The organism is Streptomyces sp. NPDC002520, assembly GCF_053595235.1.
Window position 1 is genome coordinate 174,671 of record NZ_JBSFXG010000011.1, and the last position, 57,214, is coordinate 231,884.

50 protein-coding genes and 1 pseudogene (2 of these 51 cut by a window edge) are annotated in these 57,214 nt (G+C 71.9%); 29 read left to right on the forward strand and 22 right to left on the reverse strand.

Translation table 11 applies throughout. From position 1 onward, the window contains the following. The 4 genes from ACWD5D_RS18235 to ACWD5D_RS18250 form a co-directional block, all read right to left on the reverse strand. On the reverse strand, positions 1-14 hold the beginning of the coding sequence (locus ACWD5D_RS18235) for a roadblock/LC7 domain-containing protein (RefSeq protein ID WP_451373704.1). It extends 490 nt beyond the left edge of the window; only the first 14 of its 504 coding nucleotides appear in the window; its start codon is at positions 12-14; its stop codon lies off the left edge, out of view. A 31-nt stretch (positions 15-45) separates the two neighbouring features. Then, positions 46-864, reverse strand: a complete 819-nt coding sequence (locus ACWD5D_RS18240; protein ID WP_451373705.1) for a transcriptional regulator — start codon at positions 862-864, stop codon at positions 46-48. Next, positions 861-1,250, reverse strand: coding sequence for a hypothetical protein (locus ACWD5D_RS18245; RefSeq protein ID WP_451373706.1), 390 nt, complete (start codon positions 1,248-1,250; stop codon positions 861-863). The genes ACWD5D_RS18240 and ACWD5D_RS18245 overlap by 4 nt, the downstream gene beginning before the upstream one ends. Before the next feature lie 178 nt (positions 1,251-1,428). After that, the gene (locus ACWD5D_RS18250) at positions 1,429-2,802 is read right to left on the reverse strand and encodes a diaminopimelate decarboxylase (RefSeq protein ID WP_451373707.1); all 1,374 of its coding nucleotides are present in this window, start codon (positions 2,800-2,802) and stop codon (positions 1,429-1,431) included. A gap of 167 nt (positions 2,803-2,969) precedes the next feature. On the opposite strand from ACWD5D_RS18250, the gene hutU reads away from it, so the two are divergent. From hutU to hutI, 4 genes are all read left to right on the forward strand, one after another. Next, complete coding sequence (gene hutU / locus ACWD5D_RS18255) at positions 2,970-4,634, forward strand: urocanate hydratase (RefSeq protein ID WP_451373708.1); 1,665 nt, start codon at positions 2,970-2,972, stop codon at positions 4,632-4,634. Between the two features lie 104 nt (positions 4,635-4,738). Further along, the gene (locus ACWD5D_RS18260) at positions 4,739-5,941 is read left to right on the forward strand and encodes an allantoate amidohydrolase (RefSeq protein ID WP_451373765.1); all 1,203 of its coding nucleotides are present in this window, start codon (positions 4,739-4,741) and stop codon (positions 5,939-5,941) included. Further along, positions 5,938-7,275 carry a formimidoylglutamate deiminase gene (locus tag ACWD5D_RS18265; RefSeq protein ID WP_451373709.1) on the forward strand — a complete coding sequence of 446 codons (1,338 nt, stop codon included), beginning with the start codon at positions 5,938-5,940 and terminating at the stop codon, positions 7,273-7,275. Before ACWD5D_RS18260 ends, ACWD5D_RS18265 begins: the two co-directional genes overlap by 4 nt. 26 nt (positions 7,276-7,301) lie before the next feature. Beyond that, a complete protein-coding gene (hutI, locus tag ACWD5D_RS18270) occupies positions 7,302-8,477 on the forward strand; it encodes an imidazolonepropionase (protein WP_451373710.1) in 1,176 nt (391 codons plus the stop codon). 44 nt (positions 8,478-8,521) lie between these two features. Here the strand turns inward: hutI and ACWD5D_RS18275 are convergent, their stop codons facing one another. Further along, positions 8,522-10,093 carry a ricin-type beta-trefoil lectin domain protein gene (locus tag ACWD5D_RS18275; protein WP_451373711.1) on the reverse strand — a complete coding sequence of 524 codons (1,572 nt, stop codon included), beginning with the start codon at positions 10,091-10,093 and terminating at the stop codon, positions 8,522-8,524. Between the two features lie 332 nt (positions 10,094-10,425). Then, positions 10,426-11,331: an RNA polymerase sigma factor SigF gene (locus tag ACWD5D_RS18280; RefSeq protein ID WP_451373712.1), complete on the reverse strand. Its 906-nt coding sequence runs from the start codon at positions 11,329-11,331 to the stop codon at positions 10,426-10,428. A gap of 251 nt (positions 11,332-11,582) precedes the next feature. Here ACWD5D_RS18280 and ACWD5D_RS18285 point away from each other — a divergent pair, with 251 nt between their 5' ends. From ACWD5D_RS18285 to ACWD5D_RS18310, 6 genes are all read left to right on the forward strand, one after another. Continuing rightward, positions 11,583-11,960 carry an STAS domain-containing protein gene (locus ACWD5D_RS18285; RefSeq protein WP_451373713.1) on the forward strand — a complete coding sequence of 126 codons (378 nt, stop codon included), beginning with the start codon at positions 11,583-11,585 and terminating at the stop codon, positions 11,958-11,960. A gap of 457 nt (positions 11,961-12,417) precedes the next feature. After that, complete coding sequence (locus ACWD5D_RS18290) at positions 12,418-12,978, forward strand: ATP-binding protein (RefSeq protein ID WP_451373714.1); 561 nt, start codon at positions 12,418-12,420, stop codon at positions 12,976-12,978. Positions 12,979-13,175: 197 nt separating this feature from the next. Further along, positions 13,176-13,859, forward strand: a complete 684-nt coding sequence (locus tag ACWD5D_RS18295) for an LPXTG cell wall anchor domain-containing protein (RefSeq protein ID WP_451373715.1) — start codon at positions 13,176-13,178, stop codon at positions 13,857-13,859. Between the two features lie 21 nt (positions 13,860-13,880). Beyond that, entirely contained in the window at positions 13,881-14,840 is a 960-nt protein-coding gene (locus ACWD5D_RS18300; protein ID WP_451373716.1) for a hypothetical protein, read from the forward strand. Positions 14,841-14,854: 14 nt separating this feature from the next. Next, positions 14,855-15,952 carry a hypothetical protein gene (locus tag ACWD5D_RS18305; RefSeq protein WP_451373766.1) on the forward strand — a complete coding sequence of 366 codons (1,098 nt, stop codon included), beginning with the start codon at positions 14,855-14,857 and terminating at the stop codon, positions 15,950-15,952. Positions 15,953-15,954: 2 nt separating this feature from the next. Continuing rightward, positions 15,955-17,253, forward strand: coding sequence for a hypothetical protein (locus tag ACWD5D_RS18310; RefSeq protein WP_451373717.1), 1,299 nt, complete (start codon positions 15,955-15,957; stop codon positions 17,251-17,253). An 83-nt stretch (positions 17,254-17,336) separates the two neighbouring features. Here the strand turns inward: ACWD5D_RS18310 and ACWD5D_RS18315 are convergent, their stop codons facing one another. Further along, on the reverse strand, positions 17,337-18,842 hold the full coding sequence (locus ACWD5D_RS18315) for a peptide MFS transporter (RefSeq protein WP_451373718.1): 1,506 nt from the start codon (positions 18,840-18,842) through the stop codon (positions 17,337-17,339). A gap of 489 nt (positions 18,843-19,331) precedes the next feature. On the opposite strand from ACWD5D_RS18315, the gene ACWD5D_RS18320 reads away from it, so the two are divergent. Together ACWD5D_RS18320 and ACWD5D_RS18325 are read left to right on the forward strand one after the other, a co-directional pair. Beyond that, positions 19,332-20,009: a response regulator transcription factor gene (locus ACWD5D_RS18320; protein ID WP_451373719.1), complete on the forward strand. Its 678-nt coding sequence runs from the start codon at positions 19,332-19,334 to the stop codon at positions 20,007-20,009. Positions 20,010-20,185: 176 nt separating this feature from the next. Beyond that, complete coding sequence (locus tag ACWD5D_RS18325; RefSeq protein ID WP_451373720.1) at positions 20,186-21,454, forward strand: ATP-binding protein; 1,269 nt, start codon at positions 20,186-20,188, stop codon at positions 21,452-21,454. Between the two features lie 84 nt (positions 21,455-21,538). On the opposite strand, the gene ACWD5D_RS18330 is transcribed toward ACWD5D_RS18325, so the two are convergent. After that, on the reverse strand, positions 21,539-22,048 hold the full coding sequence (locus ACWD5D_RS18330; protein WP_451373721.1) for a GtrA family protein: 510 nt from the start codon (positions 22,046-22,048) through the stop codon (positions 21,539-21,541). Positions 22,049-22,229: 181 nt separating this feature from the next. Here ACWD5D_RS18330 and ACWD5D_RS18335 point away from each other — a divergent pair, with 181 nt between their 5' ends. Genes ACWD5D_RS18335 through ACWD5D_RS18345 form a run of 3 tightly spaced genes read left to right on the forward strand, consistent with a single transcriptional unit; the run spans position 22,230 to position 25,071 of the window. Then, positions 22,230-23,369, forward strand: coding sequence for a 5-(carboxyamino)imidazole ribonucleotide synthase (locus ACWD5D_RS18335; RefSeq protein ID WP_451373722.1), 1,140 nt, complete (start codon positions 22,230-22,232; stop codon positions 23,367-23,369). Then, the gene (purE, locus tag ACWD5D_RS18340; protein ID WP_451373723.1) at positions 23,366-23,887 is read left to right on the forward strand and encodes a 5-(carboxyamino)imidazole ribonucleotide mutase; all 522 of its coding nucleotides are present in this window, start codon (positions 23,366-23,368) and stop codon (positions 23,885-23,887) included. The genes ACWD5D_RS18335 and purE overlap by 4 nt, the downstream gene beginning before the upstream one ends. A gap of 5 nt (positions 23,888-23,892) precedes the next feature. Then, the gene (locus tag ACWD5D_RS18345; protein WP_451373724.1) at positions 23,893-25,071 is read left to right on the forward strand and encodes a dipeptidase; all 1,179 of its coding nucleotides are present in this window, start codon (positions 23,893-23,895) and stop codon (positions 25,069-25,071) included. Positions 25,072-25,230: 159 nt separating this feature from the next. On the opposite strand, the gene ACWD5D_RS18350 is transcribed toward ACWD5D_RS18345, so the two are convergent. Then, entirely contained in the window at positions 25,231-25,623 is a 393-nt protein-coding gene (locus ACWD5D_RS18350) for a VOC family protein (RefSeq protein WP_451373725.1), read from the reverse strand. 16 nt (positions 25,624-25,639) lie between these two features. After that, positions 25,640-25,999: a VOC family protein gene (locus ACWD5D_RS18355; RefSeq protein WP_451373726.1), complete on the reverse strand. Its 360-nt coding sequence runs from the start codon at positions 25,997-25,999 to the stop codon at positions 25,640-25,642. Between the two features lie 108 nt (positions 26,000-26,107). Here ACWD5D_RS18355 and ACWD5D_RS18360 point away from each other — a divergent pair, with 108 nt between their 5' ends. Then, positions 26,108-26,614: a CGNR zinc finger domain-containing protein gene (locus tag ACWD5D_RS18360; protein WP_451373727.1), complete on the forward strand. Its 507-nt coding sequence runs from the start codon at positions 26,108-26,110 to the stop codon at positions 26,612-26,614. A gap of 109 nt (positions 26,615-26,723) precedes the next feature. Here the strand turns inward: ACWD5D_RS18360 and ACWD5D_RS18365 are convergent, their stop codons facing one another. Next, positions 26,724-28,067: a UDP-glucose dehydrogenase family protein gene (locus ACWD5D_RS18365; protein ID WP_451373728.1), complete on the reverse strand. Its 1,344-nt coding sequence runs from the start codon at positions 28,065-28,067 to the stop codon at positions 26,724-26,726. A 180-nt stretch (positions 28,068-28,247) separates the two neighbouring features. Between ACWD5D_RS18365 and ACWD5D_RS18370 the strand changes: the two genes are divergently transcribed. Together ACWD5D_RS18370 and ACWD5D_RS18375 are read left to right on the forward strand one after the other, a co-directional pair. After that, positions 28,248-29,405 carry an acyl-CoA dehydrogenase gene (locus ACWD5D_RS18370; protein WP_451373729.1) on the forward strand — a complete coding sequence of 386 codons (1,158 nt, stop codon included), beginning with the start codon at positions 28,248-28,250 and terminating at the stop codon, positions 29,403-29,405. A gap of 169 nt (positions 29,406-29,574) precedes the next feature. Beyond that, positions 29,575-29,937: a four-helix bundle copper-binding protein gene (locus ACWD5D_RS18375; protein ID WP_451373730.1), complete on the forward strand. Its 363-nt coding sequence runs from the start codon at positions 29,575-29,577 to the stop codon at positions 29,935-29,937. Between the two features lie 79 nt (positions 29,938-30,016). Here ACWD5D_RS18375 and ACWD5D_RS18380 read toward each other — a convergent pair whose 3' ends face one another. Beyond that, on the reverse strand, positions 30,017-31,327 hold the full coding sequence (locus tag ACWD5D_RS18380; protein ID WP_451373731.1) for an LCP family protein: 1,311 nt from the start codon (positions 31,325-31,327) through the stop codon (positions 30,017-30,019). A gap of 119 nt (positions 31,328-31,446) precedes the next feature. On the opposite strand from ACWD5D_RS18380, the gene ACWD5D_RS18385 reads away from it, so the two are divergent. After that, positions 31,447-31,998, forward strand: a complete 552-nt coding sequence (locus ACWD5D_RS18385; RefSeq protein WP_451373732.1) for an acyl-CoA thioesterase — start codon at positions 31,447-31,449, stop codon at positions 31,996-31,998. A gap of 143 nt (positions 31,999-32,141) precedes the next feature. On the opposite strand, the gene ACWD5D_RS18390 is transcribed toward ACWD5D_RS18385, so the two are convergent. Next, entirely contained in the window at positions 32,142-33,752 is a 1,611-nt protein-coding gene (locus tag ACWD5D_RS18390) for an LCP family protein (protein ID WP_451373733.1), read from the reverse strand. Positions 33,753-33,880: 128 nt separating this feature from the next. On the opposite strand from ACWD5D_RS18390, the gene ACWD5D_RS18395 reads away from it, so the two are divergent. Beyond that, the gene (locus ACWD5D_RS18395) at positions 33,881-34,909 is read left to right on the forward strand and encodes a glycosyltransferase family 2 protein (protein WP_451373734.1); all 1,029 of its coding nucleotides are present in this window, start codon (positions 33,881-33,883) and stop codon (positions 34,907-34,909) included. An 87-nt stretch (positions 34,910-34,996) separates the two neighbouring features. Here the strand turns inward: ACWD5D_RS18395 and ACWD5D_RS18400 are convergent, their stop codons facing one another. The 4 genes from ACWD5D_RS18400 to ACWD5D_RS18415 form a co-directional block, all read right to left on the reverse strand. Beyond that, positions 34,997-36,643: an LCP family protein gene (locus ACWD5D_RS18400; protein ID WP_451373735.1), complete on the reverse strand. Its 1,647-nt coding sequence runs from the start codon at positions 36,641-36,643 to the stop codon at positions 34,997-34,999. Between the two features lie 79 nt (positions 36,644-36,722). Beyond that, a complete protein-coding gene (locus tag ACWD5D_RS18405; RefSeq protein WP_451373736.1) occupies positions 36,723-38,471 on the reverse strand; it encodes an LCP family protein in 1,749 nt (582 codons plus the stop codon). 233 nt (positions 38,472-38,704) lie between these two features. Then, complete coding sequence (locus ACWD5D_RS18410; RefSeq protein WP_451373737.1) at positions 38,705-39,889, reverse strand: LCP family protein; 1,185 nt, start codon at positions 39,887-39,889, stop codon at positions 38,705-38,707. 163 nt (positions 39,890-40,052) lie between these two features. Then, on the reverse strand, positions 40,053-40,811 hold the full coding sequence (locus ACWD5D_RS18415) for a TIGR03089 family protein (protein WP_451373738.1): 759 nt from the start codon (positions 40,809-40,811) through the stop codon (positions 40,053-40,055). Between the two features lie 118 nt (positions 40,812-40,929). Between ACWD5D_RS18415 and ACWD5D_RS18420 the strand changes: the two are divergent. Together ACWD5D_RS18420 and ACWD5D_RS18425 are read left to right on the forward strand one after the other, a co-directional pair. After that, a pseudogene (locus ACWD5D_RS18420) lies at positions 40,930-41,247 on the forward strand (N-acetylmuramoyl-L-alanine amidase); the annotation flags it as partial. A 192-nt stretch (positions 41,248-41,439) separates the two neighbouring features. Further along, entirely contained in the window at positions 41,440-42,522 is a 1,083-nt protein-coding gene (locus ACWD5D_RS18425) for a sugar phosphate nucleotidyltransferase (RefSeq protein ID WP_451373739.1), read from the forward strand. A gap of 199 nt (positions 42,523-42,721) precedes the next feature. Here the strand turns inward: ACWD5D_RS18425 and ACWD5D_RS18430 are convergent, their stop codons facing one another. From ACWD5D_RS18430 to ACWD5D_RS18445, 4 genes are all read right to left on the reverse strand, one after another. Beyond that, positions 42,722-43,774 carry a DNA-3-methyladenine glycosylase family protein gene (locus ACWD5D_RS18430; RefSeq protein WP_451373740.1) on the reverse strand — a complete coding sequence of 351 codons (1,053 nt, stop codon included), beginning with the start codon at positions 43,772-43,774 and terminating at the stop codon, positions 42,722-42,724. 82 nt (positions 43,775-43,856) lie between these two features. Beyond that, a complete protein-coding gene (locus ACWD5D_RS18435) occupies positions 43,857-45,194 on the reverse strand; it encodes a coenzyme F420-0:L-glutamate ligase (RefSeq protein WP_451373741.1) in 1,338 nt (445 codons plus the stop codon). Further along, entirely contained in the window at positions 45,191-46,150 is a 960-nt protein-coding gene (gene cofD / locus ACWD5D_RS18440; protein ID WP_451373742.1) for a 2-phospho-L-lactate transferase, read from the reverse strand. Before cofD ends, ACWD5D_RS18435 begins: the two co-directional genes overlap by 4 nt. Positions 46,151-46,202: 52 nt before the next feature. Further along, a complete protein-coding gene (locus ACWD5D_RS18445; protein WP_451373743.1) occupies positions 46,203-46,706 on the reverse strand; it encodes a cysteine dioxygenase in 504 nt (167 codons plus the stop codon). Between the two features lie 672 nt (positions 46,707-47,378). Between ACWD5D_RS18445 and ACWD5D_RS18450 the strand changes: the two genes are divergently transcribed. The 3 genes from ACWD5D_RS18450 (at position 47,379) to ACWD5D_RS18460 (ending at position 53,109) form a co-directional block, all read left to right on the forward strand. Beyond that, positions 47,379-47,642 carry a WhiB family transcriptional regulator gene (locus tag ACWD5D_RS18450; RefSeq protein WP_003975777.1) on the forward strand — a complete coding sequence of 88 codons (264 nt, stop codon included), beginning with the start codon at positions 47,379-47,381 and terminating at the stop codon, positions 47,640-47,642. Between the two features lie 299 nt (positions 47,643-47,941). Further along, a complete protein-coding gene (locus ACWD5D_RS18455) occupies positions 47,942-51,583 on the forward strand; it encodes a glycosyltransferase (RefSeq protein WP_451373744.1) in 3,642 nt (1,213 codons plus the stop codon). Continuing rightward, the gene (locus ACWD5D_RS18460; protein ID WP_451373745.1) at positions 51,580-53,109 is read left to right on the forward strand and encodes a DUF5719 family protein; all 1,530 of its coding nucleotides are present in this window, start codon (positions 51,580-51,582) and stop codon (positions 53,107-53,109) included. The genes ACWD5D_RS18455 and ACWD5D_RS18460 overlap by 4 nt, the downstream gene beginning before the upstream one ends. A 206-nt stretch (positions 53,110-53,315) precedes the next feature. Here ACWD5D_RS18460 and ACWD5D_RS18465 read toward each other — a convergent pair whose 3' ends face one another. Next, positions 53,316-53,768 (reverse strand): metallopeptidase family protein, encoded by a 453-nt coding sequence (locus ACWD5D_RS18465; RefSeq protein ID WP_451373767.1) that lies wholly within the window; start codon positions 53,766-53,768, stop codon positions 53,316-53,318. A 324-nt stretch (positions 53,769-54,092) separates the two neighbouring features. Here ACWD5D_RS18465 and ACWD5D_RS18470 point away from each other — a divergent pair, with 324 nt between their 5' ends. The 4 genes from ACWD5D_RS18470 to ACWD5D_RS18485 all read left to right on the forward strand — a co-directional run. Then, on the forward strand, positions 54,093-54,515 hold the full coding sequence (locus ACWD5D_RS18470; protein WP_100570981.1) for a DUF3499 domain-containing protein: 423 nt from the start codon (positions 54,093-54,095) through the stop codon (positions 54,513-54,515). Between the two features lie 185 nt (positions 54,516-54,700). Then, positions 54,701-56,065: a phosphomannomutase/phosphoglucomutase gene (locus ACWD5D_RS18475; RefSeq protein ID WP_451373746.1), complete on the forward strand. Its 1,365-nt coding sequence runs from the start codon at positions 54,701-54,703 to the stop codon at positions 56,063-56,065. A gap of 161 nt (positions 56,066-56,226) precedes the next feature. Further along, a complete protein-coding gene (locus ACWD5D_RS18480) occupies positions 56,227-56,397 on the forward strand; it encodes a Trm112 family protein (RefSeq protein WP_007382472.1) in 171 nt (56 codons plus the stop codon). Between the two features lie 245 nt (positions 56,398-56,642). Continuing rightward, positions 56,643-57,214 carry the 5' portion of an SIS domain-containing protein gene (locus tag ACWD5D_RS18485; protein ID WP_451373747.1) on the forward strand. It continues 556 nt past the right edge of the window, so the window shows 572 of its 1,128 coding nt (coding positions 1-572); it begins with the start codon at positions 56,643-56,645; the stop codon falls past the right edge of the window.

Sequence of the window (57,214 nt, forward strand, 5' to 3'; positions counted from 1 at the left end):
TCCTCGGACACCATCAGCTCTCTCCTCTCGGCGGGTTGGTGCCGTTCAAAGCGCCTCCAGCGCATCCCTGAGCCTCTTCAGCAGCGCGATGTCGGGGTCGGTGACCGTGAGTGCGGGAGCCGGCGGGTCCGGCGGCGGCGCGGGCGCCGTGGGCACGGGCCGCACGAGTCCCGCCCCCGCAAGCCGGCGGACGTCCACCAGCGTGTGGAACGCCTGCCGGCCCAGGTCGCGGGCGATCTCCGGGGCCGTGCGGACGCCGTCCACCCGGTCCAGGACCGCCCGGGCGCGTGGGGTGACCGGCGCCGCGGCGGCCGGGGCGGCGCGGCTCAGCGGGGCGCTGTCCGTCGCCGGGTCCGGCCACAGGCGGTGCAGCAGCAGCCGGCGGCGCAGCGTCTCGCGTTCCAGCGCGATGACCGGGACCGAGGGCAGCGGGCCCAGGCGGGGCGCGCTGTCGTAGCGGAAGCGGCCCGGGGCGCTGCTCGGCGAGAGCGCGAAGAACCCGGCGTCGTACAGCGCGTCCAGGTGGCACAGCTCCAGGGCGCCCTCCGGCAGCAGCCTCTCGGCCAGCAGCAGGACGGCCGCGTCGACCGGGCCGTCGGCCTGCCCGGCCGCTTGCTGCCAGGCGGCGCCGGCGAGGGTGCCGTGGGCCGTGAGGAGCACGTCGAGCCCCGGGGCACGGGGGCTCTCGGCGTGCACCACCCGGCCCTCGGCGAGGTGCAGGGTGCCGTGCTCGCGGACGAGGACGCCGGTGGCCTGTTCCTCGGCGAGCCGCCGCAGCATCGGCGACAGCGCGCCCGCCGTGCTGTCCTGCTCCGCGGCCCTGGCCCGCACCGGAAGAGGCGGAGGTGTGGTGACCATCGTCATCCCAGCACCAGCCGGGCGGCCATCTCGCTCAGCCGGATCCGGGCGAGCGCGAGGTTGCCCTCCTCGCGGCCGAGCCACAGGTGCAGGAAGACGCTGCTGTCGAAGGTCGTGGTCACGAACCGCAGCAGGTGGTAGCTGTCGTGGTTGCTGACGATCACGTCCTCGACGGGCGGCCGCCCGTCCTCGCCCGCGTCGGCCGCGAAGGCGCCGTGCTCGGCGGCCAGCCGGGCCAGCTCGGCCGCCTCGGCCGCGGTGGTCTCGTGGTCGCCCCCGGGGGCGTCCCCGACGGTGCCCAGCGCCAGCCCGCTCGTCCAGTCCACCAGCGCGGCCCCCCGGGCACCGGGCAGCCGCATCGCTTCCAGTAGACACTCGTCGATTCCGGGCACGCCCGGTCCCCTCCCCGCTGTACTCCGGCTGAGTGACACGGACTGTACGCAACGTGTGCGCGAGGGGTGAGGGGTTTGGCATTTTCCGGTGGAACATGCCTCCGGCGTACTAGAGTGCCTCAACTGACGGCTGTTTCCCGCCAGTTGAGCCATTCATGCGAGATGGGGCAGAGCTGCGTCAACGGCTCCCGGGCGCGCGCAGGGTGGTGAGGGCGGTCGCGTGCGCTCCTCCGGATTCGGCCACCACCTCCGCCAGGGTCTGCGGCTCCCGCACCGTCGCGAAGGCCACGCCGCCCGCGTCGCCGGGCGCGAAGCCGTAGATCCCGGGCCGGGCGAGGGAGTTGTAGGCGTAGTGGTGCGCGAAGTAGTACGCGCCCGTGTCCAGGGCCGCCGCGTAGTCGCCCTGCTCCAGCAGGGGCAGCGTGCGCCCCTCGGCGAGCAGGTCGCCGGAGAAGCAGGCCGGGCCGGCCACGTCCTGCACCACCCCGGGGCCCGGCTTGGGCCGCCCCTTGGCGTCGTACGCGGCGATCCGCAGCGGCCACGCCTGCGGCACGTACACCGTCCGCGTGGCCACCTGCACGCCCGCGTGCGTCACCGCGATCCGCCGCCCGCCCGCGCTCTTGGCGTACTCCACCCGGGCCACCACCGTGCCGTGCCGGGCCAGCAGTGACCGCCCGAACTCGGTCACCAGCCCGTACCGTCCGTCGAACAGCCCCGGCACCTCACGCGCCAGCAGCCGCGCGTACGCGGCGTACGTCGGCTCCGTCGCCTCCGCCGCGAAGTTCACCGACAGCCCGCCGCCGATGTCGAGCGTGTCGATCTGCCGCCGGCCGAGCCGCGCGTTGATCTCCTCGGCCAGCCCGTACGTCTCCGCCACGCCCCGCACCAGCAGCGGCAGCGGGATCCCCTGCGAACCGGTGTGCGCGTGCAGCCGGGTCAGCCACGGCCGCTCGGCGAACGCTCCGACGACCCACTCCATGGCCCCCTCGTCGCGCAGGGCCACCCCGAACTTCGAGGTCGCCGTGGCGGTGGAGGTGGCCCCGATCGTCCCGCCGCCGATCTGCGGATTCACCCGGAGTCCGAGCGGCGAACGGGTGGGCGAGGCGTCGACCAGGGCGTCGATCCGGGCCAGCTCCTGCGGATTGTCCGCGTTCACGGCGACGCCCAGCGCCAGCGCCTCGCGCAGCTCCGCCTCCGTCTTGGCGGGAGCGTCGAACACCGTCCGCCCGGCCGCGACCCCGGCCGTCCGCGCCAGCGCCAGCTCGCCCGGGCTCGCCACCTCCGCGCCGATGCCCTCCTCGTTCAGCAGCCGCAGCACCGGCACCAGCGGGGTCGCCTTCACCGCGAAGGCGTGCAGCACCGGGGTCCCCGGCGCCACGACCGCGTCGAACGCCGCGCGCAGGGCCGCCGCCGACTCCCGGATGCCGGTGACGTCCAGCAGGCCCACCACCGGCGCGTCCGGGCCCAGCAGGCCCTGCTCGACCGCGCCCCGCACCGCCTCGTCCCGCCGGGCCGCGCGCTCCCGGGCCTCGCGCTCGATGTCCTGCTCCACGGCTCTTTCCCCGTCCTGTCGGCCTTCCCGTCCCTGTCCGCGACTCCAGCCAAACACTCGCGGCGCCCCGGCGTGTCACGCACGACGTATTGACTAGTTCTATTCAGGAAGTCAGGATGTGAATAGAGCCAGTAACAGACAGAGCCGATGACAGAAGGAGGCAGACGATGTCGGGACCCCGCCCCGTACGAGCAGCGCGCGGCACGGAACTGAGCGCCCTGGGATGGCAGCAGGAAGCCGCTCTGCGGATGCTCCAGAACAACCTCGACCCCGAGGTCGCGGAGCACCCCGACAAGCTCGTCGTCTACGGCGGCACCGGCAAGGCCGCCCGTGACTGGCGCTCCTTCGACGCCATGGTCCGCACCCTGCGGACCCTCAAGCAGGACGAGACCATGCTGGTCCAGTCCGGCCGCCCGGTCGGCGTCATGCAGACCCACGAGTGGGCCCCGCGTGTGCTCCTCGCCAACTCCAACCTGGTCGGCGACTGGGCCAACTGGGAGGAGTTCCGCCGCCTGGAGGCCCTCGGCCTGACCATGTACGGGCAGATGACCGCCGGCTCCTGGATCTACATCGGTACCCAGGGCATCCTCCAGGGCACCTACGAGACCTTCGCCGCCGTCGCCGCGAAGAAGTTCAACGGCACCCTCGCCGGCACCATCACCCTCACCGCCGGCCTCGGCGGCATGGGTGGCGCCCAGCCGCTCGCCGTGACCATGAACGACGGCGTCGCCATCTGCGTCGACTGCGACCCGCGCGCCATCGAGCGCCGCATCGAGCACCGCTACCTGGATGTCAGGGCCGACAGCCTCGACCACGCCCTCCAGCTGGCCACCGAGGCCCGCGACCAGCGCAAGCCGCTGTCCATCGGCGTCCTCGGCAACGCCGCCGAGCTGGTCCCGCAGCTGCTTGCGATGAACGCGCCGATCGACATCGTCACCGACCAGACCTCCGCGCACGACCCGCTGGCCTACCTGCCGGTGGGCGTCGCCTTCGAGGACATGGCCGACGCCGCCGCCAAGGACCCGGCCGGCTTCACCACGCGTGCCCGTGAGTCGATGGCGAAGCACGTCGAGGCCATGGTCGGCTTCATGGACGCGGGCGCCGAGGTCTTCGACTACGGCAACTCCATCCGCGGCGAGGCCCAGCTGGCCGGCTACGACCGCGCCTTCGCCTTCCCCGGCTTCGTCCCCGCCTACATCCGCCCCCTCTTCTGCGAGGGCAAGGGCCCCTTCCGCTGGGCCGCCCTGTCCGGCGAGGCCTCGGACATCGCCAAGACCGACAAGGCGATCCTGGAGCTGTTCCCGGAGAACGAGTCGCTGCACCGCTGGATCAAGATGGCCGGCGAGCGCGTCCACTTCCAGGGCCTGCCCGCCCGTATCTGCTGGCTCGGCTACGGCGAGCGCGACAAGGCCGGCGAGCGCTTCAACGACATGGTCGCCTCCGGCGAGCTGGCCGCCCCGCTGGCCATCGGCCGTGACCACCTCGACTGCGGCTCCGTCGCCTCCCCGTACCGCGAGACCGAGGCCATGCTCGACGGCTCCGACGCGATCGCCGACTGGCCGCTGCTGAACGCCATGGTCAACGTGGCCTCCGGCGCGAGCTGGGTGTCCATCCACCACGGCGGCGGCGTGGGCATGGGCCGCTCCATCCACGCCGGCCAGGTGTCGGTGGCCGACGGCACGAAGCTCGCCGGCGAGAAGGTCCGCCGTGTCCTCACCAACGACCCCGGCATGGGTGTCATCCGGCACGTGGACGCGGGCTACGACATCGCCGAGTCCGTCGCGCAGGAGCGCGGGGTCCGGGTGCCGATGCGCGAGGGTGACGACGCGTGAGCCAGCATCAGAACGAGTTCGGTCACTCTCCGGTGGCCGAGCCCTCGGCACCGGGTTCGAGGCCGAACGGCGACACCTCGCGCTCCGGTGACTCCTTCCACGCGATGTGGCGCGACCTGCTCCCCATCGGCCGGCACGCCGACTCCGGCGGCTACCGACGCTTCGCCTGGACCGGCGCCGACGCCGACTGCCGGGTCTGGTTCAAGGAGCAGGCCGAGGCGCGCGGGCTGTCGTACGAGCTCGACCGGAACGGGAACCAGTGGGCCTGGCTCGGCGACCCCGCCGCCGGCGACGCCGTCGTCACCGGATCGCACCTGGACTCGGTGCCGGACGGAGGCGCCTTCGACGGGCCCCTCGGTGTCGTGTCCTCCTTCGCCGCCCTGGACGAGCTGCGCGAGCGGAACGTGCGCTTCACCAAGCCCCTGGCCATCGTCAACTTCGGTGACGAGGAGGGCGCCCGGTTCGGACTGGCCTGTGTCGGGTCGCGGCTCACCTCCGGGCAGCTGACCGTCGAGGCGGCGAGGCTGCTCACCGACGGCGAGGGGATCAGCCTCCCGAAGGCCATGGAGGCCGCCGGGTACGACCCCGAGGCCATCGGACCCGACCCGGAGCGCCTGGACCGCATCGGCGCCTTCGTCGAACTGCACGTCGAGCAGGGACGCGCACTGGACCTGTCCGGCGACCGGGTCGGCGTCGCCAGCGCCATCTGGCCGCACGGCCGGTGGCGGTTCGACTTCCGGGGCGAGGCCAACCACGCGGGCACGACCCGGCTCGTGGACCGGCACGACCCGATGCTGTCGTACGCCGAGACCGTCCTGGCCGCCCGCCGTGAGGCACAGCTGGCCGGTGCCGTCGCCACCTTCGGCAAGATCTCCGTCGAGCCGAACGGCGTCAACGCCATCCCCTCCCTGGTGCGCGGCTGGCTCGACTCCCGTGCCGCCGACCAGGCGACCCTGGACACGGTCGTCGGCGGCGTCGAGAAGGCCGCACGGGAGTACGCGAAGGCCCACGGCATCGACCTCGACGTCGTCCGGGAGTCCTTCACCCCAGTCGTCGAGTTCGACCACGCCCTGCGCGACGAACTCGGCCGCATCCTGGGCAAGGACACCGGCCTGACGGTGCCCGTCCTCGGCACCGGGGCCGGACACGACGCCGGAATCCTCTCCGGCCGCATCCCGACCGCCATGCTGTTCGTGCGCAACCCCACGGGCGTCTCGCACTCCCCGGCCGAGTTCGCGGCCGAGGACGACTGCGTGGCCGGCGTGCACGCGCTCGCCGACGTACTGGAAGGACTGGCCTGCAGGTGACCAAGGGAACCTATTGGTTGGAGCACGCCTGGCTCGGCACGAACGTCGAGCCGGGCGTGGCCCTGGACGTGGAGAACGGGCGGATCAGTGCCGTCCGCACCCAGGTGCCCACCCCGCCGCCCGGCGCCGAGATCCTGCGCGGACTGACGCTGCCCGGCCTCGCGAACGCCCACAGCCACGCCTTCCACCGGGCGCTGCGCGGCACCGTCCAGGTCGGCAGCGGCACCTTCTGGACCTGGCGCGAGGTGATGTACTCCGTCGCCGACCACCTGACCCCGGAGACGTACCTCGCCCTCGCCCGCGCGGTGTACGCCGAGATGGCCCTGGCCGGCATCACCTGTGTCGGCGAGTTCCACTACGTGCACCACGCCCCGGGAGGCACCCGCTACGCCGACCCGAACGCGATGGGCGAGGCGCTGATCGCGGCCGCCGCCGAGGCCGGTATCCGCATCACCCTCCTCGACACCTGTTACCTGTCCTCCGGCTTCGGCGAGGCCCCGAACACCCACCAGCTGCGCTTCTCCGACGGCAGCGCGGAGGCCTGGGCAGAACGCTGTTCAGTTCTCAAGGAACGGGATCACGCGCGGATCGGAGCGGCGATCCACTCCGTACGGGCCGTGCCCGCCGACCAGCTGGCGACCGTGGCCCGCTGGACGGAGGAGCGGCGGGCCCCGCTGCACGTGCACCTGTCGGAGCAGACCGCCGAGAACGACGCCTGCCTCGCCGCGCACGGCCGCACGCCCACCCGGCTGCTCGCCGACCACGGAGTCCTCGGGCCGCGCACCACCGGTGTGCACAACACCCACCTCACGGACGAGGACATCGCCCTGCTCGGCGACTCCGGCACCGGCACCTGCATGTGCCCGACGACCGAGCGGGATCTCGCGGACGGCATCGGCCCGGCCGTCGCCCTCCAGCGGGCGGGCTCCCCGCTCTCCCTCGGCTCCGACAGCCACGCCGTCATCAACCTGCTCGAAGAGGCGCGCGCGATGGAGCTGAACGAGCGCCTGCGCACCCGCACCCGGGGCCACTGGACCGCCGCCGCACTTCTGCGGGCCGCCACCGCCGACGGCCACGCCGCCCTCGGCTGGTCGGAGGCCGGCGCCATCGAACCGGGAGCGCTCGCCGACCTGACGACGGTCGCCCTCGACTCGGTCAGGACGGCCGGGACGCTGCCCCGACTGGGCGCCGAGACGGCCGTATTCGCGGCGAGCGCCCCGGACGTGCGGCACACGATCGTGGGAGGACGCCAGGTCGTACGGGACGGCGTCCACACGCTCGTACCGGACGTGTCGTCCGCTCTCGCGGACGCGATCGAAGCCCTGCGCGGCTGAACCCCATCGGCATCTCTGAGGACACCATGAGCAGCAGCACCGTCATCACCAACATCGCCACGCTGGTCACCAACGATCCCTCCCTCGGTGACAACTCGCCCCTGGGCCTGATCCAGGACGCGGCCGTCGCCATCGAGGGCGACCGCGTCGTGTGGACCGGTGAATCCAGCAAAGCACCCGCCACTGACAACCGGGTCGACGCGGGCGGCCGGGCGGTGCTGCCAGGCTTCGTGGACTCCCACTCGCACCTGGTCTTCGCCGGCGACCGCACGCAGGAGTTCAACGCCCGCATGTCCGGCCGCGCGTACAGCGCGGGCGGCATCCGCACCACGGTCGCGGCCACCCGCGCCGCGACCGACGCGGAGCTGGAGGCCAACCTCACGCACTACCTGGCGGAGGCGCTCCGCCAGGGCACGACCACCTTCGAGACGAAGTCGGGTTACGGCCTCACCGTCGAGGACGAGGCCCGCGCCCTGCGCATCGCGGCCCGGCACACCGAAGAGGTGACGTACCTCGGCGCCCACGTCGTCTCCCCCGACTACGCCGACGACCCGGCGGCCTACGTCGCCCTGGTCACCGGCGAGATGCTGGACGCCTGCGCGCCGCACGCCCGCTGGGTCGACGTGTTCTGCGAGAAGGGCGCCTTCGACGGCGACCAGGCCCGCGCGATCCTCACCGCCGGCAAGGCGAAGGGCCTGCTCCCGCGCATCCACGCCAACCAGCTCTCCTACGGCCCCGGCATCCAGCTGGCCGTGGAGCTGGACGCGGCGAGCGCCGACCACTGCACCCACCTCACGGACGCGGACGTGGACGCGCTCGCGGGCGGCAACACGGTCGCGACCCTCCTGCCCGGCGCCGAGTTCTCCACCCGCGCCGAGTGGCCGAACGCCCGCCGCCTGCTCGACGCCGGCGTCACGGTCGCGCTCTCCACGGACTGCAACCCGGGCTCGTCCTTCACCTCGTCCGTGCCGTTCTGCATCGCCCTGGCCGTCCGGGACATGGGCATGACCCCCGACGAGGCGGTCTGGTCGGCCACCGCGGGCGGTGCCGCGGCCCTGCGCCGCACCGACATCGGCCGTCTCACCCCGGGTGCCCGCGCCGACCTGACCCTGCTGGACGCCCCCAGCCACGTCCACCTGGCCTACCGGCCGGGGGTGCCGCTGGTCAGCGGTGTGTGGCGCCAGGGCGTACGGGTGGTGTGACCTCGGTCCTCACCCGACCTGTTCTCGCGGGGCGGCCCCGGCCCTCACCCGGGCCGCCCCGCGTGCCATTTCGACGCGTTCCCGTCGGCAGGCTCCAGCCCCACGTCGTAGCCGCCGGTGGCGGTCACCGCCGTGCCCCGGTCGATGTGAGGGACGATCAGCCCGTCGTCGTACACGGAGAACCTGAGGTTCTCCCCGTTGCCGCTGTCGACCGAGGAGCAGGTCCAGATGCCGACGCCGCGGTCCGTCGCGCCCCTGCTGTCGAGACAGAAGTCGTCGTCGGCATAGGACTGGATGACCTGGCGCCCGGCGTCGACACGCCACAGCTGCGTTTCGGTGCCGTCGCACGGTGCGACGACCACGTCGTTGCCGTTTTCGAACCGGCCGTCCCTGGCGTCCAGGCACCACCCGGTCGCGTTGTTGACGATCGTGGCGTAGATGCCGTTCGGCGCGTGGGCCGACGGAGCCCGGGGCGGCCTGGAGGTGGGCGCGGGCGCGGGCGGGGGAGCCGCCGGCGTGGTCGGCCGATGTGACGTCCGAGTGGGGGACGGGGACTTCGTCGTGTGCGAGGGACTCGGGGACGCGGACGCAGACCCAGACGGGGACATGGAGACCGTGGCCGTGACCGTCACCGACGGGGGCGTGGGAGTCGCCGCCACCGGCTGACTCCGGGGATCGTCGGAGGGCGACAGCACAAGCACCAGGAGCGGGACGAGGACCACGGCCACGGCCGCCGCGGCCAGCAGATAGCGCCTCCGTGACGGCCAACCGGGGCCTGCCGCAGGGGAATCGGGCGACGGGGGCGCCGAGTCGCCGTCCCGCACGTACGACGTTCCCCGCCACGGCAGCAGACCCTCCGCCAGTGCCTGCCTCGGGGTGTCCCGCAGGGCGGCCAGGTCCTCGATCGCGGCCGCGCAGTACGGACAGTGCGCCCGGTGCGCCTCCAGATCGGCGCTGTAGCGCGGGGCGTCCGGCCGTACCGCCTCCTCGATCAGCCGGCGGAAGTCGGCGCAGCGCGGGTCGTCGGAGGCCGCCAGACGGTGCCTCAGGCAGGCCTGGGACAGCGCCTTGAGGGCCTGAGGGGTGTCGTAGACGACGTCGGAGGGACTGATTCCGAGGAACGCCGCCGTCCGCTCCGGGGGTTCCTGTTCGAGGACGCCGTACCAGAGCAGGCCCTGGATCCGGGAGGAGAGCGACTGGAACGCGGGCAGCAGCGGCGGGGTCGGTCCGTCGGGCGGTCCGCCGGAGTTCAGGACCAGCAGCAGCCCCGGGTCCAGGCCCGCCGCCCGCTCGTCGCGTGCCCAGGCGGCCGCCGAGCGGGCGGCCACGAGCAGCAGATGGTGCCGCAGCGGGACGGTCGGCTCGACGCCGCGCGCCGTGTCACGGGCCGCCGTGGTGAGCGCCTCCGTGGCCAGCCGGCGGGCGGTGGAACCGCTGGTCGTGCACAGTCCGGCGTAGGCGAGGACCGACGCCAGATGCCGGCGGCGCAGCTCCTGCAGTGCCGGGTAGGCCGTCGCGGAGGCAGCGCGGAGCAGTTCGGTCAGCCGCGCGTCCGGGACGTTCTCGATGCCCTCGCCCGAACCCTCGCCCGACTCGGCCCGGTCGCCCTGAACCATGCGTATCCTCCGTCCCCCAACACTCCGACGTACCAGTCGGTTTGGGTGGCCCATGGTGCTTGAGGGGCGCTCTCGGGAAAAGAGGTTACCGAGGGTAATTGAATAACGGTTCGCGCAACGGCCCTGCGCGTCCGGCGCGTTCGAGCCACGGCGCGGCCAAGCACCCCCGCGCGGCGAGGTGTTCCGCACGGCGAAGTGCCTGTACGACGAGGTAGCCCGCGCGGCGAAGCGCCTCTGAACGACGAAGCGGCCCGGCGTGTTCCGCCGGGCCGCGTCGCGTGAGTCGACGGAGGGCCTTCCCGCCCGCCACCCCTCCGGTCGATCGCGCGCCGTCATTCCTCGACGGTCAGTCCCCTGCGCAGCCGCACCAGCGTGCGCGACAGCAGCCGCGAGACATGCATCTGGGAGATGCCGAGCTCGTCGCCGATCTCCGACTGCGTCATGCCCGCGACGAAGCGCAGGGACAGGATCATCCGGTCCCGGGGCGGCAGTTCGGCGATCAGCGGCTTCAGCGACTCGACGTACTCGATGCCTTCGAGCCCGTGGTCCTCGTACCCGATCCGGTCCGCGAGCGCGCCCTCGGAGTCGTCCTCCTCGGGCTGGGCGTCCAGGGAGGAGGCGGTGTAGGCGTTCGAGGCGGCCATGCCCTCGACGACCTCGTCCTTGGAGAGGCCGAGCCGCTCGGCCAGTTCCGGCACGGTGGGGGCGCGGTCCAGTCGCTGGGCCAGCTCGTCCCCGGCCTTGGCAAGGTCCAGCCGCAGCTCCTGAAGCCGGCGCGGTACGCGCACGGACCACGAGGTGTCACGGAAGAAACGCTTGATCTCGCCGATGATGGTCGGCATCGCGAAGGTGGGGAACTCCACGCCTCGGGAGAGTTCGAAGCGGTCGATCGCCTTGATCAGTCCGATCGTGCCGACCTGGACGATGTCCTCCATCGGCTCGCTGCGGGAGCGGAAGCGGGAGGCGGCGAACTTGACCAGCGCGAGGTTCAGCTCGACGAGCGTGTTGCGGACGTACGCGTACTCGTGCGTGCCTTCCTCCAGCGACTCCAGCCGCTCGAAGAGGGTCTTCGACAGGGCCCGCGCGTCGACGGGGCCGACCTCGTCGAAGGGGGGGATCTCCGGGAGTCCCTCGAGGGGGTCGAGGGAGTCGACGGGATCGATGGGATGATCCAGCTGATCCGGTGGGGGTGTCGACGTCGCGACCTGGGTATGCGATTCGTCGAGCCGGGGTGACATGGGTGTCCTCCATCGTTTTCGGCGTATGGCTGCCGAAGCCAATTCGTGCACTGCGGAGTGCGGCGCCTCCAAAGCCGGCGTGTAGCGGAATCTGTCCTTACTAGCCCTACCGGCTCGACGGGCGCGATCGCAAGTGCGTTCTGTGGTGATGTGTCTGGCTTTGTGGGGTTGTTCGGGTGTCGGAGGACGTTCGGAAGGCGTAATGTTCGAGGGCATCGGCAGCAGCCACGACCTCGGGAGAGAGAGACGGCATGGACCACGGGACGGTCGGCAGCGCACAGTCGGGCCGGCTTCTGGTGGAGGTGCGGGAAGAAGGCTCCAGCGCCGTAGTGACACCTGCGGGTGAGCTGGATCACCACACCGCCGATCTCCTGCGCGAGCCGCTCGACGGCCTCCTGGCGAAGGGGTTCTCACGGCTCGTGGTGGACTGTTCACGCCTGGAGTTCTGCGACTCCACGGGCCTGAACGTTCTGCTCGGGGCGCGCCTGAAGGCAGAGGCCGCCGGGGGCGGAGTCCACCTGGCGGGCATGCTGCCCGTAGTCGCGCGTGTGTTCGAGATCACGGGCGCCGGGGCGGTCTTCACCGTCCATGACTCCATCGAGGCGGCGCTGGCCGACGAGGCCGACTGACCCCCGCCCCGGCCGCCCGGGTGCGGCCGCCGTCCCGTACGTCGTCGCGCGAGCCGGGGCGAACAGGGGCGAAAAGGGGGTGTCCCGCCGGATCGGCCGGGCAGGAGACATCCAGAAACCCGTCGGCCGTCCGTGACGCTTCGGCCGCCGGACCGGGCCGGACCAGACCGGACCAGACTGGACTGGAACAGATCGGACCGGATTCCGGCCAGAGGTGAACCGGACCGTCCCGGACCCGACGGCCCGGGAACCGGCGGACGGCCCGGGTGCGAGGTAGGGACGAAAGGCGGAGGACCGGCGGACGACGACGGCGGCACGTGCGGACCCCAGGGGACGCCGGAATCCGGATGGACAGCGGATTCCAGGCGGACCGGAGCGGACGCCGGAGGAACCGGCCGGCCCGGAACGGAGCCGGACATTGAATCGTGAACTGGTGAATCGGTGAGGTGAGGCGCTGATGAGCACCACCCGGCCCTGCTCGCCGGGCGACCGAGGCCCGGAGCCGACGGGCGCTTCCGGGGTGTCCGAGGAGAGCGCGCAGGCGGACGGCGTGTCCATGGGGACAGCGGCGCCGTCCGCGTCGGCCGAGGCCGCGCAGGAGACCCGGGGGCGTCAGGTCCGCCGGCTGCGCCTGGACGGCGAGAGCGGGGTCGTTCCGCTCGCCCGGGACTTCACCCGCCAGGCGCTGTACGCGTGGGGCTGGCTGCCCGCCGCCACCGCCGACCAGCGCGCCGCCGCCGAGGACGTGCTGCTCGTGGTCTCCGAACTGGTCACCAACGCCTGCCTGCACGCCGGGGGCCCCGACGAACTGTTCCTCGCCTGCGACGACAAGGTGATCCGGCTGGAGGTCACCGACCGCGGCACCGGCCAGCCGGCCCCCCGCACCCCGCACCGCGCCGGGCGTCCCGGCGGGCACGGCATGTTCATCGTGCAGCGACTGTGTCTGGACTGGGGCGTCGTCCGCACCCCGGGCCGCGCGGGCAAGACGGTCTGGGCGGAACTGGGCGCCCCTGTGTGACCGGGCGCGGGGCGATCCCGGTCCGCCCGGACCGCCCCGTCACGACCGCCACCCGGGTCACCGTCTCCACTCGGTCTGCCGTGCGCGCCGGATCGACACAACTCCGGCGTGTGACGCGTCTTCCTTCCTCACGGCCCCCGGCGTACCTTGACGGCCAAATCTGATGTCCCGTCAGGAATGAATGGGGTGGACCGTCCGTGTCGTACCCGAAACGAACCGCCGCGCTCGCGTCCGCCGCGGCGCTGGCAGGGGCGGCCGTGCTGCTGGCCGCGCCGGCGGCCCACGCCGACGTCGTCGACGTCAACTACCGGTGCAAGACGCCGATCGGCGAGAAGAGCGCCCTCTCGCCCATCGACATCAAGGGGGTGAAGAGCGGCAGCGGATACCGGATCACGATGTCCTGGCAGAAGGGCGTCTCCTCCAGCCCGGTCGAGCTGGGCAAGGGTGCGATGAGCCCGAGCGCCACCATCGACCTGGGCGGCGCCGACAGCGGCACGCTCGCCGTCTCCGGGCCGCCCAACGCGGCGGCGATACCCGCCAACACCCCCATCAAGATCAGCGACTTGACCGGCACCTACACGCCGAGGAAGACCGGCAAGGTCACCTTCACGGCGGCCACGCTCACCATCAAGGCCCTCGGCACGACGACGACCTGCACACCGACCAACAACCCCAAGCCGTCCCTGAGCCTGGACGTGACGGCGGCCGGCGGTGCGAGCAACGCCTCGTCGTCGTCGACCGGCGGCTCCGGCGCCCAGCTTCCGCAGACCGGCCCGGAGGACTCCGCGGTCGCCCTCGGCACGCTCGGCGGCACCGTGCTGCTCGCGGGTGCGGCGGGCGCCCTGTGGCTGACCCGCCGGAACCAGGCCGTCCGCCGCTGAACCCCCGTCATGGAGCCGCCCATGCAGTCCGCCGCCCGCGCCCTGCCCCGCCCACGGCGCCTGCGCCCGGCCCGCTCTCTGCCGGTGACCCGCTCACTGCCCGTGGCCCTGTGCCTGCTGGCGCTGTGGGGCGCGGCGCCCGCCGCCTGGGGGGCACCCCTGCGCGCGGAACAGGGCGGCTGGTCCCTCGCCCCGTCGGGGACCGGCCGCCCCTCCTTCTACGCCGAGGGCCCGCCCGGTGCGGTGCTGCAGGACACGGTGTCCGTCACCAACCCCGGGCGCACCCTCGTCGGCATCCACTTCACCGGCACCGGCGTCCGGATTGCCTTTGCCGAGCGGGACGTGCGCGTACCCGCACGCACCCGGGCCGAGGTGCCCTTCACAGTGACCGCGCCGGCCGGGACCGGGCCCGGTGACCGCTCCGGCGCGATCGTCGCGCGCGCGGCCGACGGCCGGACCGAGACCGTCCCCCTGCGCCTGCGCATCGGCGGCCCGGCGCTCGCCGCGCTGACCGTCGAGCATGTGGCCGTGCACGGCGACCGCATCACGTACGAGCTGGTCAACCGCGGTACGACCGTCCTCGTGCCCCGGCTCGCGGTGCGCGCGGACGGTGTCCTCGGCCGGGTCCTGGACCGCGCGCCGCGCACCCTGCCCGTCCACCTGCGCCCGAGCGCCCGCATGCGACTCACCGAGCCCTGGCCGGACCGGCCGGCCCTGGACGCGGTCGACGTACGGCTGACGGTCACGGCGGCCGGCGGAGCGCGCGACACGGCGACCGCGTCGGCGCGGTTCGTGCCGTGGGGAGCGCTGGCGGGGGTGGCCGGTGCGGTGCTCGCGGGTGCGGGCGCGCTCATCGTCGTACGGCGACGGGGCCGCCGTACGACGGACGGCGACCCGGAGTCCGGCGTGCCGGTGTCGGATGCCCCCGTGCCTGAAACATCGTCCACCGACGCCGAGTTGACGGGAGGTGCGGTGAAGTGAGCGGCACCGTACGGATGGTGTGGCTGCCCGTGCGGGCCGCGGCGCTCGCGCTGCTCGTCCTGCTGCCGCTCGCCGGGCCGGCGACCGCGGCGACGGCCGCGGCATCAGCGGGCGCGCGGCCGGGTGTGCGACTGTCCGCGCCGCAGGCGGGTACCGGCGGTTCGATCACCGTCGGCGGGAGCGGCTGGCGGCCGCGCACCCTGGTGATGATGCTGATCTGCGGGCGCGCCACCCCGGACCGCGGGGTGATCGGCGGCACCAACTCCTGCGCCAACGCGGACGGCCGGGCCGTGACCACCGACGCCGACGGCGCCTTCGCCACGAAACTGCCGGTCGCCGAGCCGCCGGTGCCCTGCCCCTGCGTGGTGCACGTGGCCACGGTGACCGGTGCGAAGGCAGAGGCGGACGCGGTCTTCCAGGTGGCCGGGCATCCCGTCGCCCCGCTGCCCGCCGAATCCTCCGGTGGCCGCCTGTCGATCCTGTCCGACACGCAACTGACCGGCTCCAGCGGGTTGCTGACCTGGTTCGGCGCGCCGCCGAGCCGCACCCTGGTCTTCACCGCCGGCAACGTCGGCACCGCTGCCATCAAGGACCCGGTCTTCAAGGTCGGCACCGCGCACGGCGTCTTCGCGCCGCAGTGGGACGAGCAGCAGTGGCGCGGCACCCTCGCCCCCGGCAAGAAGGCCCGGATCAAGCTGCCGATCGAGCTGTCGACCGGGGCCCACGGCGACTACACCGTGTCCCTGCGGTACGGCGGCAAGGTCCTCGCCGAGCAGCCGTGGGGCGTAGGACGCCCCTGGGGCGTGACGCTGTTCTGGATCCTGCTGTGCCTGGTCGTCCCGGCCGCGCTGTTCCGCGCCGGCATGGCCGTCGTGGACCGGGTACGGCCGCGGCGGCCCGGCGCCGTCCGTCACCGGCGCCTCGCCCGGCCCGTCCTGCGACTGCCCCTCTCCCGCACCCCCGCGACCCCCGGGCCCGAGCCCGAACCGACTCCGACCCTGCCGTGGTTCACCCCGGACTCCGCTCCGGGCGCCCCGGCCGGCCGGCTCTCCGCACCGCACGACGACAACCCGACGAGTCCTACGACTCCCACCCAGAAGGGACCCCCGTGAGCATGCGAAGGAGAGGTACACCGGCTCGCAGGACGGGCGCCGCCGGCGCCGCACTGGTGCTGTGTTCGGCGGGCGTGCTGCTGGGCGTGGCGGCGACGCCCGCGCAGGCGGCCCAGGTGTCGTTCGCCACCCACTGCGTGCCCCCGGCGGGCATCACCCCCGTCGACGGCACCACGAAGGTGGAGATCACCGCGCCGGCCACGGCGAAGGTCGGCGACACCGTCGGCATCGTGTGGAAGTTCGCGCAGGCGGCGTCCAAGAACCCGGACATCATCGACCTGCCCGCCAACTCGGTGCAGCCGTCCGGGGTGCTCAAGGCCGCCGGGGCGCAGACCGGCGACATCGCCATGCAGGGCCCGCGGCAGAACCCGGCGATCCCCAAGGGCGCCGACATGGTGCTGTCGGACATGAAGGGCACCCTGAAGCTGACGGCGCCCGGTGAGGTGACGCTGACGCCGGACGCGTACACGGTCAACGCGATGTCGACGGACACCAAGTGCACGCCGAAGGAGACCGTGCAGAAGGCGGCGACCATCGAGGTGACCGCGGGCGGCGGCGGCTCGTCCGCGCCGCCCGGCCAGTCGGCGAGCCCGAGCGGCAGCGCGAGCCCCTCGGCCAGTGCGAGTCCCAGTGGAGGGGCGAGCCCGTCGAGCGGCGGCGGCAGCGGCCAGACGGACTTCACCGGCAAGGAGGTCCAGATCCCGTACGCCTGCAAGACACCGATCGGCGACAAGAACGCGACCTCGCCCGTGCAGATCAACGCCAGGAAGAACGGCGGGAGTTACGACCTCACCGTGCAGTTCAAGAAGTCCGTGATGGACAGTCCCGCCGACATCCCCAAGGGCTCCGTGAAGCCCTCGATGGAGGTCGTGCTGGGCGGCGCCGACAAGGGCACTGTGCATGTGGAGGGGCCGGCGAACGCCAAGGACATCAAGTCCGGCGACCCGATCGAGATCCCCGATCTCACCGGCACCTACAAGCCGGGCGCGAGCGGGACGTCGACCCTGTCGCCGGGCGTGCTGACCGTCAAGGCCCTCGGTACGACGACCACCTGCACGCCCACGAAGACGGAGGTCTCGCTCACCCTGGACACCGCCCAGCAGCCGGGCGGCGCCTCGGGCGGCACCTCGACCTCCGGCGGCTCCACCACGGCCGGCGGGAGCAGCAGCGGTGCGGGCGGCCTCGCCGAGACGGGTTCCGGTGACCACGGCGCCCTGAAGGCCCTCGGCCTGGTGGCGGGCACGGCGATCCTGCTGGGCGGCGCGGTGTTCACGTTCATGCCGAAGCGCCGGATGCGCTGACCGGCGGACACGCACGGAGGCAGAAGAAAGAGGGCCACCGCATCGCTGTGATGCGGTGGCCCTCTTCTGCGCGAGGGACGACGTCAGTTCATGTCGCCCATGAGCTTGTTGACCTTCTTGCGGTACATCCACACCGCGACACCGGCGACCACGGCGAGCACGGCCTCCAGGGCGACGAAGCCCATCTTGTCGAGGTTGACGCCGCCGACGGCCGGGTTGGACAGCAGCGCGGTGACCGAGTCGCCCGCGGTGACCGCGAGGAACCAGACGCCCATCATCTGCGAGGCGTACTTCTTCGGCGCCATCTTGGTCGTCACGGACAGACCCACCGGAGACAGCGTCAGCTCGCCGACCGTCTGGACGAAGTAGATCGCGACCAGCCACATCGCCGCGGCCTTGTGACCGCCCTCGGCGATCGACAGCGGGGCGAGGAAGAGGAAGAACGACGCACCGACCAGCACGAGGCCGGAGGCGAACTTCACGATCGTGCTCGGCTCCTTGCCGCGGCGGTTCAGCCACAGCCACAGCCAGGCGAAGACCGGCGCCAGGGCCATGATCATGACCGGGTTGACCGACTGGTACCAGGAGACCGGGAACTCCCAGCCGAGGATGGTGTTCTCGGCCTTGCCGTCGGCGAAGATCGACAGGGTCGAACCGCCCTGGTCGTAGATCATCCAGAAGACGGCCGCGGCCACGAAGAACCAGACGTACGCCGACACCCGCGAACGCTCGGTGGTGTCGAGGTCCTTGTCCTTCAGGATCCGCGTGATGACCACGATCGGCACGATGAGGCCGATGATCGTGAGCGGGATCAACGCCCAGTTCAGGGTGAAGTGGCCGCTGCCGCCGACGACACCGTAGAAGACCGCGGCGACGGCCAGCCAGATCAGGCCCTTGCGCAGCGCGGCCTTCTTCTCCTCGGCGGACAGCGGGGTCGGGACGACGTCGCTCTTCGGGCTCAGGTGGCGGCCGCCGAGCAGGTACTGGGCCAGACCCAGCGCCATGCCGACCGCGGCGAGCGCGAAGCCGAAGTGCCAGTTGACGTTCTCACCGACGGTGCCGATGACCAGCGGGGCGGCGAAGGCGCCCGCGTTGATGCCGATGTAGAAGAGGGTGAAGCCACCGTCACGGCGCGCGTCGTCCGGGCCGTTGTAGAGGTGGCCGACCATCGTGGAGATGTTGGCCTTCAGCAGACCGGAACCGATGGCGACGAGACCCAGACCGACGAAGAAGCTGACGGACGCGGGCAGGGCCAGGCACAGGTGGCCGATCATGATGATCAGGCCCGACACGGCCACCGTCTTGCGGGGGCCGAGGACGCGGTCCGCGAACCAGCCGCCCGGCAGGGCGAGCAGGTAGACGAGCGACACGTACACCGAGTAGATCGCGGTCGCCGTGCCCGCGTTCAGGTGCAGGCCGCCGGGGGCGACCAGGTACAGCGGGAGCAGGGCCCTCATGCCGTAGTAGGAGAAACGCTCCCACATCTCGGTCATGAAAAGAGTGGCCAAGCCCCGGGGGTGGCCGAAGAAGGTCTTCTCGGAACCGGGGGTGCCCGGAGTGACCGAGTCCTTCGTCAGGCTGGACGCCATGGTCGTTCCTTGCTGGTCGGGACGCGCATGTGAGCGCTGCGCGCCCGGTGGGGTGCGGCCGGCACCGGCAGGTCGGTCGTCCACCCCCCACGCCCAGGGGGAGTCCGCCCCGGATCGCGGAGCGGAGGACGGCGACCACCGGGATCCACGCCCTGGACGCGTCACTGCGTCCGAGCCCGGCCAGGGGTCGTTCCTTTCGAGGCTGAAATTCATCAACCCGTACACAAAAGAGACCTTCAGCGTCATGTGCCCGCCAAAGGTCCCCGGTGTACTACAGGCGTACGGGTCACCATACGGCAGCACACTGCCGGATATGGAAGGACTTGAGACGCGGATCACAGGTTTCGAGGGAACCGCGAGACCTGATTCGAAGGTCTCTTCCACGATCTCATCCCAGGGGCAATGGTTCGTACCAGTGATGTACGAAGGTAAGAACGCCGGGAAGCGATCACACCCCGACACCATGGGCGGGCGGACTACCATCACCTCATGACCCGTGTACTGCTCGCCGAGGACGACGCTTCCATCTCGGAGCCGCTGGCCCGCGCCCTGCGCAGGGAAGGGTACGAGGTCGAGGTCCGCGAAGACGGACCCACCGCGCTCGACGCCGGAATGCAGGGCGGTGTCGATCTGGTCGTCCTGGACCTGGGCCTGCCCGGCATGGACGGCCTGGAGGTCGCCCGCCGGCTGCGCGCCGACGGCCACACCGTACCGATCCTCATCCTGACCGCGCGGGCCGACGAGGTGGACACCGTCGTGGGTCTGGACGCGGGCGCCGACGACTACGTGACCAAGCCCTTCCGGCTCGCCGAACTGCTCGCCCGGGTCCGGGCCCTGCTGCGGCGCGGCGCCGCCGAACCGCAGCAGCCGCCGACCACGCACGGGGTGCGGATCGACGTGGAGTCGCATCGGGCCTGGATGGGGGACGAGGAACTCCAGCTCACCGCGAAGGAGTTCGACCTGCTGCGCGTTCTCGTCCGGGACGCGGGCCGGGTCGTCACGCGGGACCAGCTGATGCGTGAGGTGTGGGACACCACGTGGTGGTCGTCGACCAAGACGCTCGACATGCACATCTCCTGGCTGCGCAAGAAGCTGGGCGACGACGCGGCGAACCCCCGGTACATCGCCACGGTGCGTGGAGTCGGCTTCCGGTTCGAGAAGAGCTAGGCGCTGTCGCTGGGGCTCGGCCGGGTTCGCGGTCGCGCCCCAGGGGGCCTGCGGGATGTGCGGGTGCCGCGTCGGCGGGGGGACCCCCGTCGCGGCGGAGCCGCATGTCGACACAGCCCCGCGCCCCTTCGGGTGTTGCGACACTGGTGTCGTAGAGCCACCCCCGGAGGGCCCCCGTGCGTCGTCGTCTCATTCAGTCCACCCTTGCCGTCGTTCTCGTGGTGATCGCCGTCTTCGGTGTGTCGCTGGTGATCGTGGAGACGCGGACGATCACCAACAGTGCCCAGGAGCGGGTGGAGTCCGAGGCGGTGCGGCTGGCCAGCATCGTGGACAGCCGGATCATCGCGACGGAGAACGTCAACGCCCAGGTGCTGCGCAACCCGGTCAGCAAGACCCAGTACGCGGAGATCCTGGTCCCGGGCAGGGCTCCGATCGAGATCGGCACCAAGCCGCAGGGCGATGTGATCCGTTCCACTCAGCGGGGCGAGAAGGGCGAGACGGTCACCGTGGAGGAGCCGCGCTCCTCCGTGACCCGTGAGGTCGGCCGCACCCTGCTGATCATCGGGCTGGTCGCCCTGCTCGCCGTGATAGCGGCCGTGCTGCTCGCCGTACGCCAGGCGAACCGGCTCGCCTCCCCGCTGACCGACCTCGCCGAGACCGCGGAGCGCCTGGGCTCGGGCGATCCGCGCCCGCGGCACAAGCGCTACGGCGTTCCCGAGCTGGACCGGGTGGCCGATGTGCTGGACTCCTCCGCCGAGCGGATCGGCCGCATGCTGACCGCCGAGCGGCGGCTCGCCGCCGACGCCTCCCACCAGCTGCGCACGCCGCTGACCGCGCTGTCCATGCGGCTGGAGGAGATCACCCTCACCGACGACCCGGACACGGTGAAGGAGGAGGCGAACGTCGCCCTCACCCAGGTCGAACGGCTCACGGACGTGGTGGAGCGGCTGCTGACCAACTCGCGTGACCCGCGCACCGGCTCCGCCGTCTCCTTCGACCTGGACGAGGTCATCCAGCAGCAGCTCGCCGAGTGGCGGCCCGCCTACCGCAACGTCGGCCGGGCCATCGTCAGCTCCGGCAAGCGGCATCTGAAGGCGGTCGGCACGCCCGGCGCGGTCGCGCAGGTGCTGGCCGCGCTGATCGAGAACTCGCTCATGCACGGGGGCGGGACCGTCGCCCTGCGTACGCGGGTCACCGGCAACCAGGCCGTGATCGAGGTCACCGACGAGGGGCCCGGTGTCTCCGCCGACCTGGGCGCGCGGATCTTCGAGCGGGCCATCAGCGGCCGCAACTCCACGGGGATCGGGCTCGCCGTGGCCCGCGATCTCGCCGAGGCCGACGGCGGACGCCTGGAGCTGCTCCAGACGCAGCCGCCGGTGTTCGGCCTGTTCCTGTCCCGTACGACCCCGGCCCGCAGGCAGGACGAGGAACGGACGGTCCGCTAGAGGATCTCGTTCGGATCGGGCCGGCCTCCAGGACGCCGGCCGACCCGCCGGAGGGCGTGCGCCGGACAGTCCGCCGGAAGACGCTTACGGGACCCGCTGCCGCGACTCGGAGCGGGGCTCCCGCGACTTCTGCGCGAGGATCGACTCCGCGCCGGCCACGGCCTCGCCGGCGGGCATCGCCCGGAACACCCAGGTGCGGTACGACCAGAACCGGAACAGGGTGGCCACGCCGATGCCGATGAACTTGAAGACGTTGCTCTGCAGCGGCGTGTCCCAGCCGAAGCCGTACGTCGCCAGGTAGAGCACGCCGTTCTCGATCACCAGGCCGATCGCGCTGAAGATCAGGAACAGCGAGAGTTCCCGGGTGCGCCCGCTCTTGTCGCGGTCCCGGTACGTCCAGTAGCGGAAGCCGACGTAGTTGAAGACGATCGCGACGACGGTCGCGATGATGCTGGCGCGCACCACCGGCAGGTCGGAGACGTGCCGGACCAGGTTGAACACACCCAGATTGACGAGCACGCCGGCGCCGCCGACGGCGCCGAACTTGGCCAACTCGCGTACGAGCCGTTGCAGCCCCGAGGAACGATGTTCCATGGCGGTGCAGCTCCCGTCCGTAGGTTTCGCTGGCCAAGCCATGCTATCCAGCCGACCGGGCCGCCGCCCGCCCGCCGTGCCGCATCTGGGAAACAGGTCGGAAAGAGCCGGGAAAGCGACAGGTAAGAAGACCGAGAGGGACGAAACCCGACCGGGTCCGCGTGGCCGATACGCTAGGGGGGTGACGTTCCCGGTAGTCGGCATGGTCGGCGGGGGGCAGCTCGCGCGTATGACGCACGAAGCGGGCATCCCGTTGGGCATCAGATTCAAGCTTCTCAGTGACACCCCTCAGGATTCCGCGGCGCAGGTCGTGAGCGATGTCGTCATCGGCGACTATCGCGATCTCGACACGCTGCGTGAGTTCGCGCGCGGTTGCGATGTGATCACCTTCGATCACGAACACGTACCCACCGAGCACCTCAGGGCTCTGGAGGCGGACGGCATACCCGTCCGCCCCGGTCCCGACGCACTGGTGCACGCCCAGGACAAGGGGGTGATGCGCGCCAAGCTCGACGCGATCGGCATCCCCTGCCCGCGGCACCGGATCGTGACCGATCCCGAGGACGTGGTCCGGTTCGCGGCGGAGGGGGACGGGTTCCCCGTCGTCCTGAAGACCGTCCGCGGCGGCTACGACGGCAAGGGTGTGTGGGTCGTGGAGTCCGCGGAGGAGGCCAACGACCCCTTCCGGGCCGGCGTCCCGGTCCTCGCCGAGGAGAAGGTCGACTACGTCCGCGAGCTGGCCGCCAACGTCGTCCGCTCTCCGCACGGCCAGGCCGTCGCCTACCCGGTGGTCGAGTCGCAGCAGGTGGACGGCGTCTGCGACACCGTCATCGCCCCCGCCCCCGGCCTCGACGAGGAGCTGGCGCTCCAGGCCGAGGAGATGGCGCTGCGCATCGCCAAGGAACTCGGAGTCGTCGGCCACCTCGCCGTCGAGCTGTTCCAGACCCGTGACGGGCGCATCCTCGTCAACGAGCTGGCGATGCGCCCGCACAACTCGGGCCACTGGACCCAGGACGGCGCGATGACCTCGCAGTTCGCCAACCACGTCCGCGCGGTCCTCGACCTCCCGCTCGGCGATCCGCGCCCGCGCGCCAAGTGGACGGTGATGGCCAACGTCCTGGGCGGCGACTACCCGGACATGTACTCCGCGTACTTGCACTGCATGGCCCGTGACCCCAAGCTCAAGATCCACATGTACGGCAAGGACGTGAAGCCCGGCCGCAAGGTCGGACACGTCAACACTTACGGCGACGACCTGGACGACGTGCTGGAACGCGCCCGTCACGCAGCCGGCTACCTGAGAGGCACGATCACCGAATGAGCCCCGTTGTTGGCATCGTCATGGGGTCGGACTCCGACTGGCCCGTCATGGAGGCCGCCGCCAAGGCCCTCGACGAGTTCGAGATCGCGTACGAGGTCGACGTCGTCTCCGCCCACCGCATGCCGCGCGAGATGATCACGTACGGCGAGCAGGCCGCCGAGCGCGGCCTGAAGGTGATCATCGCCGGAGCGGGCGGCGCCGCCCACCTGCCCGGCATGCTCGCCTCCGTGACCCCGCTGCCGGTCATCGGCGTCCCGGTGCCGCTGAAGTACCTGGACGGCATGGACTCCCTGCTGTCGATCGTGCAGATGCCGGCCGGTGTCCCGGTCGCCACCGTCTCCGTCGCCGGTGCCCGCAACGCCGGCCTGCTCGCGGCCCGCATGCTCGCCGCGTACGACGAGGACCTGCTGCAGAAGATGCGCGACTTCCAGCAGGACCTGAACGACCAGGCCACCGAGAAGGGCAAGCGGCTGCGCTCCAAGGTCGAGGGTGCCTCGGGCTTCGGCTTCGGGAAGTGACGTCGATGACCTTCCTCGAGGAAGCCCGGGACCTGCTGCGCGAGTTCCCGGTCGTCGACGGCCACAACGACCTGCCCTGGGCCCTGCGTGAACAGGTCGCCTACGACCTCGACGCCCGCGACATCGCCATCTCGCAGAGCGCCCACCTGCACACCGACCTGCCCCGGCTGCGCGAGGGCGGGGTCGGTGCGCAGTACTGGTCGGTGTACGTGCGCTCGGACCTGCCGGGCGCGGTGCCCGCCACGCTGGAGCAGATCGACTGCGTACGGCAGCTGATCGAGCGGTACCCGGACCGGCTGGCGCCCGCCCTGACCGCCGCCGACATGGAGGCGGCCCGCGGCGAGGGCCGGATCGCCTCCCTCATGGGTGCCGAGGGCGGCCACTCCATCGCCAACTCCCTCGGCACGCTGCGCGGCCTGTACGCGCTCGGTGTGCGCTACATGACCCTCACCCACAACGACAACGTGGACTGGGCGGACTCGGCGACCGACGAGCCCGGCGTGGGCGGTCTGTCGGCCTTCGGCCGTGAGGTCGTCCGGGAGATGAACCGGCTCGGCATGCTCGTCGACCTCTCGCACGTGGCGGCGACGACGATGCGGGACGCGCTGGACGCCTCCGGCGCGCCGGTGATCTTCTCGCACTCCTCGTCCCGGGCCGTGTGCGACCACCCCCGCAACATCCCGGACGACGTCCTGGAGCGCCTCCCCGCCAACGGCGGCATGGCGATGGTGACGTTCGTGCCCAAATTCGTCCTCCAGGCCGCCGTCGACTGGACGGCCGCCGCGGACGACAACATGCGCGCGCACGGCTTCCACCACCTGGACACCACCGCCGAGGCGATGAAGGTGCACCGCGCCTTCGAGGAGAGCAACCCGCGCCCCGTCGCCACCGTGGCGACCGTCGCGGACCACCTCGACCACATGCGCGAGGTGGCCGGCATCGACCACCTGGGCATCGGCGGCGACTACGACGGCACCGCGTTCACGCCGGACGGCCTCAGCGACGTCTCCGGCTACCCGAACCTGATCGCCGAGCTGCTGGAGCGCGGCTGGTCCAGGGCCGACCTGGCCAAGCTGACCTGGCAGAACGCGGTACGGGTACTGGGCGCCGCGGAGGACGTGGCACGGGACCTGCGGGCGACGCGCGCGCCCTCCAACGCCACGATCGAGTCGCTCGACGGCTGACCCCGGCGTGGGCGGGGCGGGCGGTGCGGCCGTCGGCCCCGCCCACGACCGTGCGAGCGCCCGCCCCGGCCACGCCCGGACGCGGGGTGGCCGAGGCGGGCCCGGCAGGCCTGAGGGGCGCAGTGGGCCGCGGGCATCACCGAGCTGGACGGCTGAGCCTCACGGGTGGTCGATCCGGCACAGGCAGAATGGGTGCCCCGCCGGATCGGCGAACACCCTGAAGTCCTCCGTCACCGGATCGGCCTCCCGCCGCAGCAGCCGCGCCCCCAGCTCCAGCACCCTGGCCTCCGCGGCGTCCACCTCCTCCCAGGTGGACCCGGCGTCGAGATCGAGGTGGAACTGCTGCGCGTCGCCGCCCTCGCGCGGCCATGCCGGAGGCCGGAACCCCGCCTCCCGGTTGAAGGCCAGTCGCGGCACCCCGGGCGCCTCGAGGACCACCCAGTCGTCTTCCTGCACATACGGTGTGCCGCCCACGACCGCCGCGTAGAACGAGGCGAGCGCGACCGGGTCCGGACAGTCGATCACCACGGAGCGGAAACGTGCCACCGCCACGTCGGCCCCTCCTCGTTCAGGAGGCGCACAGGCAGAACGGATGTCCCGCCGGGTCCGCGTACACCCGCCAGTTGCGGGAGCCGTCCTCCGTGTCCAGAGGCCGGGCGCCGAGGGCCAGCACCTGCTTCTCCGCGGTGTCCAGGTCCTCGACGGTCAGGTCCAGGTGGAACTGCTGCGAGCGGTCGGGCGTGGGCCACGCCGGGGCCACGAAGCCCGGCGCCGCCTGGAAGGCCAGCGTCTGTCCGCCGGGCACCGTGAGGTCCACCCACCGCCCGTCGCCCTCGACGGTGCCGCCCAGCACCTCGGCGTAGAAACCCGCCAGCGCGCGGGGATCGGGACAGTCCAGGACGACGGCACCCAGCTTGGCGAGAGCCATGACTTCCTCCTCAGCGAGTTACTACAGAAACGAGTGGTTACCCATAAAGGCGCACAACCGGTAACGACGGTTACTGCATCCTCCCGTACTAGAGGTAACGTCGCAAGCATGAGTGAGAGATCGGCCGCTCCCGGGGGCCTGGCCCTCGTCGAGTCCCTGGTGAACACGCTGGACCTCGCGTCCGGCGCCGACACCCTGGACACCGCGGAGGGCCGCGAGCGGCTCGGCGTCACCGAGGACGAGACGGCACAGGCCCGGGAACTGCGCGAGGCACTGCGCGCCACGCTGCTCGCCCACGCCGGGCACCCCCCGCACCGCACGACCACCCCGCTGGGCGAGCTGCTGGCCCGCGCCCCCCTGTACGTCGCCGTCGACGACCGGGACGGCACCGCGCGCCTCGCCCCCGCCGACGCCGCCCCGCTGCTCTCCCGCGTCGCCGCCGCCGTCGCCGAGGCACTGGTCGCCGGCACCTGGACCAGGCTGAAGGCGTGCGAGGCGGAGACCTGCCACTGGGCGTACTACGACCGCAGCCCGGCCGGACGCGGCCGCTGGTGCTCGATGCAGGTGTGCGGGGCGCGCGCGAAGATGCGCCGGTACCGCGCCAAGGAGCGGTAAGGCGGGGGAGGTTCACCGGCCGCGGCTGTGTCCGGTGGTGCAGAATGCGGGAAGACGCCGGTTCGGCCGACTGAGCCTCGGCCGAACCGGCGTCCCCGGCGGTGAAGTGCTACGCGGTCGGGCGGCCCATCGCCCGGTACGTCCACCCGGCCCGCCGCCACAGCTCCGGGTCCAGGGCGTTGCGCCCGTCCAGGATCAGCCGGGCCGCCGCTGCCTCGCCCAGCGCCGCCGGGTCCAGCTCACGGAACTCCTGCCACTCGGTCAGGTGCAGGACCACGTCGGCACCCCGGACCGCCTCCAGCGCCGAGGCGGCGTAGCCGAGCGTTGGGAAGACCTTGCGGGCGTTGTCCATGCCCTTCGGGTCGTACACGGTCACCTGACCGCCCTGGAGGTGTATCTGGCCGGCCACGTTCAGCGCGGGCGAGTCCCGCACGTCGTCCGAGTCGGGCTTGAAGGTGGCGCCGAGCACCGCGACCCGCTTGCCCAGGAACGAGCCGCCCCCGAGCGCCTCACGGGCCATCTCCACCATCTGGCCGCGCCGGCGCATGTTGATCGAGTCGATCTCGCGCAGGAACGTCAGCGCCTGGTCCGCGCCCAGCTCGCCCGCGCGCGCCATGAACGCCCGGATGTCCTTGGGCAGGCAGCCGCCGCCGAAGCCGATCCCGGCCCGCAGGAACTTCTTCCCGATCCGGTCGTCGTACCCGATGGCCTCCGCCAGCTGCGCCACGTCGCCGCCGCCGGCCTCGCACACCTCCGCCATCGCGTTGATGAAGGAGATCTTGGTGGCGAGGAAGGAGTTCGCGGCCGTCTTCACCAGCTCGGCCGTCGGGAAGTCCGTCACCACGAACGGCGTGCCCTCGCCGACCGGCGTGGCGTACACCTCCCGCAGCAGCTTCTCGGCACGCTCGCTGCGCACGCCCACCACGATCCGGTCCGGGTGCAGGGTGTCCTGGACGGCGAAGCCCTCGCGCAGGAACTCCGGGTTCCAGGCCAGCTCGGCGTCCACGCCGGCGGGCGCGTGCTCGGCCAGGTAGGCGGCGAGGCGGTCGGCCGAGCCGACCGGCACCGTCGACTTGCCGACGACCAGCGCCGGGCCGCGCAGATGCGGGGCCAGCGAGGCGATCGCGGAGTCGACGTACGACATGTCGCAGGCGTACTCGCCGTGCTTCTGCGGGGTGTTCACACAGACGAAGTGGACGTCGCCGAAGTCCGCGACCTCGGCCCAGTCGGTGGTGAAGCGCAGTCGGCCCGAGGCCCCCTCGATGCCCGCGACGTGCCGGCGCAGCAGCTGGTCGAGCCCCGGCTCGTACATCGGGGTCTCGCCGCGCTCCAGCATCGCGATCTTCTCGGGCACGACGTCGAGACCGAGCACCTCGAAGCCCAGCTCGGCCATGGCCGCGGCATGCGTGGCGCCCAGATAGCCGGTGCCGATCACGGTGATCTTCAGGCTCATGGATGTGCTCCAGATCGGGTACGTCGTTGATGCGCAGCCGAGCATAGTCGGGCCGCCCGACGGGCAATTTCCCCGCTGTCGCGTAGCTCACGTAGGCGTCCCCGGGGCCGCCCACTAAAATTTGAGTTACTTAACGGTAATTAGCGTCAGTATCACTGCGTCTTTGGAGCGTGAGAGACCGTGGCCGGAACGGCTGACTTCGACCTGTACCGCCTGTCCGAGGAGCACGACATGCTCCGCGACGCCGTCCGCTCGCTGGTCGAGGCGAAGATCGCGCCGCACGCCGCGGCGGTGGACGAGGAGGCCCGCTTCCCGCAGGAGGCCCTGGACGCACTCGTGGCAGGCGACCTGCACGCCGTGCACGTCCCCGAGGAGTACGGCGGCTCCGGCGCCGACGCGCTCGCCACGGTCATCGTGATCGAGGAGGTGGCCCGCGCCTGCGTGTCCTCCTCCCTCATCCCCGCGGTGAACAAGCTCGGCTCCCTCCCGGTGATCCTCTCCGGCTCCGAGGACCTCAAGAAGAAGTACCTCACTCCGCTCGCCAAGGGCGACGCGATGTTCTCGTACTGCCTCTCCGAGCCGGAGGCGGGCTCGGACGCGGCCGGCATGAAGACCCGCGCGGTCCGTGACGGCGACCACTGGATCCTCAACGGCGTCAAGCGCTGGATCACCAACGCGGGCGTCTCCGAGTACTACACGGTGATGGCCGTCACCGACCCGGAGAAGCGCTCCAAGGGCATCTCCGCCTTCGTCGTCGAGAAGTCGGACGAGGGCGTCTCCTTCGGCGCCCCGGAGAAGAAGCTCGGGATCAAGGGCTCCCCGACCCGCGAGGTCTACTTCGACAACGTCCGCATCCCCGCCGACCGCATGATCGGCGCGGAGGGCACCGGCTTCGCCACCGCCATGAAGACCCTGGACCACACCCGCATCACCATCGCGGCCCAGGCCCTCGGTGTCGCCCAGGGCGCCCTCGACTACGCCAAGGGCTACGTCCAGGAGCGCAAGCAGTTCGGCAAGCCGATCGGCGACTTCCAGGGCATCCAGTTCATGCTCGCCGACATGGCCATGAAGATCGCCGCCGCCCGCGCCCTGACCTACCAGGCCGCGGCCGCCTCCGAGCGCGGCGACAAGGACCTCACCTTCCAGGGCGCCGCCGCCAAGTGCTTCGCCTCGGACGTCGCCATGGAGGTCACCACGGACGCCGTCCAGCTCCTCGGCGGCTACGGCTACACGCGCGACTACCCGGTGGAGCGGATGATGCGCGACGCGAAGATCACGCAGATCTATGAAGGCACGAACCAGGTTCAGCGGATCGTGATGGCCCGCAACCTGCCGTAACGGCTCCACGCACGGACGGAAGGCGCCCCACGGGGCGCCTTCCCGCGTTTCCGGGCCCGCCTGCCGCCCCCGCCTCCCGACCGGTCGGTCACATGCGGGGTGGGCCGGTCCGGCGTAGGACGGAAGCACACGGGCCCGCCCCCGGGTCCCCACGCTCCGAGGAGGAGCCATGGCCCAGCCCTCGACGATGCCCCCCATGACCAAGCAGATGCAGGAGTGCGTCGACGCGTGCATGAACTGCCACAGCATCTGCGAGGAGACCATGAGCGCCTGCATGCAGATGGGCGGCCAGGCCCAGATGCAGGTCATGCGCGCGCTCATGGACTGCTCCGGGATGACCCGCATGTGCGCCGACATGATGATGCGCCGCTCGCCCATGTCCCCGGAGATGTGCGCGATGTGCGCCAAGGCCTGCGACATGTGCGCCGAGGCGTGTATGGCGATGCCCGACGATCCGCAGCTGATGCGATGCGCCGAGGCGTGTCGCCGCGCCGCGGAGACGTGCCGGGCGATGGCGTGCGCCCGGATGTGACGACCGGCGCCTGAACGGAGCAAGGGCACCCGCGCGGGTGCCCTTGAACCGAGTGAGTGCCCCTGAGGGATGGGCCGGTTCAATTGCCGGAGACGGTGACCTTCTCGTCGTTCTTCAACTGGTCCACCAGCGTCTTCGTCTTCGTCTTGTCCCAGACGAGGTTGCCGCCCGAGGAGCCGGATATCGGCATGTTCATGGACTTGCCCTCGCCGCTGCTGACGCCCTTCATCGCCCAGAACATGGACGCCAGGTCCCACAGGCTCATGTCCTTGTCGACGATCAGGGAGTCCAGGCCCGCGCCCATCACCGGGTAGAACTTGAACGGGTTCATGATCGTCGACGGGGTCGCCACCTGGTGGGCGAGCGCCGCCAGGAACTTCTGCTGGTTCTTGGTGCGCTGCAGGTCGGACGCGGCGAACGCGTGCCGGGTGCGGACGAAGGCGAGGGCCTGCTGGCCGTTCAGCGTCTGCTTGCCCGCCTTGAAGTCGGCGCCGGACCACTTGTCCTTGAAGCCCTGGTCGAGGGTCATGTCGACGCCGCCCACCGCGTCCACGATGTTGGCGAAGCCCTGGAAGCCGATCTCCACGTAGTGGTCGATGTGCAGACCGGTGTTGTACTCGATCGTGCGCACGAGCAGCGTCGGGCCGTCGAACGCGTACGCCGCGTTCAGCTTGTTCGTACCGAGCGGGCCCCTGATCTTGCCGGACTCCGAGCCCTGGAACTTCGGGATCGTGACGTTCGAGTCACGCGGCAGCGAGATCAGCGTGTCGCCGTTGTCGCCGACGTGCAGGATCATCATCGAGTCGGTGCGCTTTCCCTCCGCGCCGCCGGTGTGCAGCTTCTTCTCGTCAGCCTTGGACATGCCCTCACGGCTGTCCGAGCCGACGATCAGATAGTTCGTGCCCGAACCGGCCTCCGGCCGGTCGATGACCTTGGACAGGTCGACCTCGCGGCGCAGCTTGGAGTCGGCCCAGAAGTAGGTCGCCACCGACGTGACGATGAGCACAGTCACCAGCGTGAGCGTGATCAGCTTGATCCGCCGCCGCCAGTTCGGGCGCGGCCGGTAGCGCTCGGCCTGGGGGTCGTAGTCGTCGTCGTTGGGGACGAAGCCACCGCCACCGCGGCCGCCGCCGTAGACGTGGCCCGTGTTGTAGCCGCTGTCGTACTCGTCGTACCCCTGGCCGTCGGTGTACGACGGCTGCTGCGGCACTCCGCCTTGGTACGGCGGCGCCGACGGGCCCGGGGAGCCGTACCCGCGCTGTCCGGGCGGCGTCGCGCCGCGCTGCACATGGCGCATCGTGCGGGCACCTTCCGGCTGCGAGCCGGCACTGCCGCGTCCGTAGCGCGGGCCGCGGTTGTTGTCGGACCATCCCTCGGGCCAGTCATTCATGCGCCCCAGTGTGCAGGGATCAGCCATGTGGCTTACAAGCCCTGTCGGAAAATAAGAGCGCCGCTGTTGCGAACCCGACACAAAATCCGTGAATGTGGCGTCGGCATAAGGTAGGGGCCATGACAGACCAGGCCCCGGACGCGGATCCGGACATTCCAGGCAAGCCCACGTCCGCATCCCGGACCACCCTCAGCCACATCATGACCCAGAACGACACCAACCTGCTCGGGACGGTGCACGGCGGGGTGATCATGAAGCTCGTCGACGACGCGGCGGGCGCGGTGGCAGGCCGGCACTCCGGCGGCCCCGCCGTCACCGCGTCCATGGACGAGATGGCGTTCTTGGAGCCGATCCGCGTCGGTGACCTGGTCCATGTGAAGGCGCAGGTCAACTGGACCGGCCGGACCTCCATGGAGGTCGGCGTGAAGATACTCGCCGAGCGCTGGAACGAGTCGACTCCGGCCACCCACGTCGGCTCGGCCTACCTGGTCTTCGCGGCCGTGGACGCCGACGGCAAGCCGCGCCCGGTGCCGCCGGTGACACCCGAGACCGGGCGCGACCGGCGCCGGTACCAGGAGGCACAGATACGGCGCACCCACCGGCTGGCCCGGCGGCGCGCGATCCGCGAACTGCGGGAGAAGCGGGTGGCGGAGGGCCTCGTCGAGGAGTAGCGCTCCGCGGGGGTGCCGTGCCGGGGCGGTTCTTCGTCCGCGGGTGCGTGGGACTTGTCACGCGGTTCCCCGCGCCCCTCGCGGTGCGTGGGACTTGTCACGCGGTTCCCCGCGCCCCTCGGGTGCTTCTGCCGGCGGCGCTTCTATTCGGAGCGCTGCTGCGCTCCCCCCGAGCACACGACCTCGTTGCCCCGGACCACGTTCTGTTCGGGTTGGGGTTGCGCCGTTTCCCGCGGTTTCACCCGGCGCACCTTGGCCATGTCCGTGAAGTCGGCGCCGGCGGTCACCTTCAGAAGCGGGCCCTGGTTCTTCACCGGGTGCAGCCGGCTGCCGGGCAGGGCCACGGCGAGGGCGCGGGCGGAGCGGTCCCAGCGGGGGTCGTAGGAGATCATCGTCTGCCTGGCGCCCTGCTGGGCCGCGGTGACCGGCCGGTGGGTGGTGGCGAAGCCGGTCGCCGCGAGTGCGGCGTCGAGGCGCCCCGCCAGCCCGTTCGTGTCGGTGCCGTTCTCCACCTGGACCCGGATCTGCCGGGGGTCGATCCCGACGGCCGTCGCCGCCGGCTCCCGCTTCGGGCGGTCCGCGGTGAGCGGCTTGTCGTCGCGCAGCGACGTGAAGAGCCGGCCGGCCTTGGCAGGGTCCCATTTCAGGGTCGAGCCGATGCCCTTGACCTGGAAGTTCATCTGCCCGATGGGGACGGTGGTGAACTCCGAGGAGGAGGGTGAGAAGTTCCGCATCGCCCGTCCGAGGTCGAGCAGCTCGTCCGTACCGAAGCCCTTGTCGGCCCGCACCGAGCCCAGCACCGCCCGGGTCACGTCCCGGAACCGCAGCGGGTTGAGCAGCACCCCGGAGGAGGTGGCCCGCTCGATCAGCGCGGCCAGGAACCGCTGCTGCCGCTTCATCCGGCCCAGGTCGCTCGCCCCGTCCACATGCCGGGCGCGGACGTACTGCAGCGCCTGTCCGCCGTTCAGGGTGTGGGTGCCGGGCGCGAGGTCGAGGCCGGTGTAGGAGTCCTTCAGCGGGGTCGGCGTGCAGATCTGGACGCCCCCGAGCACGTCCACGGTCTTCATGAAGCTGGTGAAGTCGACCTCCAGATAGTGGTCGATCTTCACATGGGTCATGCTCTCGACCGTGCGCACGGTCAGCTGGGGGCCGCCCTCGGCGTAGGCCGCGTTGAGCCTGACGGGGTGCGGTCCGTGCCGCTGCCCGCTGTTCTGGTCGACGTGCTCGGGCACCTCGGCGTACGAGTCGCGGGGCAGGCTGACCACGGTCGCCCGGTCCCGGTTCTCCGAGATGTGCACGATCATGATCGTGTCGGTGCAGTGGCAGGGTGCGCCGCCCAGCCGGTAGGCGCGCCGTTCCGCCTCGGTGATCTTGTCGCGGCCGTCGGTCCCGACCAGCAGGACGTTCATGCCGCGGCTTCCCTCGGGCCGGTTCTTCATGTCCTTGAAGGCGTCGACCCGGGCGATGCCCGAGCCCAGGCTGGTGACCACCGCGTGGCCGATGCCGGCCGCGGCGAGCACCACCACGGAGAGTGTGGTCAGTGCGCGCATGGCCCAGCGCGGTCGCCTGGGCCGTCCGGGCCGTCCGGGCCGTCCGGGCCGTCCGGGCCGTCCGGGCTGTCCGGGCCGCCTGGATCGCGCCGTCCGCTCGGGCGGCCGCGGTACACGGCGGGCCTGCTGCGGTCGGCGTTGGGGCCTGGGGGCACCTCCCGCGCTCTTGGCCGCGGGGGAGGGGGACCGAGGCGGGCTGGGCAAGAGGACACCTCCGGGCTGCGGCCGTACGTGGGATTTGTGTGCACCGTAGGCCGATAGGATCTCCAGCCCGCGTCTCAGCCCCGGCGGCGCGCACCGGTGTCCCCCGTTCGCGGTAACGTGAGCCCCCTATGAACGCCAAGCCCGACGTGCGACTCCCCGCGGTTTCTGTGATCATGCCCGTCCTCGACGAGGAGCGGCATCTGCGCGGGGCCGTCCAAGCGATCCTCGCGCAGGAGTACGCCGGCGAGATGGAGGTCGTGATCGCCCTGGGTCCGTCCACGGACCGCACGGACGAGATCGCCGCCGAGCTCGTGGCCGAAGACCCCCGCGTGCACACCGTCCCGAATCCGACCGGCCGTACCCCCGCCGCGCTGAACGCGGCGATCAAGGCCTCCCGGCACCCCGTCGTGGTCCGTGTCGACGGCCACGGCATGCTCTCCCCGAACTACATCGCGACTGCCGTACGGCTCCTGGAGGAGACCGGCGCGCAGAACGTCGGCGGCATCATGCACGCCGAGGGCGAGAACGACTGGGAGCACGCGGTCGCCGCCGCCATGACCTCGAAGATCGGTGTCGGCAACGCGGCCTTCCACACCGGTGGCCAGGCCGGCCCCGCCGAGACCGTCTACCTGGGTGTCTTCCGCCGTGCGGCGCTGGAGCAACAGGGCGGCTACAACGAGGAGTTCATCCGCGCCCAGGACTGGGAGCTGAACTTCCGCATCCGCGAGGCGGGCGGGCTGATCTGGTTCTCGCCCGAGCTGAAGGTGTCGTACCGGCCGCGGCCGAGCGTGAAGGCGCTCGGCAAGCAGTACAAGGACTACGGCCGCTGGCGCCATGTGGTCGCCCGCTACCACGAGGGCTCGATCAACCTGCGCTACCTCGCCCCGCCGACGGCGGTCTGCGCGATAGCGGCGGGCTTGGTGGTGGGCGCGCTGGTGACCCCGGTGGGCTTCGTGATCCCGGGAGGCTATCTCGCGGCGGTCGTCCTCGGGTCCGTCCCCGCGGGCAGGGGCCTGCCGCTGAAGGCCCGGCTGCGGATCCCGGTGGCCCTGGCGACCATGCACATGTCGTGGGGTTTCGGCTTCCTGACCAGCCCCAGGTCGCTCGCCAAGCGCGTGATCGCCTCGCGGCGGCCGGCGGTGCTCGAGCCCCGCTGAGCGCCTGAGACCCGATGAGTGAAAGGGGCCCCTCCTTCCGGGAGGGGCCCCTTTCAGCCGCTCATCCGCCGCACGTGCTCGTGCCGCCTACCACTGGTAGGGCCGGTACACGTCCATGCACTGGGTGTCGTCCGAGCCGTTGATGGCGTCGGAGTTGCCGGGCAGCTCACCGGCCTTCGGGGGGGACTTCTTCGGGTAGGTGTCGCCCGTGCGCCAGTCCGCGCCGACGACGACCGTGACACCCGACACGTCGGTCGACCGCTCCACCTGGCTCGCCGGGATCCCCAGCGCCTTGGCGACGGCCTGTGCGTCGCCCTCCAGCTCGGCGCTCGGGTAGCGCACCACCGTCTGGTCGGCGGCCTGTGCCGGCGAGGTGTCGAACGTGGCCCTGCCGTAGCCCTGCTGCACGAGCAGCCGGCCGACCGCGGACGCCCGGCCCTGGGCGGCGGCCTCGGTGGAGGACTGGGTGGCGTTCTGCACCAGCACGCCGAGCTGGGCCGCCTCGACCGAGGGGGTCTTGGCCGGCGGGGACGTCTCCGAGACCTTCTTCGCGCCCGACGGCTTGCCGTTCTTGTCGAACGACACGTCGTCGCGGAGCATCTGCCAGATGCGGTCGGCGCCGGCCTTCTCCGGCACGACGTGCTCGTCGTTCTGCGGGTCCGTCACGTTGGGCATCGTGACCGACGTGATGCGGTTGGTCGGCACCGACTTCAGCTCCATGCCGAGGTCGTAGAGCTTCTTGACCGTGCCGATCTCCTCCGACACCTTGAGCGACTTGGTCGCCGCCTCGGCCAGGCCCATCAGGCGGCCGCTGTCGGTGAAGACGTTCTGCTGCTTGAGCGTGCGGATCATCGAGTTCAGGTACATGTGCTGGGCGCGCGCACGCATCAGGTCGCTGCCCCAGGCGTGCCGGGTGCGCAGCCACTGCAGGGCCTGCACGTTCTTGACCTTGTGGTGACCCTTGGTCAGCTTCAGTCCCGAGCCGCCCCGCTGGGCGGCGGTCGAGCGGTCCCACACGTTCTGGTTCACGCAGACGTCGACGCCGCCGATGGCGTCCGCCATCCGCACCACGCCCGCGAAGTCGATCGTCATCCAGTGGTCGATGTAGACCCCGGTGAGGTTCTCCCAGGTGAGCAGCGTGCAGCCGGCTCCGCCGCGGGCCAGCGAGGTGTTGATGATGTCGTTGGTCTCCGGGTAGACCTTCCCGGTGGCGGGGTCCTTGCACTCGGGGATCTCGACCCGGGTGTCGCGCGGAATGCTCACCATGGCGGCGCTCTTGCGGTCCGCGGAGAGGTGGATGAGCATCTGCACGTCGCCGAGCGGCGGGTTGCCCCGGTTGTCCTTGCTGCCGCCGAGTTTCACGTTCTCGTCGGAGTTACGGCTGTCGGAGCCGATCAGCAGGATGTTCAGCGGCGTCTGGCCGGCCGCGTTCGGCTTGGTGCGGTGGGCCTTGGAGTCGTCGCCCGGGACCCGCTGCCCCTTCTGGATGTTGTCGTTGAGGTGCTGGTAGTAGAGGTAGCCGGCGCCCGCCGTGCCGAGTATCGCCACCGTGAGCACCATGGCCGACCAGCGCAGCACGCGCCGCCTGCGACGCCGCCGGTCGGTCCTGGAGCCGCCACGACGCCTTCCGCCGCGCCGGCCGGACGACCCGTCCGGCGCTTCGGCCTCCTGCGGATCGAGCGACGTCGCGTCCTCGTCCGCAGGTGCCTTCCCCCGTACATCGCTCTGCGACAACTCCGTGCCTCCCCACCCTGCGCCGAACAACGGGTCCGTCCCGCGCCGGGTTAGACGCCCGACGGACCCGTTGGGTTACCTATGAGGCGCACTCGACCTTGTCTGCCGTGGACTGGCCGTCGACCTTCGGCGGCTTCCTCGGCCCGGTGAGGGGGACGCCCGCACCCTTGAAGTCCTTGCCCAGGGTCAGCGTCATCGTCGGCAGTCCCTGTGCGTTGAGCTCGCTCTTGCCCGGTTTCAGCGCCGAGCCGGGCAGCCCCATGAGTGCGGCCAACTCCCGTGCCTGGGAGGCCTGGTCGGGCGCGTACTCGAGGGTCGTCTTCGCCAGCGGTGCCGGCGCGTTGCCCGAGTTCTCCGACTTGAGGACGCCCTTGTCGGTCTGCATCCAGTTCAGCGTCTCCTGCGCGCTGCCCGGCTGGGCGCCGCCGTTGAGGATCCGCACCCGCACCTCGGAGGGCTCCGACCTGGTGCCCTTGAGACGGGCGGCCTGGGCGTCCTTGGCCGCCTTCTCCTTCTTCTTGACCTCGGTGAAGGAGACGTCGTTCCTGATGGCGTCGAAGACCTCGGGCGACTTGTTCGGATCGACGATGACCGTCTTGTGGACGACGCCGTCGGCCGGGTTGTCCAACACGGGCACCGTCACGAACGAGATGTTCTTCGGCGGCACTTTCTTCAGCTCCAGCGCCACGTCCTTGAGCGTGCTCACCTTGCCGATGCCCTTGTCGACGGTGAGCGCCTTGGTGGCCGCGTCCGCCAGGTCCAGGAGCTTGGTCGGGCTGGTCAGGGTGTCGCTGGAGGACATCTTGCGCATCAGGGAGCCCATGAACTTCTGCTGCACCTTGATGCGGTCCAGGTCGCCCTGGTTGCCCCAGCTGTGCCGGGTGCGGACGAAGGCCAGCGCCTGCTCGCCCTCGATCTTGTGCTTGCCCGCGGACAGCTTCAGGTGCGAGTCCGGGTCGTCGACGGCGTGCGCGAGACACACGTCGACGCCGCCGACCGCCGACGTCAGCGTCTTGACCGCGTTGAAGTCGACCATCATGAAGTGGTCGGGCTGTATGCCGGTGACCTCCTTCACCGTGTTCATGGTGCAGCCAGGGTTGCGGTCATCCTGGCCCAGGCTGGTGTTGAAGCGGACCCCGTCCGTGCCCGGGACGACCTTCTTGGTGCCGTCGGGCTGGACGACCTCGCAGTCCGGCACGTTGACGATCAGGTCGCGCGGGATGCTCAGCGCGGTCGCGTTCGTCCGGTCCTTGGAGACGTGGAGCAGGATGTTGGTGTCCGCGTGCCCGACGCTGCCCTTGTCGCCGTAGCCCTCGTTGCCCTTGCCGGTCCGCTTGTCGGTACCGATGATCAGGATGTTGAAGGCGTCGTTCTTGCTGAAGCCGTTCTTGGCCGCGTCACCCACGTCCTGGGTGGTGACGTTGCCCTCAAGGTGCTTGAGGTAGAGGTAGCCGGCACCGCCGACGACGACCAGGACCAGCGCCAGGCCGCCGCCCGTCCACGCCAGCGCCTTCTTCGCCGTCGACTTCTTCTTCACCGGCCGCCGGCCGCGCCGCCCCTGCGGCGGCTCCGGCTCGCCGCGGCGGGCGCGGCGCGGCGCGGGCGCGTCGCCGCCGCGCCCCTGCCGGGGCTCACGGGGCGGCGCTTCGCCGTCGCGTGAGCGCGCGGCACCACCGTTGTCACGGGCCCGCGGTCTGCGCGGGCCGGGGACGGACGACTGCGGTGCGGAAGGACCCAGTCGCAGTTCGTATTCGCCGGTGTCCGGATTGAGCACCCACTGGTCTGCGGGATCGATGTTGTCCGCCCGCCCACGGCCTTGCGCGTCCACGGTTGTCCGAATCCTCCGTCGGGGCCACGCGGCGCCTTCCCCCTTCAAAGGCGCTCGGGTCTCGCTGAAACAGTGCACGACCCCAGGTGGGACATCGCGGTCGGGTGCACCGGATCGCTCACACTATCCGCCCAGTTCAGCGTCGAGCGACGCTGGTGACAAATTCCACGTCCCTACAACCGGGCAATCCACCGCATTCCTCTGGACAGAAGTTCGGCGACTTGGTGTGCGCATTACTCGCAGGTGTGCTCGGCCGCGGTGTTCCCGCGGAACGTCGGCGCGGGGGAGGGGGCGTTCGCGGGGCTTCCTCCCCGCGGAGCCTCCTCGGTGTATTCGCGGGGCATGTCCTTCGCCACAGCCACCGGCTGGTCCGCCCGCAGCCGCGCGAACAGCTTCTGGGCGGCCGGCTCCACGAGTTGATCGCGGTCGGCGTCGTAGACGTACGACTCCCGCGGCACCGTCAGGAACTGCACATGTTCCGTGGGGATGTCACGAAGTCCGCGGACCAACTGGTACAAGCCACGCAGACTTGCCAGTTCCGGATCCGTGGTGAGCGAGGAGGTCGCCGCGTCCAGCACCGGATACAGCTTCACCGGATTCAGCAGGACGTCGTTGCCGCGCACCTTGTTCACCAGCGCGCCGAGGAAGACCTGCTGCCGCTGCATCCGGTCGGTGTCGCTGCCGTCCCCGAGCGACTTGCGGGCGCGCACGTACCCGAGCGCCTGCTCCCCGTCGAGCGTCACCCGGCCCGCGGGAAGCCTCAGCTTGGCCGCCTTGTCGTCGATCGGTTCCCTCAGGCACACCTGCACGCCATCGACGGCGTCCACCATCTCCTTGAACCCGCTGAAGTCGACGACCACGTGATGGTCGACGCGGACGTCCGTCAGCTTCTCGACCGTACGGATCGTGCACGCCGAACCGCCCACCTCGAAGGCCTGGTTGAACATCGCGAACACCGGCTCGCTGCGGCTTCCGTCCGCTCGCAGACAGCCGGGGATGTCCACCATCAGGTCCCGGGGCAGCGAGACGGCGGTGGCACTGTGCCGGTTCGCGGCCAGGTGCAGCAGGATCGCCGTGTCCGAGCGCTCGGTGCCCGGATCCCGCCCGTACCGGTGGTTGCCGTCCCCGGCCCGGGTGTCCGATCCGACCAGCAGGATGTTCTGCGCGCCGCGCACCAGCGCCGTGGGCCGTTCCCGTTCGTAGCGGGCCAGTTCCCGGGCGGCCGCCTCGTCGGCGGTGATGTTCCCGCTGAGCTTGGCGTAGAGAGCCCACCCGCCTCCGCCGGCCGCCACGAGCAGCGCGGCCGCCCCCAGCGCGGCCCGCTCGCTCCACCGCCTCCGTCGCCTTCGCACAAGTCCCGCCCCGGTGGCGGAGGCCCCGAGACCGGGACCGAGGGGCTGTCCGGGGGTGACGGTCACCTGCGGCCCCCCTCACGGCGTACGAGACATCACGTCCTGTTCCTACGACCATGGGGGGCGGGGGAGTCCGGAGGCGCCCTGTACTGCTCCGGGCGGGGGACGGCGGTACCGCCACCGCCCCCTTCTCGCCGGCGCACCTCTTTTTCGGTGGTGCCCCGAGTTCTCAGCGACGCACCGACGTGACCTTCTCGCTCTCCACGCGCCTGGCGAGGCCCTCCTCGTCCAGCAGCCCGAGATTCCGGCACAGCACCACGGACCCGCCGACCGCCAACGGCGCGTACAGCCCGGCGCTGAGCCCGTCCCAGGTGTCGTACGGCAACCCCGACAGCAGCCGGGACCCGGGCCCCGTCAGCCCCAGCGCGCCCTCCTCCGCCGCGGCCCGCTCGACCACCTCGGCCCCGCTGAACTCCGCCCCGGCGACGATCAGCGCCGGCTCCTCCGGGTCCACCGGGGCGAACGGCGCGAACCGGTCACCCTGGCTCGGCACCTCCACCGCATAGTCGACGAACCCCTCCGGAGGACCTCCGGGGAACCGTCCGCCCAGCGGCCGCAGCGCCAGCGCGACCCGCTCCCCGCGGCACGCCCGCGCCGCCTCCAGCGAGTCCGGCCCGCTGACCACGACGTCGGCGGCCGCCGCATCCCCGCCGACGTCCGCCACCGCGCCCACCGACGAGCACGCCAGCAGCCACACCGCCGTCTGCCAGTGCGCGGGCAGCAGCAGCGCCACCCGGTCGCCGGGAGCGGCGGCCAGATCGCCCTGAAGAAGATTGGCGGTCTTGGCCACCCAATTGGCGAAGGTGGCCACGGACAGTTCGACGCGTTCGCCCGTGGCGTCGTCGTAGAAGGTCACCAGGGGACGGCCGGGGTCCGCGGCGAGCGCGGAACGCAGCAGGTCGGCAGGGGTGCGATCGGTGGCATTCACCCGCGCAAGGGTACGCCGGGGCGCGTGCGCGCACCGAGCGACCGGGCCACCGGTTCGGACGAACGGTTCCCGACAGTCCGTCAGTTCCCCTGTGGACTGATATGAACAAGTATGTCCAGGAGTCCACGCCCTGGGGTTCAACAGCAACAGCACGGGCATCGCCGTGCTCGGCGGTTACGGCTCGACCGAGCCGTCCGGCGCCGCCGTCAAGGCCATCGCCCGGCTCGCCGCGTGAAAACTCGGACTCTATGGCGCCGATCCGCGCGGGAAGACATATCTGACGTCAGGAGGTGGCAATCTCTACCCAAAGGGGAAGAACGTACGACTGAACGTGATCTCCCGCCATCGGGACGGATACGCCACCGACTGCCCGGGCAAGCGGCTCTACGCGAAGCTCGGTTCGGCCCGTTCCAGTGCGGCCCGGTACCAGGGGCGCCGAGGCCGGGAGAGCGCGTTCGCCGCCGTCGGGAAGGACGGGTGCGGGCGGGTCGCGGGCGATCGGGGGAATCCGCGCGCCGATCTCGCCGGACACCCGCGCGGCCATCGAGGGCACCGTCGCACGGTCTGCATACACTGGCCGGCCGACACGATCAGTTCGGCCGGTCCCGGCAGGAAGCAGAGACGACAGGTGACAGAAGCGATCCTCCTGGTCGGCGGCAAAGGCACCCGGCTGCGGCCGCTCACGGTGCACACCCCCAAGCCCATGGTCCGGGCGGCCGGAGTGCCGTTCCTCACGCACCAGCTGGCGCGCGCGAAAGCCGCGGGCGTGGAACACATCGTCCTCGCGACGAGCTATCTGGCGGAGGTCTTCGAGCCGTACTTCGGCGACGGCGCCGCCCTCGGCCTGCACATCGAGTACGTCACCGAGGAGGAGCCCCTCGGCACGGGCGGCGCGATCCGCAACGTGGCCTCGCGACTGCACTCCGGCCCCGACGACCCGGTACTGATCTTCAACGGCGACATCCTGACGGGCCTGGACATCAGGGCACTGGTCGACACCCACGAGTCGACGGGCGCGGACGTCTCCCTGCACCTGACGAAGGTCACCGACCCGCGGGCGTACGGCCTCGTCCCCACCGACGGGACGGGCCGCGTCCTGGCCTTCCTGGAGAAGCCACAGACGCCCGAGGAGATCGTCACCGACCAGATCAACGCGGGGGCGTACGTCTTCCGCCGCTCGGTCATCGACGCGATCCCGGCGGGCCGCCCGGTGTCCGTGGAACGCGAGACGTTCCCCGAACTCCTCTCCGCCGGAGCCCACCTCCAGGGCATGGTCGACTCCACCTACTGGCTGGACCTCGGCACCCCCGCGGCCTTCGTACGCGGCTCCGCCGACCTGGTCCTGGGCAGGGCCCCGTCCCCGGCGGTCCCCGGCCGCTGCGGCGACCGCCTGGTCCTGCCCACGGCCAGGGTCGCCCCGGACGCGAAGCTGACGGGCGGCACCGTGGTGGGCGAGGGCGCCTTCGTCGCCGAGGGCGCCCGCGTCTTCGGCTCCACGATCCTCCCCGGCGCCGTCATCGAACCCGGCGCCGTCATCACCGACTCCCTCATCGGCACCCGGGCCCGCGTCGGCGAACGCTCCGTCCTCACCGGCACGGTCATCGGCGACGGCGCGGTCATCGGCGCGGACAACGAACTGCGCGAGGGAGCGCGGGTGTGGTGCGACGCGCGCATTCCGGCGGGGGCGGTGAGGTTCTCCTCCGACCAGTGAGGGGTGTGGTCGAGGGGGAGGCCTGTCCAGGCCCGGGAGCATTGCCGGGTGCGGGTGGGTCCGTGCTGGTCGCGCAGTTCCGCGCGCCCCTGTCCGGGGGCGCGGGAATTGCGCGACCAGCCGAAACGGACCGGAAAACCGGAGCACGGCCCGCGGTCCAGCGGCGGTGTCCAACTGCGGTGTTCCGGCTCAGGGCTCCTTACAACAACCCGATGTCCACCCGAGGCATCTTCGGCGCCCGCCGGGCCGGCGTACGCCCGCTCAGCAGGATCAGCCGCGCCGCCCGATGCCGCTGCCCCGCATACGGCTCCAGCAGGCGCAGCATCTCCGCGTCGTCGGCGTGACGATCCCCCGCCAGCGCCCACCCCACGATCCCGGGCAGATGGAGATCCCCGACGGTCACCGCGTCCGGCGCCCCATGACTGCGCTGCACGACCTCCGCCGACGTCCACGGTCCGATCCCCGGTACGACCTCCAGCCGCGCCTGCGCCTCGGCCGCCGGCATCCCCACCGCCTGCTCCAGCCGCGCGGCGACCCGCACGGCTCGCAGAATCGTCGAGGCCCGCTTGTCGTCGACGCCGGCCCGGTGCCACTCCCAGGACGGGATCAACGCCCAGGTCCGCGCCGCCGGCATGACCCACATCGGACGCTCGCTCGTCCCCGCGGGCCCCGGTGCCGGCTCGCCGAACCTCCGTACCAGCAACCGCCACGCCCGATACGCCTCGTCGGTCGTGACCTTCTGCTCCAGCACCGACGGGATCAGGGACTCCAGCACCAGCCCGGTCCGTGTCAGCCGCAGCCCCGGCCGCCGGTGCCGCGCCAGCGCCACCAGCCGGTGCCGGGGCACGAACGCGCCGGGGTCGTCGGCGGCCCCGAGCATCTTCGGCAGCTGCTCCAGCAGCCACTCGGCGCCGGGCCCCCATGCCTCGGCTCGCACCTCACCGCCATGGCCGTGGACCCGTAGCGTTCCGGGTCCTACAGGTGTCCGGCTGGCCCGCCACACGGAGCCGTCACGCGTCGTCCGGAACGTCGGATCGGCGGGCCCGCGCCGCAGCGGCCCGAGCACCAGCCCGAGATCCAGGGGCCCGTCCGGCACCCATGTGCGGTCCCGGGCAGGGCCCACCGCCTGCCGCGGCACCCCGGGGGCCGCCGCGGGCACAGCGGTCTCCCCACCGCGCACGGGCATGGGGGCACCTCCCACGCCTTTCGGGCTGCGGGGGAGCGTGGGCCGCGGAGCGAATCGTCCTGCCACGAAAGGATTCCCCAAGTTGTCGGAGTGGTCCTACGAGGGTAGGCGGCCGTACGGCACGGCCGCCGCTGTTCGTCCGAGACGCTCATCTGACCTCGATGAACGCCTCCGCATCCCGCTCCGGCCGTGCCCGCGGCTCCTCCGCCGGATGCCCGATCGCCACCGCGCCCATCGGATCCCAGCCGGCCGGCAGGTCCAGCACCTCGCGCACCACGTCCCGGCAGAACATCGTCGAGGACACCCAGGCCGACCCCAGCCGTTCCCCGGCCAGCGCGACCAGGAAGTTCTGCACGCCCGCGCCCGCCGCGACCACGAACATCTCCCGCTCGGCGGTGTCCCGCCGGGCATCGCCGTAGGTGTGGGAGCCGTCCATGACGAGGCACGGCACGGCCAGGTACGGCGCACCCCGCAGCACGTCCCCGCGCCGCACCCGCTTGGCGACGGACTCCTCGCTCCTGCCGTCCCTGCGCAGGTCGGCGATCCAGGCGTCCCGCATCGCGTCGAGCAGCCGTACCCGCGACTTCACCGACTCCAGCAGCACGAACCGCCAAGGGGTGGTGTGGTGCGGTGCCGGCGCGGTCAGGGCCGTGGCCACCGCGCGGCGCACCGCGCCGGGGTCCACGGGCTCGTCGGTGAAGGCCCGTACCGTGCGCCGCCCGCGCATCGCCTCGCGGATCGCCTCGGAGGTGCCGAGCCGGAACATGTCGTCCCGCGGGCTCCGCACCAGCGCGCGAGCCCCCTCGCCCGGGTCGTCCGTCGAGGTCACCGCGTGGGCCAGCCCCCGTAGTACGGCGACCGGCCGCCCCTCCGCCTTGCCCTTGACCAGGTCACCGGCGGCGGCCAGCTCGTCGGCCGTCGCGACGACGGTGGCGCTGAGCGGGTTGCCGTGCGCGTCCGCGCCCCCGCGCAGATCGTCCAGCACGCGCACCCCGGCGGCGCCGATCGCCACGTCCGTGAGCCCCGAGCGCCAGGGCCGCCCGAAGGTGTCGGTGACGACGACCCCGACGTTGACGTCGAGGGTGTCGCGCAGCCCGTCGCGGATCGCGCGCGCGGACGCGTCCGGGTCCTCGGGCAGCAACAGGACGGTGCCGGCGGGGGTGTTGGAGGCGTCGACCCCGGCGGCGGCCATGACCAGGCCCTGCCGGTTCTCGACGATGCGCAGCGCGCCGCGCCGGGCCACCACCCGGACCGTCTCGGCGTCGATCGCCGCCTCACGGTCGATCGCCTCGACGATCCGGCCCTCGGCCTTGGACACGATCTTGGAGGTGACGAGCAGCATGTCCCCGTCGGCCAGAGCCGGTTCGGCCGCGGCGATCAACTTGGCCAGATCGTCGCCCTGTTGCACCTCGGGAATCCCAGGCAGCGCCCAGACCCGGTACGTGGGACGCTCCTCGCCGCCGTGGCCGGGGGGTTCCTCGCTCACGCTCCCCGCACCTCCTCGGCCAGCGCCAGCGCCTCCCGGGCCATCTGCGCGGTCGCGTCCACGTCGGTCATCATCAGCGGTACGGCCCGGCAGCGGATGCCGTCGGCCTCGATCTGCCCGACCGCGCCCGCGTCGACCGTGTCGACCAGCCAGCCGTCCAGCAGCCCCGAGCCGTAGTGCGCGGCCACCGCGGCGGCCGTGGACTCCACGCCGACCGCGGCGAGAACCTTGTCGGCCATCCCGCGCACCGGCGCATCCCCGACGATGGGGGACAGGCCGACCACCGGGACACCCGCCTCCGCGATGGCCTCACGGATGCCGGGCACGGCGAGGATCGTGCCGATGGACACGACCGGGTTGGACGGCGGGAAGAGGATGACGTCCGCCTCGGCGATGGCCTCCAGCACTCCCGGCGCGGGCGTCGACTGCTCGGCGCCGACCGGCACGACCGCCTCGGCAGGCACCGAGGCGCGCAGCCGCACCCAGTACTCCTGGAAGTGGACGGCCTTGCGCTCGCCCTCCGTCTCGACCGCCACGTGGGTCTCGACGCGGTCGTCGGTCATCGGGATCAGCCGGACGCCGGGCTTCCAGCGGTCGCACAGCGCCTCGGTGACCGCGCTCAGCGGATAGCCGGCGGCCAGCATCTGCGTCCGCACGATGTGCGTGGCGAAGTCCCGGTCACCGAGCCCGAACCAGTCCGGGCCGACGCCGTAGGCCGCCAGCTCCTCCTTGAGGTGGAACGTCTCGTCGGCCCGTCCCCAGCCCTGCTCCTCGTTGATGCCGCCGCCCAGCGTGTACATCACCGTGTCGAGGTCCGGGCAGACCTTCAGCCCGAAGAGATGGATGTCGTCGCCGGTGTTGCCGATGACGGTGACGTCCGCGTCCGGCACGGCCCGCTTCAGACCGCGCAGGAACCGGGCACCACCGATGCCGCCTGCCAGAACCACAATGCGCATGGCCCAAGTCTTGCAGGCTGGTACGACAACGCGTCAGGTGGCCGGGGGTGGTTCAGGCGTTCGCCGCGTGCGGCTCGCTCCGGGCCGCGCAGTTCGGGGTGTGCATCGGCATCTCGGTCAGGCCCGGGTAGTACACGTGCAGGCTCACCGCGGGCTCGAACGCGTCGTTGACCACCTCGTGCACGTACCCCGGCGCGAACACCCGCTGGGCCCCTGCCCGCAGCGCGCGCGTGCCCCGCTCGGTGTGCTCGGTGAGCGTCCCCTCCAGGACGGTGAGGACACCGGAGGAGCGGCCGTGGTCGTGCAGTCCGCTGCCCTGTCCGGGCACCCAGGACAGCAGCCACACCTCGTACCCGGGGCCCGTGCGCAGCCGGTGGTACCAGCGGGTGGTGGCGTCGTACCGGACCAGGTGCGCCCACTGGGAGCGGTCGGCGGCGATGGCGCGGGCGAGGCCGACGTACTCGGCGACGGTGGTCGGGTGCTCGCGCGGGGGCTGGAGCAGGTGCTGGACTTCGAGGATGTCGCCGGCGATCTGGAGGTCGTTGTCGCTGTTCATCGGGGTGCGCTGGTTCCTCGGTGAAGAGTGGGGCTGGCTGGGTGTCGCGTGGCGCGTCCGCCCGGGTCACGGGCGTGCGGAGTGTCCTGGAGAAGGGTTCAGGAACGGGGAAACGCGGCCGGACCGAGATGGGTCCGGGGACAGCTGGAGCGCGATGGGCTCAACAGCTGGGACAGCAACAACAGCTACAGCGCGCGCGGGCGGCACCGAGGGACCCGGCGGTGCGGGTCGAGGTGGGTGCCGAGTTCGCGAGCATGCCCTCTAGGACATCGGTTCACACCCGCACTGTCAACCCGACGCCGGGCATGTGCGACATGTTTCACCTCATCCGGTACATCTCCAAGGTGAATGGTTTGTTCATCGGACCCCGAGGAACCATGGCGCACATCCGAGTGGTGAGCCTCGCGGAACGCGATCGAACGCGGGGGCGTCCTTCTTCGTACAGAGCCCTGTACGGGTCCGCTGCCCCTCCGGGCCGCTGCTGCGTGTCAAGGTTTATGGCGATTTGAACACTTTCCGCACGGCCTTGGTTCCGCAGAGTGAATAACGGACCCAATAGCAGATCTCGGCTTGACTCGCCCGGAGCAGCACACTTGTAATTTCACTCGTGTCGTTCAGCCGAAATCGGTAACGGCTACGCACGGGGACGCGAAAGACAGACGAGGGGCGCACATGACCGAGCTGGTGCAGCAACTGCTGGTCGACGACGCGGACGAGGAACTCGGCTGGCAGGAGCGCGCGCTGTGCGCGCAGACCGACCCCGAGTCCTTCTTCCCCGAGAAGGGCGGCTCGACCAGAGAGGCCAAGAAGGTCTGTCTCGCCTGCGAGGTCCGCTCCGAGTGCCTCGAGTACGCCCTCGCCAACGACGAGCGCTTCGGCATCTGGGGCGGCCTGTCCGAGCGTGAGCGCCGCCGCCTGAAGAAGGCGGCCGTCTGAAGGCGACGGTCTGCGCGCACGCCCGCACCGGAGTCGTCACCGCGCCGGAGTCGTCACCGCGCCGAATCGCCATCGAACCGAATCGCCATCGAACCGAATCGTCATCGAACCGAATCGTCATCGAACCGAATCGTCATCGAACCAAATCGTCACGAACGGCCCGTCGCGGGTGGGTTATCCACAGGCGGCGGGCCGTCGTCATGGTCAGCCGATAGTGTGGTCGCTCGTCCGAGACGCCCCGCTGCCCCCTCGGGGCACAGGCGTCCACCGCAGTCCATCGAACCGGGGCCCGTACCTCGATGTCCGTGCACAGCCATACGGCAGCTCAAGACCCGGCTGCTCTTCCTGAGTTCCCGCGCCACGTGGTGACGGCGGTCCTCGTCTCCCACGACGGTGCCCGCTGGCTGCCCGACGCGCTCGCCGGACTGCTCGGCCAGGAGCGCCCGGTGCAGTACGCGGTGGCGGCCGACACCGGCAGTGCGGACGACTCCGCGCAGCTGGTCACCGAGGCCCTCGGCGAGGGCAGCGTCCTGCACCTCGCCCGCCGTACCGGCTTCGGCCAGGCCGTCGAGGAGGCGAGCCGTACCGCGCCCGTCCTCACCCTGGACGACCTGCCGTACCTCAAGCGCCCCAGCGGCTGGGACCCCGTCACCCGCTCCTGGCGCGACGACGCGTACGACATGCCCGAGCTGCCGTACGGCGAGCCGGTCCAGTGGCTGTGGCTGCTGCACGACGACTGCGCCCCCGAACCCGACGCCCTCGCCCAGCTGCTCCGGGTCGTCGAGAACGAACGCGAACTCGGCCGCGACGACGTCGCCGTCGTCGGCCCCAAGCTCCGCGGCTGGTACGACCGACGGCAGCTGCTCGAGGTCGGCGTCTCCATCGCCAACTCCGGCCGCCGCTGGACGGGCCTGGACCGCCGCGAACAGGATCAGGGACAGCACGACCACGTCCGCGACGTCCTGTCCGTCTCCACCGCCGGCATGCTCATCCGCCGCGACGTCTTCGAACAGCTCGGCGGCTTCGACCGCCGGCTGCCCCTGATGCGTGACGACGTCGACCTGTGCTGGCGCGCCCACACGGCCGGCCACCGTGTCCTCGTCGCCCCCGACGCGGTCGTACGGCACGCCGAGGCCGCCTCCCGCGAGCGCCGCACCGTCGACTGCGCGGGCCGCACCGCCGCCTCCCCGCACAAGGTCGACAAGGCGGGCGCGATCTACACCCTCCTCGTCAACACCCGTGGGGCCGTGCTGCCCTGGGTGCTGCTGCGGCTCGTCCTCGGCACCCTCCTGCGCACCCTCGCCTACCTCGTCGGCAAGGTCCCCGGCCAGGCCGTCGACGAGATCCGCGGTCTGCTGGGCACCCTGCTGCGGCCCGAGCGGATCCTCGCCGGCCGGCGCCGCCGCGGACGCTCGCAGATCGACAAGGACGAACTGCGCCAGCTCTTCCCGCCGCCCGGCGCGACCATCCGCGCCACCGTGGAACAGATCGCGGGCAACTTCTCCGACGGCACCGACAGCGACACCTCCTCGGCGGGCCGGCACGGCGGCGCCGTGGAGTCGGGACCCGGCGGCGACGACGCCGAGTTCCTGGAGATCGAGCAGTTCGCCCGGCTCAAGCGCATCGCCCGCAAGCCCGGCCCGGTGCTCTTCCTGGCCCTGCTGACGATCTCCCTCGTCGCCTGCCGCGCCCTGCTCGGCGGCGGCGCGCTCGCGGGCGGCGCCATGCTGCCCGCCCCGGCCGACGCCAGCGAGCTGTGGTCCCGCTACGTCTCCGCCTGGCACCCGGTCGGGGCCGGCGGTACCCCGTCCGCGCCGCCCTACCTCGCCGTCGTCGCGACCCTCGCCACGATCCTCTTCGGCTCCACCGGCCTCGCCGTCACCGTCCTGCTGGTCTGCTCGGTGCCGCTGGCCGGCCTGACCGCCTACTTCGCCTCCCGGCCCCTCGTCGGCTCCCGCCTGCTGCGCGCCTGGGCCGCGATCGCCTACGCCTTCCTGCCCGCCGCCACCGGCGCCCTGGCCGGCGGCCGCATCGGCACCGCCGTGCTGGCCGTGTTCCTGCCGCTCATCGCGCGCGCGGGCATCGCCGCGAGCGGCCTCGCGAGCCGTTCCGGCGCACGCGGCAGCTGGCGCGCCACCTGGGCGTACGCGCTGCTGCTGACCATCACCACCGCGTTCACGCCGATCGTCTGGCCCATCGCGCTGGTCCTCGGCATCGGCCTGCTCGCCGTGCGCCGCTCCGACCTCGTCGCGCACGGGCTGCGCCTCCTCGCCCAGCTCGGCACCCCGCTGCTGGTCCTCGCCCCCTGGTCGCTGACCCTGCTCCCGTTCGGCTTCTTCAAGGAAGCCGGCCTGGAGTACGGCTCCTCGTCCGCCTCGGCCACGGACCTGCTCGGAGCCAGCCCCGGCGGCCCCGGCACCGTGCACGGCCTGATGCTCGTCGGCATCGTCCTCGCCGCGCTGGCCGCACTCCTGCGCTCCGAGCGGCAGCTGGGCATCCGGACGGGCTGGGCCGTCGCCCTGGTGGGCCTTGTCTTCGCCGTCCTGTCCAACCACTCCACCTGGGCCGGACCGGCCACCCTGGTCTACGGCATCGCCCTGCTGTCCGCCGCCGCGCTGGGCGCCGAGGGGGCACGCGCGCGCGTGGCCGAGCAGAGCTTCGGCTGGCGCCAGCCCGTCGCCGCCCTGATCGCCTTCGCCTCGGCCGCCGGTCCGCTGCTGGTCGCCGCCGGCTGGATGATCGGCGGCGCCGACGGCCCGCTGGAGCGCCGCGACCCGGTCCAGGTCCCCGCGTTCGTCGCCGAGGACGCCATCACCCGCGACCAGGCCCGGACCCTGATCCTCGACAGCGACTCCACCGCGCACGTGCGCTACACCCTGGTGCGTGGCTCCGGCGCCCGTATGGGAGACGCCGAACTCGCGGCCGCCGACGGGGAGAACCCGAAGCTCGACAAGATCGTCGCCAACCTCGTCGCCGGTTCCGGCGCCGACCAGGCCGGCCAGCTCGGCGGCTTCGCCGTGCGCTACGTCCTCGTCCACAAGGGCGCGCCCCGCGAGGTCACCCGCGTCCTGGACGCCACGCCCGGCCTGAGCCGACTCAGCCAGCAGAACGGCAGCGCCCTGTGGCGCGTCGACGAGCAGGTCTCCCGCGCCACCATCGTGCCCGCGGGCGGCTCCGGCACCGCCCAGCCCGTCGCCGCCGGACCGGTGGAGATCCACACCACGGTCCCGTCCGGCTCGGGCAGCCGCGTGCTGCGCCTGGCCGACGCGGCCGCCGACGGCTGGACGGCCACCCTGGACGGCAGGCCGCTCGCCCGGACCACCCTCGACGGCTGGGCCCAGGGCTTCGAGCTGCCCGCCGACGGCGGCAGGCTGGACGTCACCTACGACGCCCCGGTCACCCACACCGCCTGGCTGTGGGCCCAGGGCCTGCTCTCGCTCGTCCTCGTCGTCCTCGCCCTGCCCGGCCGCCGCCGCGACATCGACGACGACCTCCCCGAGGAGCAGCCGCTGCCCGCCCAGGCCACCGCCGGCGAGGGCCGCCGCGCCCGCCGGCTGCGCGCCCAGGCCGAGGAACAGGCCGGCCTCGAAGAGGCAGGCCCCGAACGGCAGGCCCCCGGCAGCGTGCCGCCTCCGGAGGAGGCCCCGGCCGCCGCGGTCCCGCAGCAGCAGCCGTACGGCGACTGGGACCCCGCCTCCTACCCGGGCGCCGGTCACCTCGGCTACGGCGACGGCCAGTACCAGGACCAGTACCAGGCGGCCGGCTACGACCAGCAGGCGTACCAGCACGACCCCTACCAGTCCGGCACGTACGACCCCTATGCCTACGGCGGTACGGCCGAGCAGATGCCGTACGACCCTGCGTCCTACCCCCAGGGCTACGACCCGGCGCAGCAGCCCTACGGCAACGGCAGCGAGCGACCCGACGGGAGCCAGCAGTGAACCGCACGACCCTGTCCCTGATCGCCGGCGCGACCGCGCTGGCCGCCGTCACCGGGTTCGCCGCACTCGACACGCCCGCGGCGTCCGGCGCGAGCTCCGCCAAGGCGGCCGCCGAGCTGCCCGTGGAACGCACCGGCCTGCTGTGCCCGGCGCCGAGCACCTCCGACCTCGCCGACACGTCGTACACGTCGTTCACGCCCGCCACCCGGGGCACCGGCAGCGGAGGCAAGGCCGAACTCCGAGCGGCGACCGAGCAGTCGGCGGACGGCACGGACATCTCCGGCAAGGGCACGGGCTCCTCCGCGAAGGGCAAAGGCACCGCGAAGGGTGCGGACAAGCCGGTCCTGACCCCGAAGGACCCTGGTACACCCGCCACCGGCGACGCCTCCGGCGCCGACGCGCCCGCCCTCGTCGGCACCGCCGACGGAAAGTTCGCGCCCGGCTGGACCGTCCAGGAGACCACCGAGGTCGCCGCCGGCACCGGACGCGGCCTCCTGGGCATCACCTGCACGCCCGCCGACACCGAGTTCTGGTTCCCGGGCGCGAGCACGGCCGCCGACCGCACCGACTACGTGCACCTCACCAACCCCGACGACTCCGCCGCCGTCGCCGACATCGAGCTGTACGGCAAGGACGGCGTGATCAAGTCCTCGTCCCCCGACGGCTTCACGATCCCGCCCCACTCCAGTAAGCCGATCCTGCTCTCCACGCTCACCGACCAGCGGCAGTCCGACCTGACCGTGCACGTCAACGTGCGCGGCGGGCGGGTCGGCGCGGCCGTGCAGGCCCTGGACGACAAGGCGGGCGGCGACTGGCTGGCCGCTTCCGCCGATCCGGCCGGCAGCCTGGTCCTGCCCGGCATCCCGAAGGACGCGACCGACGTCCGCCTGATCGCCTTCGCACCCGGCGACGCCGACGCCGATCTCAAGGTCCGGCTGGCCTCTCCCAGCGGCCAGTTCACCCCGGCCGGCCACGAGACCCTCCACGTCAAGGGCGGCATGACCACCGCGATCGACCTCGGTGACGTCACGCGCGGCGAGGCCGGCTCCCTGATCCTCACCCCCACCGACCAGTCCGTCCCCCTGGTGGCCGCCCTCCGTGTGGTCCGGGGCAAGGGGGACAACCAGGAGACGGCCTACATCCCCGCGACCGCCCCCGTCGGGCGGCGCGCCACTTCGGCCGACAACAGCGCCAAGGGCTCCACCCTGTCCCTCACCGCCCCGACGGCCACCACCCAGGTGAAGATCACCGCCTCGGCGGGCAGCGAGGGCGGCAGTCCCGTGACGAAGACCTACACGATCAAGTCCGGCACCACGCAGGACATCCCCGCCCCCGTCCCCTCCGGCCTCAAGGGCACGTACGCCCTCACCCTGGAACCCCTCTCCGGCGGCCCCCTCTACGCATCCCGCACCCTCACCGCCACCGAGTCAGGAGTCCCGGCCTTCACCATCCAGACTCTGCCGACGGACCGGGGTCTGGTGGCGGTGCCAGAGGCGGACGAGGACTTGTCGGTGCTGCAGAAGTAGACAGAGGCGGACGAAAACCGGCAGGGCCAGACAGAAGCCGGCAGATTTAGGGGCCGACGGCGTCCGGCCTGTTCACGGTGGCTGCCCGCAGTTCGTCGGTGGCTGCGGGCAGTCGGCGTTCTCCGGGCGCGAAGGGCGCCTGGGGGCGCGGGCCCCGGGCCCCTCGGCCACGCACCGAGCGACGGCAACTCCCCGCCGGGCTCGGCCTATTCCTCCCCGTACCGGGGATCCACGGTCTCCGGAGTGAGCCCCAAAAGCTCCGCCACCTGCTCGACCACGACCTCGTGGACCAGTGCGGCCCGCTCGTCCCGCCCCTTGGTCCGGATCTCCACCGGCCGCCGGTACACCACCACTCGTGCCCGTCGTCCCTCCTGCGCGGGAACCACCCCGCCCAGCGGCACCGGCTCGTCGCTCCACGCCTCCGCGCCCTGCCCCTTCGGCCGGGGCACGTCGAGCACGAGGAAATCGATGTCGGCCAGCTGCGGCCACCGCCGCTCGAGACGCTCCACGGAGTCCTGCACCAGATCCGCGAACACCTCGGCCCTGCTCGCCGCCAACGGCACCTGCGGCGGCGCGATGGGCCCTCGCATGCCCCTTCCATGGCGATCACGGCGGCGAGGCCCGGGGGCGGCGGCACGGGGCGGTACACGGTTGTCCATCACCGAAGAAGCCTAGTCCCCGCAGGCTCTGCCCGCCCGGCCCCACGCGGCAGCCACGGGCCCATCGTGCGCCGGTCGCGTCCCCGCCCCCGGTTCGCCGGCCACCGACCCTCTGTCGCCGGATGACCGTTCCGGCCAAGGTCTGGCTCGTTTCCGTAACCTTCCAAGACCAGTGAACTCAAGGCAATTGACGGTGTTTGTGCTGACTCATGACCGGATGCAGGCTCGCCCGAGATTCGGAATGAACGTGTCCTCGCAGGTCAGAGAGGTATGTTCGGAACCCTATGTGGGGCGTCTCACAGTACGACACGGTGGAGTGACCTGGTGGAGAGTCGTCGCGGCCCGCTCAAGAGTGCGGTACCGTCCAACGTCGTGAGCCTTGTACGTCGCTGTTCGCGCACCGCCTGCGGCCGACCCGCCGTCGCGACGCTGACGTACGTCTACGCCGACTCGACCGCGGTCCTCGGTCCGCTCGCCACCTACGCCGAACCCCACTGCTACGACCTCTGCGCGGAGCACTCCGAGCGCCTCACCGCCCCGCGCGGCTGGGAGGTCGTCCGCCTCCTCGACGGCTCCGCTCCCGCGCGGCCCAGCGGTGACGACCTGGAAGCGCTCGCCAACGCGGTGCGCGAGGCGGCCCGTCCGCAGGAGCGTGCGGCCGAGGCGGGCGGCGGAGCACGTACCGCGGACCCCATGGAGGTCGCCCGCCGCGGCCATCTCCGGGTCCTGCGCTCCCCGGACAACTGACCCGGCCGACCCCACCCCATCGGGCGACCCACTTCACCCCACCGGGCGACAAGTGAGCGCGTGCCCCACGTCACCTGCATGACGGCGGGAGGCGAACCTGTGCGTCCTCCCGGTGTCCGCACACCCGGCCCTTACCCCCGACGGGTAGTTTGTGGGCACCCATAGGACTTTCAGGAGGGTTGGCCGTGGCTGCTGATCTGTCGCAGATCGTGAAGGCGTACGACGTGCGCGGAGTGGTCCCGGACCAGTGGGACGAGTCACTGGCCGAGCTCTTCGGTGCCGCCTTCGCCGAGGTGACGGGTGCGGCGGCGATCGTCGTCGGCCACGACATGCGCCCCTCGTCCCCGGGGCTGTCCCGTGCCTTCGCGCGCGGCGCGGCTAATCGCGGCGTGGACGTCACCGGGATCGGCCTGTGCTCGACGGACCAGCTGTACTACGCCTCGGGCGCCCTGAACCTCCCCGGCGCGATGTTCACCGCCTCCCACAACCCGGCGCAGTACAACGGCATCAAGATGTGCCGCGCGGGCGCCGCCCCCGTCGGCCAGGACACGGGCCTCGCGCAGATCCGTGAACTGGTCGAGGGCTGGCTGGAGTCGGGCGCTCCGGAACCCGCCGCCGCGCCGGGAACCCTCAGCACGCGGGACACGTTGGACGACTACGCGGCGCACCTGCGCTCCCTCGTCGACCTGACCGCCATCCGCCCCCTGAAGGTCGTGGTCGACGCCGGCAACGGCATGGGCGGCCACACGGTCCCCTCGGTCTTCGCCGGCCTGCCCCTGACCCTCGTCCCCATGTACTTCGAGCTGGACGGCACCTTCCCGAACCACGAGGCCAACCCGCTCGACCCGGCCAACCTCGTGGACCTGCAGAAGCGGGTCCCCGCGGAGAGCGCCGACCTCGGCATCGCCTTCGACGGCGACGCCGACCGCTGCTTCGTCGTGGACGAGAACGGCGACCCGGTCTCCCCGTCGGCCGTCACCGCCCTGGTCGCCGCGCGCGAACTGGCCCGACACGGCGGCGCGGGCACGGTGATCCACAACCTGATCACGTCCCGCACGGTGCCCGAGGTGGTGAAGGAGAACGGCGGCACCCCGGTCCGCACCCGCGTCGGCCACTCCTTCATCAAGGCCGAGATGGCCCGCTCCGGCGCGATCTTCGGCGGCGAGCACTCCGCCCACTACTACTTCAAGGACTTCTGGAACGCCGACACGGGCATGCTGGCCGCCCTGCACGTCCTCGCGGCCCTCGGCGGCCAGGAGGGCCCCCTGTCCGCCCTCACCGCCCAGTACGACCGCTACGCCGGCTCCGGCGAGATCAATTCCACCGTCGCCGACCAGGCCGCCCGCCTCGCCGCGGTCCGCGCCGCCTACGAGGGCCGCCCCGGCATCACCCTCGACGACCTCGACGGCCTCACCGTCTCCGCCGCCGACTGGTGGTTCAACGTCCGCCCCTCCAACACGGAGCCCCTCCTCCGCCTCAACGCGGAGGCGAAGGACGAGCCCACGATGACCAAGATTCGCGACGAGGCGCTGGCCATCATCCGGGCCTGACGCACCGAGCGCGACCGGAAGGGGCGGCGAGAGCGGGGGCCAGGGGGCGCAGAGCCCCCTCTGGCGGCCCGCGACCGGCCGAACCCTCCGGCACGGCCCGGCCAGCGGTACGCTGACCAGCACATCCGTAAACGTCGTATCCGCGCCCGAAGGGACACCCCATGCCGCTCGAAGCCGGCCTCCTGGAGATCCTCGCCTGCCCGGCCTGCCACGCCCCCCTCAAGGAGCAGGACACCGAGCTGATCTGCACCGGTCAGGACTGCGGCCTCGCCTACCCCGTCCGCGACGGCATCCCGGTTCTGCTCGTCGACGAGGCCCGCCGCCCCGCCTGAGCGCACCCGCGCCGGACCACCCGGCGCGGGACCCGACAGGCGTAGGACCAGCAGGCACAGGACCACCAGGCGTAACGCGCCGGCGCACCCTCGTCCGGCGTCCCCCCGCCCGCCGTAGCACCGCCCCCGAAGAAGCCGGCCACAGCGCCGCCTCCGAAGGGGGACGCCGCGACGGCGAGGCGCACCCGCGCTCGACCCCATCGGGACCCGGCCGACGAGGCCCCGGCGATCGGAGGCTGCCGCCCATGCTCGACGAATCGCTCCTCGACACCCCGGAGGGCCTCGCCGAGGCCGACCGCCGAGGCCTCCTGCGCGGCGCCGCCGAAGCCGGCGCCCGCGTCCGCACGGCCGCCCGGCACGCCACCGAGGCCGGCGTCGGCGACCTGAAGCCCGACGGCCGTCCCCGCGCCGTCCTCATCGCCGGCCCCGGAGCCGCCGCCATCCACACCGCCGACCTGCTCGGCACCCTGGCCGGCCCCGGCAGCCCCGTCATCCGGCTGGCGCCCACCGGCGTCGCCCCGGCCGCCGGCGCCCTGCGCTGGGAACTTCCGGGCTGGGCCGGTTCCGTGGACCTGCTGTTGATCGCCACCCCGGACGGCACCGAACCCAGCCTCGGCATCCTCGCCGAGCAGGCCTACCGCCGCGGCTGCACCGTCGCCGCCGTGGCCCCGGCCGGCACCCCCCTCACCGAGGCGGTGACCGGCGCCCACGGCCTTTTCGTACCGATGGCGACGACACCGTACGACCAGGAAGAACCCGTCGCCGCGTCCTCCCCGGGCGTCTTCTGGGCCCTGTTCACCCCGCTGGTCGCCCTGCT

Excerpts from the sequence above, each read along its gene's own strand:
- hutU (WP_451373708.1), top strand. The coding sequence starts at position 2,970 with ATGTCGGGACCCCGCCCCGTACGAGCAGCGCGCGGCACGGAACTGAGC.
- ACWD5D_RS18355 (WP_451373726.1), bottom strand. The coding sequence starts at position 25,999 with ATGGCTCTCGCCAAGCTGGGTGCCGTCGTCCTGGACTGTCCCGATCCC.
- ACWD5D_RS18330 (WP_451373721.1), bottom strand. The coding sequence starts at position 22,048 with ATGGAACATCGTTCCTCGGGGCTGCAACGGCTCGTACGCGAGTTGGCC.
- ACWD5D_RS18310 (WP_451373717.1), top strand. The coding sequence starts at position 15,955 with ATGCGAAGGAGAGGTACACCGGCTCGCAGGACGGGCGCCGCCGGCGCC.
- ACWD5D_RS18240 (WP_451373705.1), bottom strand. The coding sequence starts at position 864 with ATGACGATGGTCACCACACCTCCGCCTCTTCCGGTGCGGGCCAGGGCC.
- ACWD5D_RS18290 (WP_451373714.1), top strand. The coding sequence starts at position 12,418 with ATGAGCACCACCCGGCCCTGCTCGCCGGGCGACCGAGGCCCGGAGCCG.
- hutI (WP_451373710.1), top strand. The coding sequence starts at position 7,302 with ATGAGCAGCAGCACCGTCATCACCAACATCGCCACGCTGGTCACCAAC.
- ACWD5D_RS18260 (WP_451373765.1), top strand. The coding sequence starts at position 4,739 with ATGTGGCGCGACCTGCTCCCCATCGGCCGGCACGCCGACTCCGGCGGC.
- ACWD5D_RS18395 (WP_451373734.1), top strand. The coding sequence starts at position 33,881 with ATGAACGCCAAGCCCGACGTGCGACTCCCCGCGGTTTCTGTGATCATG.
- ACWD5D_RS18375 (WP_451373730.1), top strand. The coding sequence starts at position 29,575 with ATGGCCCAGCCCTCGACGATGCCCCCCATGACCAAGCAGATGCAGGAG.
- ACWD5D_RS18380 (WP_451373731.1), bottom strand. The coding sequence starts at position 31,327 with ATGAATGACTGGCCCGAGGGATGGTCCGACAACAACCGCGGCCCGCGC.
- ACWD5D_RS18455 (WP_451373744.1), top strand. The coding sequence starts at position 47,942 with ATGTCCGTGCACAGCCATACGGCAGCTCAAGACCCGGCTGCTCTTCCT.
- ACWD5D_RS18315 (WP_451373718.1), bottom strand. The coding sequence starts at position 18,842 with ATGGCGTCCAGCCTGACGAAGGACTCGGTCACTCCGGGCACCCCCGGT.
- ACWD5D_RS18385 (WP_451373732.1), top strand. The coding sequence starts at position 31,447 with ATGACAGACCAGGCCCCGGACGCGGATCCGGACATTCCAGGCAAGCCC.
- ACWD5D_RS18445 (WP_451373743.1), bottom strand. The coding sequence starts at position 46,706 with ATGAACAGCGACAACGACCTCCAGATCGCCGGCGACATCCTCGAAGTC.
- cofD (WP_451373742.1), bottom strand. The coding sequence starts at position 46,150 with ATGCGCATTGTGGTTCTGGCAGGCGGCATCGGTGGTGCCCGGTTCCTG.
- purE (WP_451373723.1), top strand. The coding sequence starts at position 23,366 with ATGAGCCCCGTTGTTGGCATCGTCATGGGGTCGGACTCCGACTGGCCC.
- ACWD5D_RS18305 (WP_451373766.1), top strand. The coding sequence starts at position 14,855 with ATGGTGTGGCTGCCCGTGCGGGCCGCGGCGCTCGCGCTGCTCGTCCTG.
- ACWD5D_RS18345 (WP_451373724.1), top strand. The coding sequence starts at position 23,893 with ATGACCTTCCTCGAGGAAGCCCGGGACCTGCTGCGCGAGTTCCCGGTC.
- ACWD5D_RS18450 (WP_003975777.1), top strand. The coding sequence starts at position 47,379 with ATGACCGAGCTGGTGCAGCAACTGCTGGTCGACGACGCGGACGAGGAA.
- ACWD5D_RS18275 (WP_451373711.1), bottom strand. The coding sequence starts at position 10,093 with ATGGTTCAGGGCGACCGGGCCGAGTCGGGCGAGGGTTCGGGCGAGGGC.
- ACWD5D_RS18365 (WP_451373728.1), bottom strand. The coding sequence starts at position 28,067 with ATGAGCCTGAAGATCACCGTGATCGGCACCGGCTATCTGGGCGCCACG.
- ACWD5D_RS18465 (WP_451373767.1), bottom strand. The coding sequence starts at position 53,768 with ATGGACAACCGTGTACCGCCCCGTGCCGCCGCCCCCGGGCCTCGCCGC.
- ACWD5D_RS18280 (WP_451373712.1), bottom strand. The coding sequence starts at position 11,331 with ATGTCACCCCGGCTCGACGAATCGCATACCCAGGTCGCGACGTCGACA.
- ACWD5D_RS18480 (WP_007382472.1), top strand. The coding sequence starts at position 56,227 with ATGCCGCTCGAAGCCGGCCTCCTGGAGATCCTCGCCTGCCCGGCCTGC.
- ACWD5D_RS18300 (WP_451373716.1), top strand. The coding sequence starts at position 13,881 with ATGCAGTCCGCCGCCCGCGCCCTGCCCCGCCCACGGCGCCTGCGCCCG.
- ACWD5D_RS18360 (WP_451373727.1), top strand. The coding sequence starts at position 26,108 with ATGAGTGAGAGATCGGCCGCTCCCGGGGGCCTGGCCCTCGTCGAGTCC.
- ACWD5D_RS18285 (WP_451373713.1), top strand. The coding sequence starts at position 11,583 with ATGGACCACGGGACGGTCGGCAGCGCACAGTCGGGCCGGCTTCTGGTG.
- ACWD5D_RS18320 (WP_451373719.1), top strand. The coding sequence starts at position 19,332 with ATGACCCGTGTACTGCTCGCCGAGGACGACGCTTCCATCTCGGAGCCG.